This window comes from Anaeromyxobacter sp. SG64 (assembly GCF_022690745.1).
GTDB lineage: Bacteria > Myxococcota > Myxococcia > Myxococcales > Anaeromyxobacteraceae > Anaeromyxobacter > Anaeromyxobacter soli.
This window is the reverse complement of record NZ_JALCZB010000010.1, coordinates 1-56538: the sequence shown is the minus strand read 5'-3', so window position 1 is coordinate 56538 and position 56538 is coordinate 1. Positions and strand designations below refer to the sequence as shown.

Below are 56538 nucleotides of genomic sequence, written 5' to 3'. Positions count from 1 at the left end.
GGCGACGGGGTTCGCGAGGACGTAGGCGGCCTTGTCGATGACGTCAGTCGGCGAGACGAGCCTCACGGCGCTGTAGCTGTTGGGATCCCAGAAGGCTTCCCAGCGCCCGAGGGAGGCGTTCACGGCGCGAGCAACCAGGGCATCCAGGAACTGATGAAACGCCGGAAGGCGCGCGTCAGGGTCCGTCACGACGAGATGGAAGTGGTTCGACATGACGCAGAAGGCGTGGACGTCGATGCCGTACCGACGGGCAGCGACGGCGAGGAGAAACAGAAACACGCCGTTCAAACACTTGGAGGGCCGGAGCAGGAACTGCCGGTGCGCGCAGCGTCGAGTTACGAGATAGGTGGTCCCTCTGAGAACTTGTCGCGGAACGGTCATGCGACGGGTGTGAGCAGGGAGTGTGCCCGCCACTCTGCGCAAATCCATTGGAACTTCATAAGCGACACCGTCCGACCGGCGGCCCCACGGTGCGGAGCGCGGAACTCTCGGTGCGGGCTCGCGCGGTGCGGCTCGGCGACGCGCGCGGTGCGGCTCGGAGCGCTGCGCGGGCGCCGACGAGCGGTCAGTCGCGGCCGCGGGCGACGCGCTCCAGGCCTCGCACGAGGACCTCGAGCCCGAACTGGAAGAGGCCGTCGGGGTCGTCCTCCGCCAGGTGGTCCGCCAGCGCGACGAGGAGCGGGAACTCCTCTCGGGGCAGCGCTCTGAACTGCTTGCGCGCCTCGCCGAGCATCTTCCGACGTGTGACGCCCATCGCCGCCGCGGCGGCCTCGTAGCGCGCCTCGTCCGCCGCGAACTCGGTTACGAAGTTGTTGAGATGGTAGGCAGCGCGCGCGGCGTCCCGGTCGGACAGGCCGGACGACCGCAGGACGCGCAGCACTGCCTCGATGTGGCGAAGCCGCCGCGGCCCGATCGGCGGGGTGCTCGCGAGCACCCGGGCCGCGTCCCGATGAGCGAGCAGGCCCCGGCGGTTGACCCGCGCCATCTCCGTGAGCTGGTCGCGCCATGAGCCCGTCGGGGCAATCTCCGGGATCTCCCCCGCGATCTCGTCCGCGACGAGCACGAGCAGCTCGTCCTTGTCGCGAACGTGCCGGTAGAGCGAGGCGGCCTTGACGCCGAGCTTCTCGGCCAGGCGGCGCATGGTGAGCTCATCCAGCCCGACCTCGTCGAGGAGGTCGAGGGCCGCCCGGACGACCTGCGCCCGGTCGAGCGGCTTGCGTCGGGGAGGGCCCCTGTGGTCGCGGTACGGAACGAAGCTCACCCTCACCTCCCTGGCGCCGATCCTACGCGCCACCCCCTTGATCCGACAACGCTGGTCGCATTACGTTAACGTCGTTAGCTTGTAGCGACCGTTGTTAGCTGGGCGTTGGCCCGAGGGAGAATGCGACATGACGGCACGAGCGAAGGCGTACAAGGGTGTTGCGATGGAGGGGCTCATCGCGAGCTGGTACACGCGGAACACGGGGCGTGACAGGAGACGCTTCGTGACCGCCGCGAATGCGGTCGCTGCCCGCGTGGCGCCAGGTGGGCGCGTGCTGGAGGTCGCCCCTGGGCCCGGGTACCTCGCAATCGAGCTCGCGAAACGCGGCTACGCGGTCACCGGACTCGACATCAGCCGGTCCTTCGTGCGGATCGCCGGTGAGAACGCGGCGCGGGCGGGGGTCTCGATCGAGTTCCGCCACGGCAACGCGGCCGAGCTTCCCTTCCCGGAGGCGTCGTTCGACTTCGCGGTGTGCATGGCCGCCTTCAAGAACTTTGCGGACCCCGTCGGCGCGCTCGACGAGCTTCACCGCGTCCTGCGGCCGGGCGGGCGGGCGTCGATCTTCGACCTGCGGAGGGATGCGCCCCTCGACGCCATCGATGCGGAGGTGCGAGCGATGAACCTGACGCGCCTCGACGCCTTCGTCACGCGCTGGACCTTCCGACACATGCTGCTGAAGAGCGCCTACTCGCGTGAGGATCTCGAGCAGATGTCGGCCCGGAGCCGGTTCGGAGGCTGCGAGATCGCCGCAAGCGGCGTCGGGTTCGAGCTGCGGCTCACGAAGTCGGCGTGAGGTACGTCCGGAGCTCTCCGTGGGGCGTGGGGCGGGGGAGACGCGTTCGACGGACGGGCGTTTGCCTCTCGCTCGGCTGGGCTCACGCGGACGCCGCGCCGGGGCGGAATCATGGACGCGCTGGACGAGCCGCGGAACTCTCGGACCGCTACGCGAGCTCGCTCCGACGTTCGGTCCCATGGCGCGTCCAGCGGACGAATCGCGGACGGATCGGACGAACAGCGGAACTCTCGGTCGGGCGCGGGCTCGGACCGCTACGCGAGCCCGCACTGACGTTCCGGGCTCGGACCGCTACGCGAGCCCGCACTGACGTTCGGTCCCATGGCGCGTCCAGCGGACGAATCGCGGACGGATCGGACGAACAGCGGAACTCTCGGTCGGGCGCGGGCGCGGTCGGGCGCGGGCGCCGGGCGCGGAAATCGTGGAGCGGATCGGGAAGGTCGGCTCGGTCCGGGTGATCGGGCGGGGCCGGACGGGGCGCGGCGCCGGCCTACGACGACGCCGACGTGTAGTGCCCGATCGAGCGCAGCCAGACGAGCCTCGCGAAGGCCGAGAACGCGAGCGCACCGAGGAGGACGAACACCCCCTGGGAGAACGCGAGTGTGCCGAGGAGCGCGCGCGCCGGGTACGTCGTCATGAGCGCGAGCGGGATGACGACGGTGAAGACGACGCGCAGGGCGCCGCGGAAGACGTCCGCGGGCCAGCGGGCGGCGTCGAAGATGGAGAGGAGCAGGAACGAGAGGTTGTCCACCTTCACCACGAAGAACGCCGACGAGACGACCAGGATCCAGAGCGCGTAGAGGATGAGCGTGGCGCAGAGGAGCAGGACGAGCGAGGCGAGGACCGCGCCGGGCGACGGCCAGCGACCCATCCGGTGGAACGCCACGGCGAAGACGGCGAGCCCGCCCACGACGTCGAGCGCGCGCCACGGCGCGAACTTCCCGGTGGAGACGAGGAACTGCGCGTCGGCGGGCTTGAGCAGCACGAAGTCGAGCGTTCCCTTGCGGATGTGCTCGACGACGGAGGCGAGCGACGGGTTCACCGCCCCCTCGAGCACGCCCTTCATCACCGTGAACCAGCCGATGACGACGAGCGCCTCCTCGAAGGACCAGCCCGCGATCGAGGAGCGCCGTCCGTAGACGACCAGGATCGGGACGAGCGACCAGGAGGTCCAGAAGAGCGCGAGCCCGCCCTGGACGAGGAAGTCGACCCGGTACTGCATCGCCACCGCGATGGAGGCGCGGAGCTGGATCGCGAGGAGCGTGAGGTAGCGGCGCACCCTACCCTCCGAACGCCGCGAAGCGGCGGAGCCCTGCGCGCCAGGTGACCCGCGCCGCGAGCGCGAGCACCGCCACGTAGGTCCACTGGACCGCGAGCTCGCGGAGCGCGGTCGCCCGCGGGGTCATGCCGATGACCATCTCGACCGGGAAGGAGAGCATGAAGCGGAACGGCAGGAGCTTCGCGGTGACCTCCAGCCAGCGGGGGAAGAGCTCGAGCGGGATGAGGTAGCCGGAGAACACGCCGTACAGGCCGAGCCACAGCTCGAACACCGACGAGGACGAGTCGATCGCGAAGGCGAGCGCGCCGATGACGGCCATGGCGAGGAACGTGATGAGCCAGGCGCCGATCACGGTCACGGGGAAGAGCGCGAGGAGCAGCGGGTCGTGGGTGAAGCGGCCGGGGCCGAGGGTCGCGAGCGCGACCGCGATGATGGGGAGCGAGGCGACGAGGCGGATCGGCATCGCGCCGACGTTGGAGCAGGCGTAGGAGACGAGCGGATGGATGGGTCGGAGCAGCCGGAACGCCAGCGTCCCCTGGCGGATCTCGAAGTTCACCTCCCAGATGACCCACGCCCCGGCGTTGAGCCGCACGACGAGGGCCGCGAGGTAATAGGCGCCGAACTCCGCCTGCCCGAAGCGCCCGATCGGCGCCTCGCGCGCGACCGCGCTCATCAGGGCGAGCATCACGAGCGGCATCGTGGTGGAGAGGAGCCACACGAACATCTCGGCCCGGTAAGCGACCGACTCGGCGAAGCCGACGCGGAGCAGCGTGGGGATGGCGCGGAGGGTGCGGCTCACGGGCGTACGGTAACGCGGATCGGCCGCCTGCGCCCGGGCGAGCGGCGCGGCCCTACCCGGCCACCACGCCGCCCGCAGATGGCCGCCTCGTCGGCGCCGAGTAGCCGGCCCTCCCGGAGCCGCACCTGAAGCGAACACGCGTCCCGGATCGGGCACGGCCGGGACCGCCGCTTCAGTCCCGGGATGGCCGGACCGGGCCGAGCGCCCGCCACGTCGCGGAGCCCGAGGGAGCGCGCGCGAGCCGGCCGGCGTAGGATCCACGCCGTGAGCGATCACGATCGCGAGCTCTCCCGCGCCTTCGACGGCCAGGCCGAGCGGTTCGAGCTTGCCCCCGCGCAGCGCGACCCCGCGGCGCTCCAAGGGCTCGTCGCCTTCGCGGCGCTCCCGCCCGGCGCACGGCTCGTCGACGCGGGGTGCGGGCCCGGGCTCGTCGCGGAGGCGTTCCTCGCCGCGGGGAGCTCCGTGCATGGCGTGGATCTCTCGCCGGAGATGGTGCGGCGCGCGCGACGCCGCTGCGACCGGTTCGGCGCGCGCGCGCGCTTCGAGGAAGGCTCGGTGCTCGACCTCCGCGCCGGCCCGTTCGACGCCGCGATCTCGCGCCTCGTCATCCACCACGTCGAGGACCCCCTCGCGTTCGTGCGCGCGCAGGCTGCGCTCGTCGCGCCGGGGGGCGTCGTGGTCGCCTGCGATCACACGGCCGATCCCGACCCGGAGCGCGCCCGCTGGCACCAGGCGATCGAGCGCGCACGGGACCGGACCCACGTCCGGAGCCTGTCCGCGGGGGAGCTCGTGGACGTGCTCGCGCGCGCCGGGCTCGGCGGGCTGCGCCTCCTCGAGGAGCCGTTCGAGCTCGACTTCGACGAGTGGTTCGACCGCGGCACGCCCACGCTGCCGAAGGACGAGGTCCGGCGCCGCGTCCTCGCCGGGCACGCGCGCGGGTTCGAGCCGGTGCCGCGCGACGACGGCGGCATCACCCTGCGCTGCGCCCGCGCCCTCGTCCGCGGCGTGCGGCCCCGGGGCTGACGCGTCGACCGCGCGGTACGAGCCCCCCGGGGACGTCTGGGCGCACGCGCGGGGCGCTCCGCGGGGCGGCCTTCCGGGGTGAGGCACGGCGGCGTGGGGCCGGCTACACGTCTCCGGGTGGGAAAGCTCGAGGTCAACGCCATCCTCACCCGCCGCATCGAGGTCGCTCCGGGCCTCGTCATCTTGCGCGTCGTCCCGGACGGCTGGACGTACCCTGAGTTCCGCCCCGGCCAGTTCGCGGTGCTGGGCCTCCCCGCGCGCGCCCCGCGCGTCGCGCTCTCCGATCCGGAGCCGCCGGACGAGCAGTCGGAGCCGGACCGCATGATCCGGCGGGCCTACTCCATCGCGTCGTCGTCGCTCGAGCGCGGCGAGCTCGAGCTCTACGTGACGCTCGTCCGCTCGGGCGAGCTCACGCCGCGGCTCTTCGCGCTCTCGCCCGGCGACCGGCTATGGCTCGGCCCGAAGCCCGCGGGCATGTTCACGCTCCGAGACGTGCCGCCGGAGCGCGACGTCGTGCTCGTCGGGACCGGCACGGGGCTCGCTCCTTACATGAGCATGCTCCGCACCGAGCTCGCCTGCGGCGGGCCGCAGCGCTTCGCCGTGCTGGCCGGCGCGCGGCACTCGTGGGATCTCGGCTACTCCGCCGAGCTCATCACCCTGGCGAGGCTCTGCCCGAACTTCACCTACCTGCCTACGGTGAGCCGCCCGGACGCCGAGCCGGCGCCGTGGGGCGGCGCGACGGGCTACGTGCAGGCGCTCTGGACCGACGGCGCCCTCGCGCGAGCCTGGGGCGCGCGGCCGACGCCGGCCGACACGCACGTCTTCCTGTGCGGAAATCCTGCGATGATCGACGACATGACGCTGCTCCTCGAGCGGGAGGGCTTCCGCGAGCACGCGCCGCGTCAGCCGGGAGAGGTGCACGTGGAGCGGTACTGGTAGCCGAGCAGGCGGATCCGCCGGGGCCGCGGCCCGCCGCCCACGGCGAGGCGCGGGCGGGCGCGCGGGCGCTCCCTCCCATGAGAGACTCCGGTGCGGCGCCCGCGGCGCCGAGTAACTGTAGGAACGTCTGCTGTCCGGAGCTCTCGTGGCGCGTGAACGAGGTCAGCCGAGCGCGGGTGACGGCCCCGCCGGCGTGGCGCCGGCCGCTGGAGGCGGCGTGTCGGCGCTGCTCGGGGAGCTGGCGCGCGCGCCGGAGGTGCAGCTCGGCTCCGCCTGGGAGCACGTGCTCGGGCCGGGTGCCGTCGTGGGCCGCTTCGAGCTCCTGCGCGAGATCGGGCGCGGGGGCTTCGGGATCGTGTACGAGGCCCGCGACCGCGAGCTCGGCCGCTCGGTGGCGTTCAAGGCGATCCGGGCGGGAGACCGGGCGGCGCTGCAAGAGGACCGGCTGCTGCGCGAGGCCGAGGCCGCGGCGCGGCTCTCGCACCCGAACATCGTCACCCTCTTCGACGCCGGCCGCTGCGAGCACGGCCCCTACCTCGTGCTCGAGCTGCTCCGCGGCGAGACGCTCGCGGACCGCCTCACCGGCGAGCCCCTCGCGACCGGCGAGGCGCTGCGGATCGGCTCCGCCGTCGCGCACGCGCTCGCGCACGCCCACGCAGCGGGCGTCGTGCACCGGGACCTCTCCCCCGGCAACGTCTTCGTCTGCGGCGACGGGCGCGTGAAGGTGCTCGACTTCGGGCTCGCGCACGCGTTCGGGCGGCGGCGGATCAGCGGCGGCACCCCCGGGTACATGGCGCCGGAGCAGTGGCGCGGGGCGCCCGAGGACGAGCGGACGGACGTGTACGCGCTCGGGGTCCTCGTCTACCGGATGGTTGCGGGGACGCTCCCGTTCCCCGACGACGCGGAAGGGAGCGCGACCGCGAGCCCCAGGCCCGCGCCGGCCCTCCACGTCCCGGACGCGCCCGCGCTCGGCGCCCTCCTGGCGCGGATGCTCGCGAAGGACCCGGTCGACCGGCCCCGCGACGGCGCGGAGGTCGCGGCGGCGCTGGACGCGCTCCGCACCGGGCCCGAGCGGACGCCCGGGGCGCCCCCAGCGCCCGCGCGCCGTCGCCGCCCTGCCCGCGCACGGTGGCTCGCGGCGGCGGCCGCCCTCCTCGCGCTCGCGGTGGGCGGAGGGGTCGTCGCCCTGCGGGGGTCCGGAGCGACGGCGCCTCCCGCCGCGGGGCAGGGCGCGACGCGCGTCACCGTCGCGGTCGCAGACTTCGAGAACCTCACCGGGGAGCCGGAGCTGGCGGGCCTCTCGGGGATGCTCATCACCTCGCTCGAGCAATCGCGGCGGCTGTCGGTCCTGACGCGAGTCCGGATGCTCGACATCCTGCGCCAGCTCGGGCGCGAGAAGGTGACCGGGGTGGACGAGGCGCTCGGCCGCGAGGTGGCGCGCAGCGCGGGGGCCCGCGCGCTGGTGCTCGCTTCCATCCGGCGCTTCGACGCGCTCTACGCCATCGAGCTGAAGGCGCTCGACCCCCACACGAGCGAGTACCTCTTCACGCTCCAGGAGACGGGCCAGGGGAAGGCGAGCGTCCCCGGGATGATCGACCGGCTCTCCGAGGAGACGCGCCAGCGGCTGCGGGAGAGCCCGGCGGAGGTGAGCGCCTCGCGCGTCGATCTGGCGTCCGCGACGACGGGCAGCTTCGAGGCGTACGCGCACTACTTCCGCGGCGAGCAGGCGCAGGACGCGACGCGTTACCAGGAGGCGCTGCAGGAGTACCGGGCCGCCCTGGGCGTCGACCCGGACTTCGCGCTGGCGTCCTACCGGATCGCGTACCTGGGCGAGTTCACCGGGCTCGACGCGGCGGCGCGGCGCGCCGCCATCGACGCCGCGGTGCGGGGCGCGAGCCGCGTCCCCGAGAAGGAGCGGCTGCTCATCGAGGCCTGGAAGGCGCACGTGGACGGGGACGAGGAGCAGGCCCACGACCTGTACGCGCGCGCCGTCGCCGCCTACCCGCAGGACAAGGAGGTCCTCTACCTGGCCGGGGATCTCTACTTCCACGACGGAGACTCGTCGCAGGCGCTGGCGCTGTTCGAGCGCGCGCTCGAGCTCGACCCAATCTGGGAGCCGGCGCTCATGCACGTCACCGATGCGCTCGCCAGGCTCGGCCGCATCGACGAGATGCTCACCCGCAGTCGCAGCTGGGTCGAGAAGGCGCCGGGGGGAGCGTCGTATCGCGCGCTCGCGCGCGCCGAGATGTCGTCCGGGCGCTTCGAGGAGGGGGAACGTGACGCCCGTCGCGCCTTCGAGCTCGACGGGAACATCTTCTCCCGCATCACCCTCGCCGAGGCGCTGGATCTCTCGGAGCGTCACGGCGAGTCCGAGGCGCTCGTGCGCCCCGTCGCCGAGCGCGCGGAGGCCTCGCCGGATCGCGCCAAGGCCGCCGCCGCGCTCGCCAGCTCCCTCGCGTACCAGGGCCGGCGGCGCGAGGCGTTCGAGGTGATCGACCGGTTCGCGGCCCACGCCACCTCGCCGAGCGAGCCGACCCTGCGGCTGCTGCACCTCCTCGGCGAGGAGCCCCAGGACGCTGCGCGCGAGGAGGCCCGGCGGCTCGCCGCCTCCGGGTGGCGATGGGAGGGGCTCCCCTCCGTCCTCGCGCTCACCGGCGACCTGCAGGCGGCCCGCGCGCAGGCGCGAGCGCTGCCGCCCGGACCGTCGCGCGCGCTGTACGAGGGCGCCGCGGCCTGGCGCGGCGGCGATCCGGAGCGAGCGCGGGCGCTGCTGCGCCCCCTCCTCCTCTCCCCGGGTCGCGGCGGAGACCTCGCGATCGGCGCGACGTGGATCGCGGCGAGCGTCGCGCTCGAGTCCCACCACGACGAGGAGGCGATCGGGGAGCTGCGCGCGCTGCGACAGCGGCCGGGTGGCCCGGCGCGCAGCTGGATGTACCCGCGGAGCTTCTACCTCGAGGCGGTGGCTCTCGACCGGCTCGGCCAGCGCACGAGCGCGCGGGAGTGTCTCGATCACCTCCTCGCGCTGCTGCACGGCGCGGATGGCGACCTGCCTCTGCTCGCCCAGGCGAAGGCGCTGCGGCGGCGGCTCGCAGCGGACGCGCGCCCCGCGAGCTCCGCGCGCAGGTGAGGACGTCGCCGCGTGACGGCGCGGACGGCTTCCCGGCCTTCCGTCGGAGAGGGGGAGAGACGATGTTCGCGCGCGCGGTGCTCGCGTTCCTGGCGATGCCGGCGGTGGTCGGCGTCGCGATCCCGCTCTGGATCGCGCACAGGGACGGCGCGCGCGGCTCCGATCACTCCGCCGGCCTCCTGCTCGCCTTCGCCGGGCTCGCCGGCCTGCTCTGGTGCGTGCGGGACTTCTACACCATCGGCAAGGGCACGCTCGCGCCGTGGTCGCCTCCGACGAAGCTCGTCGTGGTCGGGATGTACCGGTTCGCGCGGAACCCCATGTACCTCTCGGTGCTCACACTGGTGACGGGGATCGCCGCGTGGAGGGGCTCGCCCTCGACCCTCGCCTACGCCTTCGTCCTGGCGCTCGTCTTCCACGTGCGCGTCGTCCTCGGAGAGGAGCCGGTCCTCGCGCGCAGCTTCCCCGCCGAGTGGCCCGTCTACGCCCGCGCGGTGCCGCGCTGGCTCCCGCGCCTGTCCCCATGGCGCGGCCCCGGCTCCGAGGAGGGGCCTCGCCGGCCCGCGTGAGCGCCGTTCGGAGGGGTCACCCCGCGCACAAGGCGTGAAATCGCCCGTCCGCGCTGCTACGCTGCGGCGCGGAGGTACCTCCATGACGCTCTCCCGCGCTGCCTTGCTGGCGGTCACCGCGCTCACGCTCTCGAGCGCCTGCGGCGGCGGATCGAGCCCGACGCCAGCGCCCTCGGCGCCCGGCGACCGGATCGGCTCCACCGAGGCGCGGGTGACCGCTTCCGCTCCACCGGCCGATCTCGCCGCCGCGGTGGGGAGCAACGGAGCGCTCGCGCTCGACCTGTACCGCGTGCTCGCGTCCGAGGCGCAGGAGAACCTGTTCTTCTCCCCGCAGAGCATCACCTTCGCGCTCTCGATGACCTACCCGGGCGGTTCCGGCGCGACCGCCGCCGCGTTCGAGCAGACCCTCCACGTCTCGATCCCGGAGCCTCGCTACCACCGGGCGATGAACGACCTCGACCGGCAGCTCCGTTCTCGCGGCGAGAACGCGTCCGGCGCCGACGGTCAGCCCTTCCGGCTGCGGCTCGTGAACCAGCTCTTCGCGCGGAAGGGCTTCACCTTCGAGCAACCGTTCCTCGACACGCTCGCCGGGGAGTACGGCGCGGACGTGCGACTCCTCGACTTCGGGAGCGCGCCGGAGCCCGCCCGCGAGGCGATCAACGCGTGGGTGGCGGAGGAGACCGAGGACCGCATCCCCGACCTCTTGCCGGTCGGGACGATCGACACAGACACCGTGGCCGTGCTGGTGAACGCGATCTACTTCAACGCGGCCTGGGCCAAGAAGTTCGACCCCGCCCTCACCCGCGACCGCGAGTTCACGCTCCTCGACGGCTCGCGGCTCCTCGTGCCCACGATGGCGAGCGGCGACCTGCCCACCCGGGCCGCGCAGGTGGCGGGCGTGGAGGTGGTGGAGCTCCCCTACGACGGCGGCGAGCTCTCGATGCTGCTCCTCGTCCCGCCCGCGGGCGGGCTCGCGGCGCTCGAGGAGCAGCTCACGCCGGCGCGGCTCGAGGCGTACCTCGCCGCGCTCCGGGACGAGCACCTCGCGCTCACGCTCCCGCGGTTCGAGGTGCGAAGCTCCCTGCAGCTGAAGCCGCCGCTCACCGCGCTCGGGCTCGGCGTCGCGTTCGGCGACCAGGCGGACTTCTCGCGCATGTCGACCGAGGTGGGCCTGCGCGTCTCGGACGTCGTCCACCAGGCGTTCGTGAAGGTGAACGAGGCGGGCACCGAGGCGGCCGCGGCGACGGCGGTCATCGTCGGACCGACGAGCGCGCCGGTCACGCGAACGGTCGCGATCGACCGACCTTTCGTGTTCGCCATCCGCGACCACGCCACCGGCGCGCTCGTGTTCATGGGACGCGTCGTGCGTCCCTGAGCGGTCCGCGGGAGGCGCGCGTCGCCCGCCCCCGCAGCGCGGCCCTCAGATTCTCTTGCGCAACCGCACGCGCGGCTCGCCCGGGCCGTCGTAGTCGGGCGAGTGCCCCACCCCGCCGTCGCCCCGGAGGAGCTCGAACCCCATCGCGGCGTGGAACGCGAGCGACCCTTCGTTCAAGGGCGAGGTGACCCCCTGCACCTCGGTCACCCCGAGCGCGCGGACCGTCTCGAAGAACCGCTCGTAGAGCGTGCGGCCCACGCCGGCGGCGCGGAAGACAGGGTCGACGCCCACGAAGTGGATGTACGCCTGCTCGGGGGAGGTCTGCGACTGGAAGCCGGCCAGGAAGCCGCAGAGCTTCCCGTCCGCCTCGGCCGCGAAGCTCGTCGGCCGGAAGTGGACGAAGAAGAGCCGCGGGAGCATGTCCGCCATGCGCCTTCCGCCCCACCAGTCGTTCAGCACCCGGATGATCGGGCCGTAGTCCCCGGGCTCGAGGTGACGGATCGTGATCGTCATCGGCGCCTCCGCACGCCCAGTATCGGCCGATCCGCGGCGGCGCGGAAGGCCGGAGGCGAGCGCAGGAACCGCCCGGGAACCATCGTGGGCCGCTTCCGGCCTCGCGAAAGCCGGCTACGGCGCGCAGAGCCCGCCGCAGTCCGCGCCGCTCGGCGGCGCGCAGTCGTCGCGCGGATCGTCGACGCAGGCGCGGCCGTCGGGGCACGGAAGCCCGGCGACCCCGCCGCAGAAGACGGGCGCGACGCAGACGCCGTCGCAGCCCGCGTCGGTCGGAAAGGTGCAGCCGTCGCCGGGCAGGTCCACGCAGACGAACTCCCCGGAGCACGCGCGCCCGCTCTCGGGGCCGCAGCGCACCTGCGAGGGGCACTCGTGGATCTCCCAGCCGCACTGGCCGCCCGCGTGCTCGACGCAGCGGCCCGTGGGCCCGCCCGTGCTCCCGTCGGCGCAGATCCAGTTCGGCATGCCGAGGGCGGGCCCGCAGGCGGCGCGATCGCACAGGACGACCGCACCGTCGGACGCGGAGGCGCGGCGCTCCTGGTCCGCGGCGCACGCCGCAGCGAAGAGGGCGAAGAGGACGAGGAGCGGGGTGCGCATGAGCGACTCGGGCGCCGCGGCAGCGCGGGCGACCTTCATCCTAGCGTAGTGAGGACCGTCCAGTGACCCTTCGCGAGCGGGCCCGTCCCGGGCGGGATGCGGTGCGAGGCGCGTCAGGCGAAGCCGTACTTCTTCAGCCGGTCGATGAACGCGGAGCGGCTCAGGCCGAGGCGCCGCGCGGCCTCGGACTGGTTTCCTCCGGTCGCGGCGAGGGCCTTCACGATGAGGCTGCGCTCGACCGCGTCGAGGTGCTCCCGGAGCGAGAGGGTGCCCTCCGGCGGCGACTCCGCCCCGGGCTCCTCCGGAGCGGCCGCGGGCGGTCGGCCGAACGCCTCCGGACCGAGCTCCCCGCTCGAGCCGAGCGCGACCATGCGTGCGACGGCGTTCTCGAGCTGCCGCACGTTGCCGGGCCAGTCTGCGCTCCGCAGGGCGGCGAGGAGCGCGGGCGAGAGCCGCACGTCCTCCATGCCGAACCGCTCCGCGTACCGGCGCGCGAACTCGGCCGCGAGCGCCGGGATGTCGTCCCGGTGGTCGCGGAGCGGCGGCACCACGAGCTCGACGACGGCCAGCCGGTAGAAGAGGTCCTCGCGAAAGCGCCCGGCGCGGACCTCGGACTCGAGGTCCCGGTTCGTGCACGCGACGACGCGCACGTCCACCTTCTCCACCCGGCCGGCGCCCACCGGCTGGATCTCGCCCTCCTGCAGCGCCCGCAGGAGCTTCGCCTGGAGCGGCAGCGGCAGCTCGCCCACCTCGTCGAGGACGAGCGTCCCGCCGTCGGCCTGGGCGAAGAAGCCGCGCCGGGCCTGCGCCGCGCCGGTGAAGGCGCCGCGCGCGTGACCGAACAGCTCGGCCTCGGCGAGCTCGGCGGGGATCGCCGCGCAGTTGAAGCGCACGAGCGGTCCGGCCGCGCGCCGGCTCTCGGCGTGGAGCAGCGAGGCGACGAGCTCCTTCCCGGTGCCCGTCTCGCCGCGGACGAGCACGGTGATGTCCTTGGGCGCGAGCCGGCTCACCGCGTCGAGCAGGCGGCGCATCGCCGGCGTGTCCGCGACGAGGCTCCGCCCGATGGCCTTCTCCGCGGCGAGCCGCCGGTTCTGGGTGCGGAGCGCGCGCGCCTCGAGGGCGCGGTCGATCACGAGCGACATCTCCTCGATGTCGTAGGGCTTCGTGACGTACTCGTAGGCGCCGGCCTTCATGGCCCGCACCGCCACGCGCTCCGAGCCCTGGGCCGTGAGGAGCACGACGGGGAGCGCCTCGTCCTGCTCGTGGATGGCGTGGACCAGCGCGAGCCCGTCCATCTCGGGCATCGCGTAGTCGGTGACCACAGCGTCCACGCCCTCGAGCCGCTCGAGCGCCTCCTTCCCGGAGCGGGCGAGCACCGGCTCGTGGCCGAGCGAGCGGACCAGCTCCTTCAGCGCGTACAGGACGGGCGGATCGTCATCCACGAGCAGCAAGCGGGGCATCGACGCACCTCACCGTGGGTTCGCGCGGCAGGGACGCGCTCGCGACCGTGCCCTGGCCCGGCACGCTCCGGTACTCGAGCGCGCCGCCGTGCTGCACGAACACGCCGCGGGCGAGGAGCACGCCGAGCCCCGTCCCCTCCTCGCGCGTGGTGAAGAACGGAGTGCCGACGCGGTCGAGCACCTCCGGCGGCATGCCCCGGCCCGTGTCGCTCACCTCCACGCGGACCTGGCCGTCTCGCTCTCCGATCTCGATCTCGACGCGGCCCTTCCGCGGGGTCGCCTCGATCGCGTTCGCGACGAGGTTCAGGAGCGCCTCCTTCAGGCGTCGCGGATCGGCCACGAGCTCCGCGTCGCCCTGCCGGCGGAGCGACACCCCGGCGCTCTCGGCGCGCGCCTCCAGCACGGCCAGGGCCTCGTCCGCGACGGCGCCGAGCGCGACGGGCTCGGGGCGCAGGGTGTCGAGCGGACGCGAGAAGGACAGGTACTCCTGGAGGATCTTCTGGATCCGCTCGACCTCGCCCTCCACCACCTGGAGCCGCTCCCGGATCTCGGGCTCGTTCGCCTCGCGGGCCGAGAGCTGGACGAGCGCCTTGATCGCGCCGAGCGGGTTCCTGAGCTCGTGCGAGAGCTTCGAGCTCAGGAGCTCCAGCTCGCGGGCGCGCGCCAGCGCCTGCGCGGCGATCTCCTCGCGGGAGCGGAAGATCTGGCCGAAGGTCGACTCGACGGTGCGCGCGAGGAGCGACATGTAGTCGGTGTGCAGCACCACCGACACGAGGAGGAAGCCGAGCGCGGAGAGGCTGTAGAGCGGATCCGGGATGACCGGGCCCAGCCAGGCCTGCGGGACGGCGAACATGGCGGCGACGAGCACCACGAGCGCCGTGAGCGCGGCGAGCGTGGCCCGGCAGATCCCGCGCCGGATCGTGAACTGCGACACCGCGCCCATGAGGGCGATGAGGACCGGGCTGTGCAACCCGCCCGTCGTCGCGATGGCGATGACGATGAACGCGAACGGCTGGCGCTCGTCGCCCTCGCAGGCGTTCGCGACGCGCTCGCTGAGCGCCCGCGCCACGTGGGAGAGGAGCAGCGCGCCGAGGATCCCTGCCAGCACGGCGACGCGCCAGGGGGGGTACCCGGTCGCGGCGAGCGCGGCGCAGAACGCCAGCCAGACCGCGTAGAAGCCGGCGAACAGGAACCACCGCGTGCGCTTCCAGCGGCACTCGACGTTGGCGGCGATGACGCGCCTCCAGCGCGCGGCGTCCAATCGCTCCGGCATGACTCCTCGTGGAGTCGCAAGATCCGGGCCTGAGCCGCGAGCGGGGTCGAGCATGGGCCGCCATCATGCCGTGGGTCCGGCTCCGTTGCCACGCTGCCGGGAACGCGGACGATCTCGCGCCGGAACCTGTCCGCGAACCCGGCAGCCCGCCTGCGCGCCGCGCCTGCCGAGCCGTGCAGGCCTGCGACTCGCGCCGTGGCACGAGGCATGTAAAGGCACGCTCGCGTGGCGCCTGCGCGGGTGCCGCGCCGCCGGCGGACCGAGCCCAGGGACGCTCCCTGCGGCGGCGCGCCCGCGCGGCGCCACCCTTGGATGACCACGGAAGGGAGCGCGTTCATGAAGAGGCTCGGGCTCGCGGCGTCGCTGCTGGGGGTTTCGCTCATCGGGGCCGAGTACCGGAGCGCGGCGGCCCCGGCGGGCACGCCCGCGGAGGACGCGCCGGCCGCGGTCCCGGTGACCGCGACCACCGCGCGAGTCCATCCCGCCAGCCCCCGCGCGAGCGGCTCGCCCCGGTCCGCGGGGGAGTGAGCGCCGGGCGACCCCCGCGCCGCGGCGCCGGCCGCCCTCGACCGCGAGCAGGCCGTCGATGACCGGCGCGACCCGCGCGCTCGTCGCGGCCGCCATCGCCGGGTCCGCGCTCCGGGCCGGGGCACAGGACGGACCACGGCGCGCGCAGGATGCGGCCCTGGAGGTCAGGCTCTCGTCCGGCTACGAGCAGGCCTTCGGCGAGATCGGCTACGCGCTGCCGTCGCTCGGCGACTACGGCGGGCCGGGCGCGGCGCTCGAGCTCGCCGTGGCCTGGCGGCCGGTGGCGGCGTTTGCGCTCGGCGTGTTCGGCACGGGAGGGCTGTACGCGCGCGGCGGTGAGCCGCCGGCGAGCGCCAAGGTCTGGAGCATCGCGGGGGGAGCGCAGGCGGAGCTCCACGTCGCGCCGGACGAGCGCTGGGATCCGTGGATCGCGCTCGGCGTGGCCCTTCGCCGCCACGGGGTGGAGCGGGAAGGCGGGACCGAGTCGTTCGACGGCCACGAGGTCCTGCGGCTGCGGCTCGGCTTCGACCGGCGCTTCGGCGCACGCTCGACGCTGGGCCCCGTCGTCGCGGTCGCCCTGGCGCGGTTCACCCGACACGAGCGTCCGGACGGCAGCGCGGTGGACGTGCCGAGCCCGTCGCTGGGCCTCATCGCGTTCGCCGGCCTCTCCGCCGCGTTCGATCTGTGAGCGCGGCCGCGGCCGGTGTGCGGAGTTCCGACGGCGGCTCGCTCGCGACTGTCGCCGTTCCCGACGCGTGGCGCGCGCTCGCGCCGGCCGCCCGCGCCGATCCTCCCGGCGTTTCGCCGCCGCGCGCGCAGCGCCGCGCCGGGCGCGGGCCTTGCAGCACCGGCTGCGCGTCGTCTCAATTCACTTCACGAGGAACACAAGATGAAGAAGCTGCTCGTCATCACCGCCGCCGTCATCGCCTTCGCGTCGACCTCCGCGCGCGCCGAAGATCCTTCACGGAAGCTCAGCATCGCGCCGTTCGTCGGAGCGTTCGTCGGGACCGGCGACCAGCGCGATCTCCTCGACGACTCCGTGCTCACCGGCCTCACCCTCAGCTACGAGGTGCATCCCTACGTCGCGATCGTCGGCGCGGTCGGATGGTCGCCCACGCAGGTGAAGGCGCTCGGCGAGGACCTCGACCTCTTCCAGTACGACCTCGGCGTCCAGGGACAGTACCCGGTGGCGCTCGCGCAGGGCTGGACGCTGAAGCCGTTCGTGGGGATCGGCGCCGGCGCGCGCACCTACAGCTTCCGCGATCTCGACGTGGACTCCGAGACCGACTTCGCGGGCTACGTCTCCGCCGGCGCGAACGTCGAGCACGGGGCCTTCGGGCTCGGGCTCACCGCGCGTGACTACGTGACGGCGTTCGACGGCCTCGCCTCCGCGACCATCGACCAGACTGCGCGCAACGACCTCGGGCTGTTCGGGTCGGTGAGCGTCCGCTTCTAGAAATACGGGGGCTGCGCCCCCGCCCCGCCGAGCGGAGCTCGTCGGGGCCCCACCCCTGCGCGCCGGGTCCCGTGCGCCGCCGCGAGCGGCTTCGCCGCTTCCGCGGCGTCGCCCCCCCCCCGCGCGGGGGCGCCCGGGGCGCCGCCGCGGGCGGCTTCGCCGCTTCCGCGGCGCCGCCCCGGCGGGCTCGCTTCGCTCGCCTGTCGCGAATCACGATGGGCCTTTCACTTCCCGGCGCCCCGCGCCGGCCGAGAGTCGCAGGTGCAGCAAGGCGCCCACGCGGCCCCCCCTCCGCCGCCGCGTGGGCGCTGCAGTCTTTCTGCGTGCGCTGCTCGCCCCTACGCGTTCAGCCACTGCTCGTACGCGTCGAACGCGTGGGGCCTCCCGAGGAAGTCCTTCACGAGCTCGGCGGCGGGCTTCGAGCCGCCGGGCTCCAGGATCGCGCGGCGGTAGCGGCGGGCGGGCTCCGGATCCATGAGCCCCTTCTCGCGGAACGGGCCGAACAGGTCCTTCGCGATCACGAGCGACCACATGTACGTGTAGTAGACGGCGGAGTAGCCGTCGAGGTGCCCGAAGGACTCGTGGAAGTAGGTCCCGTCCACGTGGCGGAACGGCGTGTAGCGCTCCTGCAGCTCCGCCACGAGCGCGGTCGTGTCGAGGCTCTTGGGGTCGCGCCGGTGCAGCTCGAGGCTCGTCGCGGCGTAGAACATCTGCTGCCGCACCATGAGCCCCTTGCCGTACTCGTCGGCGGCCTTCATGCGCCGGACGGCGTCGGCGGGGAGCGGCGCGCCGGTGTCCACGTGGCGCGCGAAGCCGGCGAGCACGCCGGGATCCCACACCCACTCCTCCAGCATCTGCGAGGGCGCCTCGACGAAGTCCCACTCGGTGGCCACGCCGGACTGCCCCGCCCAGCGCGTGTGCCCGCCGAGGACGTGGTGGAGCAGGTGGCCGAACTCGTGGAAGAACGTCTTCACGTCGCCGTGCTCCATGAGCGCGGGCGCGCCGCCCTGCGGGCGCGGGAAGTTGCAGACGAGGACGCCCTCCGGCAGCTGCCGCCCGGCCTGGCCGGAGGCGAGCGTGAACTGGGCGTAGTGCTTGTACTTGCCGTCGCGGGGGTGCATGTCGAGGTAGACGCGCCCGACGAGCTTCTCGCCCTCCACCACGTCGTACGCCTCGACCTCCGCGTGCCAGACCGGGGCGTCGGGCACCGGGCGGTACGCGATGCCGAACAGCCGCCCCGTGACGTCGAGGACGCCGTCCTTCACGCGGGCGTAGTCGAGGTAGGGGCGCACCGACTGCGAGTCGAACCCGTACTGCTCGGCCTTCACGCGCTCCTGGAGGTAGGCGCTGTCCCAGGGCTCGACGCGCTCGGCGCCGGGGACGTCCTCGCGCTTGCGGGCGAGGAGCTGCCCGAAGTCGCGGCGCATCCGCGCCTCCGCGGCCCGGGCGATCTTCTCGACGAACTCGGCGGCGGCGCGGTCGCTGCCGATCATCTTGTCCTCGGTGACGTAGGCCGCCCAGCTCTCGTAGCCGAGGAGCCGCGCGAGCTCGGCGCGGCGCGAGAGCATGCGCGCGAGCACGTCGAGGTTCTTCGGGTGGCCCCGCAGGCGGTACAGGCGCCAGAGCGCCTCGCGGGCGCGCTCGCTCCGCGCGTACGTCATGAACGGCACGTAGTCGGTGTTGTCGGTCGTGACGACGACCTTGCCCTCCGGGCCGGCCGGATGCGCTCGCCGCCAGTCCTCGGGCAGCCCGTCGAGCTCCGCCGGCGCGAGCTCGATGCGCCGCACGTCGTCCTTGATGTTGCGCCCGAACTCCTGGCCGATCCGCACGAGCTCCTCGCGGAGGGCACGGACGCGCGTGCGGGTGGCCTCGTCGCGATCGACGCCGGCGCGGCGGAAGTCGCGCAGGCTCTTCTGGAGGTAGTAGCGGGTCGCCCCGTCCTCCCCGGAGACGTCGAGCGCCGCGATCGCGTCGTACAGGCCGCGATCGAGCGAGAGCTCGGTCGAGAGCGCGTCGATCTCCTGCTCCGAGCGCTCGGCGGCGTCCCGCATGCGCGGGTCCGGGTGGACGTTGCGGGCGAGGCTCGCGCGCGAGGCGGCGTCGGAGAGCGCCCCGAAGGCGGCGTCGAAGGCGGCGAGCGCCGCAGGCGCGGCGCGCGGCGCCGGCATCGCCTTCAGCCGGTCGGCCTCCGCGCGGGCGCGATCCATGTCGCGGCGGCAGCCGCGCTCGAACTCGTCGGGGGTCCCGCACAGCGCGCGGGAGGCGTCGGGGCTCATTCGCATAGATTAGGGGACGCTCCGGCCGAGCGCACGCGCGTCCGCGCAGGAGCGAGGACGCCCACCGCAGGTTCGGGATCGTGCGCCGAGCCGCGTCACATCTCCGGCTTCGTCTCGCGCATCATGATCGCCGTGACCGCGTCCCGCGGCGGGACGTTCTCGTAGAGGACCCGGTACACGGTGTCCGTGATGGGCATGTCGACGCCGAGCCGGCGCGCGAGGTCGCGCGCGCTCTTGGCGTTGCGGATCCCCTCGGCGACCTGGCCGAGCTCCTTCTGGATCTGCTCGGCCGTCTTCCCCGCGGCGAGCCCGCGCCCCACGGTGCGGTTGCGGGAGAGGTCCGACGAGCAGGTGAGCACGAGGTCGCCGAGGCCGGAGAGCCCGGACAGGGTGAGGGGGTTCGCGCCCTTGCGGACCGCGAGGCGGGTGATCTCGGCGAGGCCCCGCGTGATGAGCGCCGCGAGCGCGTTCGCGCCGAACTCGAGGCCGTCGGAGATGCCGGCGGCGATCGCGACCACGTTCTTCACGCAGCCGCCGATCTCCGCGCCGACGACGTCGCTCGAGGTGTACGGGCGGAAGGTGCGGGTGTGGAACGCGTCCTGGACCTGCTTCGCCACCCGGTCCCAGCGCGCGGCCACGGTCACCGCCGTGGGGAGCCCCTTCGCGACCTCCTTCGCGAACGACGGGCCCGAGAGCACCGCGATGTAGGGGTGGAGCGGCACCGGCAGGACGTCCTCGAGCACCTCGCTCATGGTCATGAGGGTGTCGAGCTCGATGCCCTTCGCGACGCAGACGACCGGGGTGCCGGCGTGCACGTGGCGCTTGGCCTCGATGGCCACCTGGCGCACCGCGTGGGAGGGGACGGCGACGACGACCAGCTCCGCCCCCTCGAGCGCCCGGGTGATGTCGGGGGTGGTGAGGAGCGAGGGCGGCAGCGGCGTGCCGGGGAGATAGCGATCGTTGCGGTGGGTCTTGGCGATCGCGTCGATGACGGCGTGGTCCTTGTCCCACGCCGTGACGGTGTACCCCTTGGACGCGAGGAGCGAGGCCAGCGCGGTGCCCCAGGAGCCGGCGCCGAGGACGGTGCAGCGCATGATGAGCCCTCCTTGCGGCGGATGGTATGCCGCGGGTGGCCCGCCGGACGCCGGGAACTCCGGGGCCCGCGGGGACGGGGGACATACCCCGAACGCGGCGCATCGTCGAGATGGGCAACGCTTTCGGAGCCTACCCCCGTCGCGCCCGGGGCTCCCGCCGCTCGGCCGGGCGCTCGCGGCGCACGGCTCGAGGCGCCGGGAGAGGTCACCCCACGGCGAGGCGGACCGCCCGCTCGAACGGCGCCGGACGCGAGGCGGCGAGCGCGAGCATGCGGTGCCGGAGCGCAGGGTGCCGCGTCAGGCCGAGCACGATCCGGGTCCACGCCCAGTAAGGGGCGAACCTGCGGCGCCAGGCGCGCTCGTACGGCGCGAGCGCCGCGCGCGTCGCGCCCTCGCCGAGCGCGGCCGGCAGGAGCGCCGCGAGATCGAGCGCGCAGCCGAACGCGAGGGAGAGCCCCTCCCCCGTGACCGCGTCGAGGTAGCCGGCCGCGTCGCCGAGCAGCACCAGCCGGTCGGCGATCCGGGCGCGCGCCCGCCGCGCGAGCGGCCCCGCGCCGCGCGGCGCGGTGATCGCGGGTGCGCCCTCGAGCAGGTGGGCGAGGGCGGGGAAGCGCGCGAGGAGCGCCTCGTACTCGACCGGCCCCTGCCGCTCGAACAGGAAGGCCACGTCGACGCGCCGGGCGCCGACGGGCGTCACGTAGGCCTCCGCGCCCGGCCCGAAGTGAACCTCCACCGCCTCCGCCCAGGGCGGGATGGCGAAGTGGCGCCGGACGCCGTAGCGGGCGGGGCCGGAGGCGGAGCGCTCGAGCCCCTCGCGGCGGCGCACCGCGGAGGAGAGCCCGTCCGCCGCGACGAGCACCTTGGCGGGGACGTCGCCTGCGGTGGAGACCGCCCAGATCCGGTCGCGCTCGCGCCGGTGCGCGTGCACGTCGCCCTGGACGAGCTCCGCGCCCGCCTCCCGCGCCCGCGCCGAGAGCGCGGCCGAGAGGGCCGTCCGGCGCACTCCGAGCCCGCCAGGCGCCGGGAGCCTGAGCCGGGCCGCGTCGTGCCGCTCGATCCAGCGGATCTCCTGGAAGGCCGCGGTGTGCTCCGGGTCGAGCCGGCCGGTGACCCCCAGCGCCGCGAGCGCCCGCACGCCGGCGGGGAGGATCCCCTCCCCGCACGCCTTGTCCACCGGCCCCTCGCGCTTCTCGAGCACCGTCACCGAGAGCCCGCGCCGCGCCGCCGCGATCGCGAAGGCGAGCCCGGCGGGGCCGCCGCCCACCACCACGGCGTCGCGCAGGAGGCCTCTCACGCGGGCCGCCGCCGGCGCACCCGGGCCTGCGCGAGGGCGAGCTCGCCGCGCAGGAGCGCGAGCGCGAGCCGGAGCGTCGTCGCCCGGCGCGGCGGCACGAGGGTGCCCGCGAGGAAGCGCCGCAGGGCCTCCCCGCGCCGGAGCTTTCCGGAGGAGGTGCGCGGCAGGGTCCCCGGCTCGAGGAGGCGCACCGTGTGCGGCGCGATCGCGGTGCGCTCGAGCACCGCCCGCCGGATCTCCGACTCCGCCGCCGGGTCGTCCCGGGCCCCCCGCGCGCGCTCGGCGAGGATGGCGAGCGCCTCGCCGCCCTCGCCGTCCCCCTCGCCGAGGGGGACGAAGCCGACCGCCACGGCGCAGCCCGGCCGGACCGCCGCCACGCCCGCGAGGGCCGCCTCGAACTCGTCGGGCGCGTGGTTCGCGCCGCGCACGATGACGACGTCCTTCGCGCGCCCGTGCACGTACAGCTCGCCCCCGAGCGCGAACCCGAGGTCGCCCGTGTCGAGCCAGCCGCCCGAGAGCGCGCGCCGCGTCGCGGCGGGATCGCCGAGGTAGCCCTGCATGAGGGACGGCCCGCGCACGAACACGCGCCCGAGGCGGCCCTCCCCGGCGAGCGCTCCGTCCTCGTCGCGGATCTCCACCTCGACGCCCGCGATGGGCGGGCCCACCGAGACGAGCTCGCGCGGCCCGGGCGCGACGGTGCCGTCGCGGGCGAGGCGCGCGGGATCGACCCGGCGCCCCTCGAGCGGCCGCCCGCGCGGGCTAAAGGTGACCGCGAGCGCCGCCTCGGAGAGGCCGTAGACCGGCACGAGCGCCGCCGGATCGAGGCCGTGCGGCCCGAAGCGCGCCGCGAACCTCCGCATCGCCTCCGCGGAGACCGGCTCGGCGCCGTCGAGCGCGAGGCGCCAGCTCCCGAGCGACAGCCCGGCGAGCTCCGCGTCCTTCACGCGATCGGCGCAGTAGGCGTAAGCGAAGCTCGGCGCGACCGAGATCGTGCCCTGGTGGCGCGCGATGGCGCGGAGCCACAGCGCGGGGCGCGCGAGGAAGTGCTCGGGCGCGATGAGCACGAGGCGGCCCGGGTAGCTCATCGCCGCGAGCAGGCAGCCGATGAGCCCCATGTCGTGGTAGAGCGGCAGCCAGGAGACGAGCGCGTCGTTCGCGTCGGGCCGGACCCGCTCGACGAGCGCGTCCACCTGGGCCTCCAGCGCGGCGTGGGTGAGCGCGACCGGCTTCGGGTCCACCGTCGAGCCGGACGAGAACTGCACGAGCGCGAGCGCCTCGGGCTCGGAGGCGCGCGAGAGTCGACCGGTCTCCTGCGAGAGCTCCGCCGCGTCGGCGCAGCCGAGCGGCGGCGCCGCCCGCGCGATGGCGCCGCCGAGGAGGCGCCGCACCGCGCCGGAGGAGACGACGAGCCGCGCGCCCGACACCTCGAGCATCCGCGCCGTCTGCGCGAGGTACTCCTCCATCCGGCCGAGCCTGACCGGCGGATAGAGCGGCACGGGCACCGCCCCGGCGAGCCACGCCCCGAAGAACGCGTCCAGGAAGGCGGGCTCCGTGCGGAGCACGATCGCCACCCGATCGCCCGGCGCCACGCCCCGCGCCGCGAGCGCGGCGGCCACCCGCTCCGCGCGGTCGGCGACCTCGGCCCACCGGAGCGTGCGCTCGCGCTCGTGGAGATCGACGAACGTGACGCCGCTCGGGTGGCCCACGGCCGCGCGGAGCGCGTGCGCCAGCGTCGGGGAGCGCGGCGCGGGCGCCGGTGGCCCCACGAGCCTCACCGGGCCGGCTCCGGCGCCTGGGCGGGGATGAGCGCCGCGTCCGAGCGCGCCGCGACGAGCCGCGCGAGATCCGCGAGCGTGCGCGTTCCGGCCGCGTCGTCGTCCTCGAGGACGATCCGGAAGCGGTCCTCCACGGCGACGACGAGCGAGAGGAGCTGGAGCGAGTCGAGCGCGCCCGCGAGGGCCGCGTCGGGCGCGGGCGTGGCGTCGCCGAGCCGGAGCTCGTCGCGCGCGATGCGGAGGATCTCGTGCGCCACCCTTGCTTCACGATCCGTCATGGTCACCACCGGAGGAGGACGAGCTCGGCCGAGAAGCCCGGGCCCATCGCGGCGAGGAGGCCCACGTCTCCGGGGCGGGCCTCGCCCGCGTCGAGCAGGTCGCCGAGGACGAAGAGCACCGAGGCGGAGGAGAGGTTGCCGACCTCCTGGAGCGAACGGAAGGACCGGGAGAGCGCCGCCTCCGGCAGGTCGAGGGCGCGGCGGAAGGCCTCGAGCACCTTCGGCCCGCCGGTGTGGGCGATGAAGTGGCGCACGTCGCCGCGCGAGAGCCCGTTCGCGGCGAGGAAGCGATCCACGTCTCCGCCGACGTTCGCCTGGATCACCTCCGGCACCTTCGCGGAGAGGACCACCTTGAAGCCCGTGTCGACGACGTCCCACCCCATCACCCACTCCGTGTCCGGGTAGAACACCGAGCGGGTCGCGAGGATCCGCGGCGCGTGGTCGGGCGCGGGGGCGCGCTCGCCGCCCTGGAGCACCACCGCCGCCGCGCCGTCCCCGAACAGGCCGCTCGCGATGACGTTCGCGATGGAGGTGTCCTCCCGCTGGAGGGTGAGCGAGCAGAGCTCGACCGAGACGAGCACCGCCACCTCGCCGGGGAACGCCCGCAGGGCGTCCGAGGCCCGGGCGAGCCCCGCCGCGCCCGCCATGCAGCCCAGGCCGAAGATCGGCGTCCGCTTCACCGAGGGCGAGATCCCCAGCCGGTTCACGAGCTTCGCGTCGAGCGAGGGGGTGGCGACGCCGGTGACGGTCACGAAGTAGAGATGGTCCACCTCGCGCGGGGTGACGCCCGCCCGCGCGAGCGCCTCCGACACGGCCGCCGCGCCCAGCTCGCTCCCGACCCGGATGAACGCGTCGTTGGTCTTCCGGAACGAGTCGAGCGCCGGGTACTCGGAGAGCGGAAGGGCGAGGTGGCGGCCGCCCACGCGTGCAGCGCGGTGCAGATCGGCGAGACGCTCGACGTTGAAGTGCCGCGCGCCCCAGTACGCGGACAGGGCCGCGATGAGCGTCTCCTGATCCACGAAGTTCGGGGGCAGCGCGCGGCCGACGGAGAGGATCGCGGGGTGCGTGCTCGTCATAGGGGGAACGGCCCAGCGGCAGGCATGTGACCCCGCGCGCACGGCCGCAAGGTCCGGCCGGGGGCCGTGGCGCCCGGACGCAGCGCCGTCAACCGGGCGTCGCGACGGGCAGCGTGAAGCTGAACGTGCTGCCCGCCGCGGGCGCGCTCACGAGCTCGACCTCGCCCCCGTGAGCCTCGACGAGCCGCCGCACGATGTAGAGCCCGAGGCCGAGCCCGTCGGCCTCCCGCCCGGGACCTCGCACGTAGCGCTGGAAGATCCGCTGCTGGTCCTCGGGCGCGATCCCGGGCCCCTCGTCCATGACGGAGATCCGCACGAAGGCGCCGGCCGGGTTGGCGCTCACGACGACGCGGCCGGCGGTGTGCTTGAGCGCGTTCCCGACCAGGTTCACGAGGACGCGGTCGAGCCGGTCGGGATCGGCGTGCACCGGCGGGAGGCCGTCCGGCACGGCGACCTCGAGGCGCTGCGGGTCGAACACCCCGCGGTTGAGCTCGATCGCCTCCGCCACGAACGCGCGCACGTCCACGGCGGCGCGCTGGAGCGCGAGCGCGGCGCCGCTCTCGAGGCGCGCCGCGTCGGCGAGATCGCGCAGCATCCGCTCCATCCGCCTGCCCGCGAGCGCGATGTCGCGCGCGGCCTTCTCCGCCGCGCCCGGCTTCGCCCCGTGGCGGCCGAGCACCTGCGCCTTGAGGAGCACGATCTGGAGCGGGTTGCGCAGGTCGTGAGAGACGGCGCGGAGCAGGTCCTCGCGGCTCTCCTTCGTCGCGCGCAGCTCGGCGATGGTGACGTTGAGCTCGTTCTCGATGTGGCTCCGCAGCGCGACGAGCTCGCGGTGCGGAGCGACCACCGCGCCCACGAACAGCGCGCGGAAGATGAGGAAGAAGGTGAGCACCAGGTACGCGTGCCCGAGCACGTGCACCGGATCGAACGGGCGCGCGTAGAGGGTGAGGGAGAGCTCGGAGAGGACGGTGACCGCGAGCGCCGCCGCGAGCGTGCGGGCGCCGCGGTCGCCGGCGCGGGCGGCGCGGTGGTGCACGAGCGCGCCCACGAGCGCGACCGCCGCGACGAAGAGCTCGAGCCCGACCTTCGCGGACGTGAGCCCGCCTCCCTCCACGTAGAAGAAGGCCCGATCGCCCGGCAAGGCGAGCTCGACCGCGACGAAGGCCGTGACCGCGACGAGGTGGGGGACGAGCAGGCGCGCCCTGCCCGGCCGCAGGCTCCGATCGCTCGGCGGGAGCCGCGCGACCCAGACGAGCGTCCCCACGGTCCAGAGGCGGGCAAGGAACCAGTAGTAGATGCCCCGCTCGGTCGTCCCCGGGCCCCCGACGCCCGGCATCCCCGGAAACGTGAGCAGGTGCAGGGCCTCGAAGAGCCCCACCGCCAGGAACGCGGGGCCGATCACCTGCGCCCGTCGATCCGGGAACTCGCGGGCCGCGAACCACTGCACGCCGAACGTGGCGAACGCCACGCCGACGACGAGCAGCTCGAGGACGGTGTGGACGGGGAGGTACCGGGCCGCAGAGAGCGGCTCGTGCAGCCCGGGCAGCGCGAGGAGGATGACGAGGGGCGCGGCGAGCGCGACGAGCCACGCGAGCCGCAGCCCGGACGAGGCGGTGGGCGGTCGCGAGGCCGCGCGAGGCAGGGTCAGATCGTCCACCATGGAGGCGCCCATCCCCGGGCGGGCCTCGACTCTACACGAGCCGGAGCGATGCAATTCCGGCTTTCCTGCCGCGGCGGCGCTGCTTGCCAAGCCCCCCCGCGGTCTTACGTTCGCGCCATGCGAATGGAAAAGCTCACCGTGAAGGCCCAGGAGGCGCTCGCCGCCGCCCAGAGCGAGGCGCGCCGCCGCGACCACCAGGCCATCGACGTCGAGCACCTCGTGCTCGCCCTCCTCTCCCAGCCGGAGGGGACCGCGACGCCCATCCTGGAGAAGATCGGCGCGGAGCCGTCGCTCGTCGCCTCGCGCGTGGAGGACGAGCTGCGCACCGTGCCCAAGGTCTCCGGCGCGGAGCCGTACCTCGCGAACCGGCTCGCGAAGCTCGTCGACCGCGCCGAGGACGCCGCGAAGCGGCTCAAGGACGAGTACGTCTCGACCGAGCACCTCCTGCTCGCCGCCGCCGAGGAGAAGACCGGCGCGGGCGAGGCGCTGCGCGCCTCGGGGGCGACGCCGGACCGGATCGTCGCCGCGCTCCAGGACGTGCGCGGCGGGGCGCGCGTGACGTCGCCCGAGGCCGAGAGCCAGTACCGCGCCCTCGAGAAGTACGCGAAGGACCTCACCGCGCTCGCGAAGGCGGGGAAGCTCGATCCGGTGGTGGGGCGCGACGACGAGATCCGCCGCGTCGTCCAGATCCTCTCCCGCCGCACGAAGAACAACCCCGTGCTCGTCGGCGACCCGGGCGTCGGCAAGACCGCCATCGTCGAGGGGCTCGCCCGGCGCATCGTGGACGGCGACGTACCCGAGGGGCTCAAGGGGAAGCGCCTCCTCGCGCTCGACCTCGGCGCGATGGTCGCGGGCGCGAAGTACCGCGGCGAGTTCGAGGAGCGGCTGAAGGGCGTCCTCAAGGAGGTCGTCTCGTCCGAGGGCCAGATCATCCTCTTCATCGACGAGATGCACACCATCATCGGCGCCGGCGCCGCCGAGGGCGCGATGGACGCGGGCAACATGCTGAAGCCCGCCCTCGCGCGCGGCGAGCTGCACGCGATCGGCGCCACCACCGTGAACGAGTACCGCAAGCACGTCGAGAAGGACCCCGCCCTCGAGCGGCGCTTCCAGCCGGTGTTCGTGGGCGAGCCGTCGGTGGCCGACACCATCTCGATCCTGCGCGGCCTCAAGGACCGCTACGAGCTGCACCACAAGGTCCGCATCCAGGACGCGGCGCTCGTCGAGGCGGCGCGGCTCAGCCACCGCTACATCACCGACCGCTTCCTGCCTGACAAGGCCATCGACCTCGTCGACGAGGCGGCGAGCCGGTTGCGCATCGAGATCGACTCGATGCCGACCGAGGTGGACGAGGTGCGCCGCCGCATCGCACAGCTCGAGATCGAGCGGCAGGGGCTGCAGAAGGAGCAGGACGAGGCCTCGCGGCACCGGCTCGGCCAGGCGGAGAAGGAGCTCGCCGCGCTGAACGAGGAGTTCGCGCGCCTCAAGAGCCGCTGGGACGCGGAGAAGGCGGTCATCCAGGACCTCGCGCAGGCGAAGCAGGAGATCGACGGGCTGAAGCAGGAGCAGACGAAGGCGGAGCGCGAGGCGAACTTCCAGAAGGCCGCCGAGATCAAGTTCGGCCGGCTCCCGGAGGTGGAGCGGCGCGTGGCGGAGCTGCAGGAGCGCCTCGCCGGCCTGCAGCGCGACGGCGCGATGCTGAAGGAGGAGGTCACGCCCGAGGAGATCGCCGAGGTGGTCTCCAAGTGGACCGGCATCCCGGTCTCGAAGCTCGTCGAGGGCGAGGTCGAGAAGCTCCTCGGCATGGAGGACCGGCTGCGGGAGCGCGTCGTCGGCCAGGACGAGGCGGTGCAGGCGGTCTCGGCGGCGGTGCGCCGCGCGCGCTCGGGCCTCCAGGATCCCAACCGGCCGATCGGCTCGTTCATCTTCCTCGGGCCCACCGGCGTCGGGAAGACGGAGACCGCCCGCGCGCTCGCCGAGTTCCTGTTCGACGACGAGGCCGCGATGGTCCGCCTCGACATGAGCGAGTACATGGAGAAGCACGCCGTGTCGCGGCTCATCGGCGCGCCCCCCGGCTACGTCGGCTACGAGGAGGGCGGCCAGCTCACCGAGGCGGTCCGCCGCCGGCCGTATGCGGTGATCCTCTTCGACGAGATCGAGAAGGCGCACCACGACGTCTTCAACGTGCTCCTCCAGATCCTCGACGACGGCCGGCTCACCGACGGCCAGGGGCGCACCGTCGACTTCCGGAACGCGGTCGTCATCATGACCTCCAACATCGGCTCGCAGGAGATCCAGCGGCTCGCCGGCCGCCCGGGGGCCGACGTCTCGGCGATCCGGGAGGCGGCGCTCGAGAACCTGCGCGCGGAGTTCCGGCCGGAGTTCCTGAACCGGGTGGACGAGATCGTGGTCTTCCGCCCGCTGTCGCGCGAGCACGTCGGGCGCATCGTGGAGATCCAGCTCGCGCGCCTGCGCAAGCTCCTCGAGGAGCGGCGCATCACGATCGAGCTCTCGCCTGCGGCGCGCGAGGCCATCGCCGACGCGGGCTACGACCCGGTCTACGGGGCGCGCCCCCTGAAGCGCGCCATCCAGCGGATGATCCAGGACCCGCTCGCGACGAAGCTCCTGCGCGGCGAGTTCAAGGCCGGCGACCACGTCGTGGTGGACGAGGGGCCGGACGGGAACATCACGTTCGCGAAGGGCGCCCGCGCCGTCGAGGGCGAGGCGCTCGTGCATTGATAGGTGGTCGAACCGGGGAGGGGCCCCGTGCAACGCACGGGGAGGGGGCAACGCCCCCTCCCGGCGGGGAGCCCGGGCGCACCCGCGAACGCGGGCGCACGGGCTCACGGGCCCCGCCGAGCAGGGGTGGGGCCCCGGCGACGGCGGTGAGCCGCCGACGGGGCGGGGGCGCAGCCCCCGTACGATCACTACGCCTGCGCGTCGAGCCAGACCTCGAGCCCCTGCGCGTTGAGGTCGAGGTCCACCCCGTACACCGCCAGCGCCTCCTCGCGCGCGAGCGGCGCGCCGTGCGCGGCGAGGCCGCGGAGGAGCTGACCGGCGAGCGCCTCGCGCAGGGCGGCGTGACGGCCGGGCCCGGAGGGCGCCGCGCGCGCGAGCCGCACGTGCTCGTCGAGGCCCTCGAGGAGCTGGGCGGCGGCGCGGGGGATCTCCCCCTCGAGCATCCCGAAGTGCGTGAGGTAGATGCGCTCGGGCTTCTCCGCGAGCATGCGCTCCACGGTCCGCCGCAGCGCGGCCGGATCGAGCTGCACCGGCGTCGTGGTCGGGAACACGAAGGGCCCCTTCGCGGAGTCGGCCTCGCGGTAGGAGATGCCGAACGCGTCGCCGGTGAAGAAGCCGCGCGTCGCGGGATCGTGGACGACGAGGTGGTGCTTCGCGTGACCGGGGGCGTCGAGCATGCGGAGCACGCGGCCGCCGAGATCCACCTCGTGGCCGTCCGGCGCCTCGACGACCCGCGCCGCGGGGATGGGCGGGATGTCGCCGTAGAGCTCCCGGAAGCGCGCCTCACCGTAGACCTCGGCGGTGCCCGCGATGAGCTTCGACGGATCGACGAGGTGGCGCGCGCCGCGCGGGTGCGCGACCAGCGTCGCGCGAGGGAGCGCCTCCATGAGCTTCCCCGCGCCGCCCGCGTGGTCGAGGTGCACGTGCGTGACGACCACGTGCGAGACGTCCGCGGGCGCGATGCGGAACGCGGCGAGCGCCTCGAGGATGCGCGGCACGGACGAGGACGCCGCGGTCTCGATCACGGCGGCGGACGCGTCGCCCCGGACGACGTAGCAGGCGGCGAGCTTCGGGCGGACGTAGCCCGAGTCGAGGAGGACGACGCCGGGGGCGATCTCGCGGGCAGGGTCGAGGTGCATCGGGCTCTCCGGAGCTTGCGGGGCCGTGCTTCTGTACCGGCGCGGCGTCCGCACGGCAACTCGGCATGAGGCTGCGGCCGCGCGGCGTGGCGCCCGGGAGGCCGCGGAGCGGCCGGTCGTGCGCCCATCACGCGGCGCCGCGCACCGGCGCAGGGCGAGCGGCGCGCGAGGAGCGGCGTGACTCCGGGTTGCTGCGGAGGCCGGCGCAGCTATGGATCCAGAGGCGGCAGCTCCCTCGCCGCCAGGAGGTCGCTGCGATGGATCGCCACCTCGAACACTACTGGCCGCTTCCGCTCCGCATCCTGCTCGGGATCTCGTTCATGTACCACGGCGCCCCGAAGCTCACCGCCGCGGGGCACGCCGAGTTCCAGGGCATGCTCGCCCAGCTCGGGATCCCGCTGCCCGCGCTCATGGCCTGGGTGGGAGGCATCGTCGAGTTCTTCGGCGGGATCGCGCTCATCGTCGGCGCCGCCACCTGGCTCGTCGCCCTCCTGCTCTCGCTCGAGATGCTCGTCGCGATGATCAGGGTTCACGCGCCGTACGGCTTCGGCTACATCCAGATCACCGGGATGACCGACAAGGGCCCGGTGTTCGGGATGCCGGGCATCGAGGTGAACCTCCTCTTCCTCGCCGGGCTGCTGGCGCTGTTCATCGGCGGGGCCGGGCCGCTCTCGGTGGACGAGCGGCTCATGAAGCGCGAGAGCCGGCTGCAGGTGCCGTGGCTCAGGCACCGTGAGGTCCACGCCTGAGCGCCGCCGATCCCGCAGTGAGCGACGCCGGACGCAGCGCGGCGCCGCGCGCCCCGCGGGCGCGGGACGGCACGGCGCCGCAGGTCGCGACCGGAGCGCGCTACTTCGCCTGGATCCAGCCCTCGGCCGTGAGGAGCTCCGCCGTGAGCACCGCGCCGCCCGCGGCGCCGCGCACCGTGTTGTGCGAGAGCGACACGAACCGGTAGTCGAAGAGCGCGTCGGGACGCAGCCGGCCGATGGCGACGCCCATGCCGCCGCCGATGTCGCGGTCGAGCTTCGTCTGCGGCCGCGAGTCCTCCTCGAAGTAGGTGAGGAACGGCTTCGGCGCCGAGGGGAGCCCCATCTTCTGGGGCTTCGGCTCCCAGCTCCGCCACAGCTCGATGACCTCGGCGCGGTCGGGCTTCCGCTCGAAGGTCACGAACGCCGCCGCCATGTGCCCGTCGGAGGCGGGCACCCGGATGCACTGCGCGGTGATGATCGGGTCCTTCGCCTTCTCGATCCGGCCGCCCTCGAGCCGGCCCCAGATCTTCATGGGCTCCTGCTCGGACTTCTCCTCCTCGCCCTTGATGAAGGGGATGAGGTTGTCGACCATCTCCGGCCAGCTCTCGAAGGTCTTCCCGGCGCCGCTGATCGCCTGGTAGGTGCAGACCGCGACGCGCTTCGGCCCGAACTTCATGAGCGGGTGGAGCGCCGGCACGTAGCTCTGGATCGAGCAGTTCGGCTTCACGGCGATGAAGCCGCGCGCGGCGCCGAGCCGCTTGCGCTGCGCCTCGATCACCGCGGCGTGCTCGGGGTTCACCTCGGGCACCATCATCGGCACGTCGGGCGTGCCGCGGTGCGCGGAGTTGTTGGACACGACCGGCGTCTCGCGGCGCGCGTAGTCCTCCTCGAGCTTCGCCGTCTCCTCCTTGGACATGTCGACGGCGCAGAAGACGAAGTCCACCTCGCGGGCGATCTCGTCGACCGCGGAGGCGTTCTTCACGCTGAGGGCGGCGGTCGCGGCCGGGATCGCGGTCTTGAGCGCCCAGCGCCCCTTCACCGCGTCGGCGTATTTCTGGCCCGCGGAGTTCGCGCTCGCGGCCACGAGCGTCACCTCGTACCAGGGGTGGTTCTCGAGCAGCGCGACGAACCGCTGGCCGACCATGCCGGTCGCGCCGAGCACGCCCACCTTCAGCTTCTTCTGGCTCATGACTCCTCGCTTGGAAAGGAACCGTGGAGCGTAGCACACGGGATGGGCCCGTCGAGGCGGCGGGGCCGGCGAGCGCCGACTCGCGAGTCAACGCGCGCGGCGGGCCGCCGCGCGAGGTCCAATCAGTAGAAGACCTCCTCGAGGAAGAGCCCCTGCGGCGGTGCGGTCCTTCCGGCCCGGGTGCGGTCGCGGCTCGCGACGAGCGCGGGCATGGAGTCCGCGCTCCGCCTGCCCTTCCCGACCTCCACGAGCGTGCCGACGAAGTTCCGCACCATGTGCTTCACGAAGGCCGTCGCCTCGACGACCAGCTCCACCCGCCCTCCCGCCTCGCCGAGCACGTCGAGCCGGTGCACGTCGCGGACGGCGTGCTCGCAGGCGCAGTCGGCCGCCTGGAAGGCAGCGAAGTCCTGGCGACCGAGCAGGTGGCGCGACGCCGCGCGCATCGCGCCGACGTCGAGCGCGCCGAAGAGCTGCCACGCCTGGAGGCGCGACAGCGGCGCGCGCGTCTCGAGGTTCAGGACGACGTAGCGGTAGCGCTTGCCACGCGCGCTCCGGCGCGCATCGAAGCCGTCCGGCTCGACGCTCGCCGTGCGGACGGCGACGTCGTCGGGGAGGAGCGCGTTCATCCCCTTCACGTAGGCGGAGAGCGGCAGCGGCCGCGCCTCCGGGAAGGAGACGACCTGGCCGCGGGCGTGCACCCCCGCGTCGGTGCGCCCCGCCGCGGTCACGCGCCGCGGCTCCTTGTGGAGCGTCGCGAGGGCCCGCTCGACCTCGGCCTGGATCGACGGGCCGTTGGGCTGGACCTGCCAGCCGACGTAGCGGGTCCCGTCGTACTCGAGGACGAGCTTCACGACCGGCACGTGCGCAACCTACCACGGCCATGCCGCTCCTCCGCCTGCTCTGCGCGATGCTCCTCCTCGCCCTCTCCGCCGCCGGCTGCCGGAACGGCGGCTCGACCGGCGAGCCGTCGGGGGGCGGCACGGACGGCGGCGGGGGGACCGGCGGAGGTGGAGGCGGCGGAGGCGGCGGAGGTGGGGGCACCCCGACGACGCCGGGCTGGGCGGTCGTCGCGCGAGAGGACTTCGAGGGCGGCGACCTGCCCGCGGGCACCTTCGCTCCCGACCCGGTGCCCGACGACGGCCCGTTCGCCGACGGCGGCGCCTTCTTCGTGGCGCGCGGCGTGACCCCGCCCGCCGCGTTCCGCGCCACGGAGCCATTCGGCGCGAGCGGCTGGCTCACGCTCGAGTCGTACTCGCGCCGCGCCGACGCGGCGCTCGCCGACCGCGCCGCGGTGGTGGCCGATCCCGCCGGCGGAACGAACCACGTCCTGCGCCTCCGCTCGCCCGAGCACACGGACGGGACGGTCGTGCGCCCGACGCAGCCGCTCCCGGCGCGCTACCGCATCTCGCTGCGCGTCGGCTACGCCGCGTTCGGCGACGGGAAGCCCGGCCTGAACGGCTACGACAGAGGCGACGAGACCGCCGGCCCCTGGTGGCCGGGGGAGAGCGCGACGAGCCAGAACGGCTTCTACTGGCTCACCATCCTCGACGCGCTCCCGCGGCCGCACGACAACACCTGGATCCACCACCACCGCAAGGTGGTCGTGGACTCGGACAACCATTACCCACCGTGGATGGAGGTGTGGACCGGGAGCGGCTTCGTCGCGTCGGGCGAGCACCCGATCATGATGATCGCGCTCGACGGCTCGCGCCCGGGCGACGCGAAGACGGGCAACGCGTTCCTCTCCTTCTCGAACGGCGCGTGGCAGCCCTCCGGCGCGATACGCGCCGTGGACGCGTACCTGCCGGACACCTGGTACCGCGTGACGATCGAGCGCGACGGCCCGCGCTACACGCTCGAGATCTCGGGCCGCTTCCGTTACGGCGGCGACCAGACCTACCGCGCGAGCGTGGACGCCGCACAGACGTGCCTCTGGCACTACCCCGTGGACGCCGCCGAGGCCGCCGGCGCCGCGGGCTGCGTGGACACGGGCTCCTTCGTGGGACCGGAGTTTCCGCGCTGGCCGGCGGGCGGCACCTGGCCGGACTGGTTCATGTTCGGCGACCCGCACGTGAACTACTACGAGGGTCAGGTCTTCTATGACGACGTGGTGCTCGAGGAGTGGCGGGAGTGAGGGCGGCACCGTAGGCTCGCGCGCGTGAGCTCGCCCGCGGTGGTTCCTCCCTCCGAGTTCTCCGACGTCCCCGCACCCGAGGGCGGCCGCGCGGCGCGCCTCCTCCCCGCCGCCCTCGCGGCCGCGACCTTCGCGCTGCACGTGGCCGCCGGCGGCCGCTACGGCATCTTCCGCGACGAGCTCTACTTCATCGTCTGCGGCGAGCGGCTCGGGTGGGGGTACGTCGATCAGCCGCCCGGGATCGCGCTCGTCGCCCGGGTCGCGCACGCGCTCTTCGGCACCTGGGTCCCCGGCCTGCGGCTCCCCGCGTGGCTCGCCTCGGCCGCCACGGTCTTCCTCGCCGCGCGGCTCGCGCGACGCCTCGGCGGCGGCGCGTTCGCGGCGGCGCTCGCCGGCGTGGCCCTGGCGGCCTCGCCGCTCCTCGCCGGGCTCGGCCACTACCTCACGATGAACGCGTTCGAGCCGCTCGCGATGATCGCGCTCGCCTGCGTGCTCGTCCGGCTCGTGCTGGGCGACTCCCCTCGGTGGTGGCTCCTCGCCGGCGCCGTCGCCGCCGCGGGCGCGCTCCTCAAGTACACGTCCGCGCTGCTCGCGCTCGGGCTCCTCGCCGGCCTCCTCGCCACGCCGGCGCGACGCGCGCTCGCGACGCGATGGGCGCTCGCCGGCGCAGCGCTCGGCGCGGTCCTCGTCCTGCCGAACGTCCTGTGGCAGGCGGCGCACGGCCTGCCGTTCCTGGAGCTCGTCCGGAACGGACAGCTCGAGAAGAACGCGCCCTTCTCGCTCGGCGGCTTCGCGCGCTCGCTCCTCCTCGAGCCCGGCCCGCTCGCCGCGCCCGTGTGGCTCGGCGGCCTCGCCTGGCTCCTCCTCGCCGAGCGGGCGCGGCCGTTCCGCTTCCTCGCCATCGGGGGAGCCCTGTACCTCGCCACCCTCGTCGCCACGCGCGGGAAGGCCTACTACGCCGCGCCCGCCTTGCCGATGCTGCTCGCCGCGGGCGGCGTCGGGATCGAGCGGGCGCTCCGGCGCGGAGCGGCGCGCCTCGCGGCGCTCTGTGCGATCGCGGTCACGGGCGCGATCGGGCTCCCCCTCGCGATCCCGCTCCTGCCCGTCGAGGCCTTCGTCCGCTACCAGGCCGCGCTCGGGCTGAAGCCGGCGCCGCTCGAGCGGCACGCGTACGGCGCGCTGCCGCAAATCTTCGCGGACCAGCACGGATGGGAGGCGCTCGCCGCCGCCGTCGCGGACGTGACGCGCGGCCTCCCGCCCGAGGCGCGCGCCCGCGCCGCCGTGTTCGCGCAGAACTACGGCGAGGCGGCGGCGCTCGAGGTGCACGCGCCGGGGCTCGGGGCGCCGGTCGTCTCCGGTCACAACCAGTACTTCCTGTGGGGCCCGCCGGCGACGGGTGGCGATCCGCTCATCGTCGTCTCGGATGCGCACGAGGACTGCGGCGCCGGTCTGTACCGCGAGCGCACGCTCGCCGCGAGGCTGCCCTCGAGCCCGTGGACGATGCCCTACGAGGACGCGCGCTGGATCTGGATCTGCCGCGGCGCGACGCGCCCGCTCGCCGAGGTCTGGCCGGCGGTGCGGCACTACGAATGAGGGTCGGGCATTCGTTGACCCCGCGGCGCCGCCCGCGTTATATGCCGTTCAACTTTCGTTGAAAGCGCCGGTCCCCGGAGGCTCCCCGTGGCAGCGAGTGAGCAGGCCATCCTGTCCCAGCTCGACGCGAGCGCAGAGCGCGGCGTCCGCCCCGAGCGTGCGCAGGCCGCCCTCGCAGACGTCCCCGCGCTGCCGGAGAGCCTCGTCGCGCTCGAGGAGCAGCTCACCCGCGCGACCGAGGACGCCGAGGAGAAGCTCCGCGCCGCGGCGCGCCACCTGGTCTCGGCGGGCGGCAAGCGCATCCGTCCCATGGTGACGCTCCTCGCCTGCGGCGCCTGCGGCGGCGAGATGCGCGCCGCGGTGCCGTACGCGGTCGCCGCCGAGCTGACCCACTCGGCGACGCTCCTCCACGACGACGTGATCGACGACGGCCCGCTGCGGCGCGGCCAGCCCGCCTCGCGCGTCATCTGGGGCAACGCCGTCTCGGTCCTCTCCGGCGACTGGCTCCTCACCCGCGCGCTCGAGATCGTCTCGGCGGAGCCCGCCCGCTCGGCGGCGCTCCCGACGCTGCTCGCCACGATGCGCAGGCTCGTCGAGGGCGAGGTGCTCCAGCTCTCGCTCCGCAGCTCCTTCGCCGCGACCGAGAAGGACTACCTCGACGTCGTGATCGGCAAGACCGCCTCGCTCTTCGGCTGGGCCGCCGCGGCGGGCGCGTGGGCGGCCGGCGAGGTCGGGCACGTGCCGGAGGCGCTCGTCCGGTTCGGCGAGGGCATCGGCATCGCCTTCCAGCTCGTGGACGATGCGCTCGACTACGCCGCCGACCCGAAGCTCCTCGGCAAGCGCCTCGGAACGGACCTCATCGAGGGCAAGGCGACGCTCCCCCTCATCCGGGCCTGCGAGGCCGAGCCCCGGCTGCGCGAGCGGCTCGCCGCGCTCGTGGACGGCCAGGACGACGGCGACGCCGTCGCCGCCGACGTGGTCGAGGTGGTGAAGCGCGTCGGCGGCGTCGAGGACGCGCGCGCGCTCGCCCGCGAGCACACCCGCAGCGCGCTCGCCGCGCTCGAGGAGGTGCCCGACGGCGTGCACCGCCGGGCGCTGCGCGAGGCGGCGGGATCGCTCACCGAGCGCGCGTTCTAAACGACAGTTCGTGATTCGCGATCACCTTCGGTGACGCGAATCACGCTGTCGTTTAGCCATGTTCGAACGGGGGACTGCGTCCCCCGCCCCGCCGAGCGAAGCTCGTCGGGGGCCCACCCCCGCTCGCCGGGTCCCGTGCGCCGCCGCGAGCGGCTTCGCCGCTTCCGCGGCGTCGCCCCGGCGGGGGGGGGGGGGCGGCGGGGGGGGGGGGGGTGGTAGGGGGTTTAGGCCGCAGCGTTCCGGGCCCCGCGCCCGGAGTGCGATCCTCGACGCACCGTCACCGAGCGTGCTAGGGCTTCGGGGCATGCGCCTCCCCCTCGTGGCCCTCGCCTGCGCCGCGCTCTCCTGCGCCACGAGCGTGAAGCGCCCGCCGGTCGAGCCGTTCCGGTACCAGGGTCATTTCGCGACCTATCCGACCGGGCTGCGGCTCGTTGCGTTCAGGACCTCGCACGCGAAGCGCGCGACGGTGATCGCGTCGTACGACGTCGGAGACGCGGACGATCCCCGCGGGAAGGAAGGCCTCGCGCGGCTCGCCGCGCGGCTCACCGCGGTCGCCGCTCCGGCGAGCGGCGGGCTCCGGCTGCGGGAGCGGCTGTTCGCGGCGGGCGTCATCGACTCCGCGAAGGTCGGCGCCGACTCGACGGACTTCCAGTCGATCGTGCGGCTCGCCCGGCTCGACGAGGCGCTCGCGATCGAGGCGGACCGGCTTCGCGAGCCGCTCGCGGGGATCACGAAGGAGGAGGTCGCGCGCGAGGGCGAGGCGCTCGCGCGCGAGCTCGCGGCGGACCAAGGCGCGACCGAGGGCGCCTCGGTCTTCGCGCTCGCGTGGCGCGGCACGCGCTACGACCGCGCCCCGCCCACGCCCGAGTCCGTGCGCGCGCTGACGCTCGAGGACGTCCGCTCCTGGGCGAGCCAGCATCTCGTCCCCGATCGCCTCGTCCTCGTCGTGAGCGTCCCCGAGGCACCCAGCGAGGCCGTCCGGCGGGTCCTCGCCGCCTTCGGCGCGCTCGCGACGACCGGCGCACCCGACGAGCCACGCGTCTCCCCTGCCGAGCGACCGTCCGTCGCCGGCCGGGAGCCGGTCCTCTGGACCGACATGCAGACTCGCTCGATCCCTGGCACGAAGCCCCACCTCTGGCTCGCGTGGCCGCTCCCGGGGATGAAGGACGGCACGAGCGCGAGCGCCTTCGCCGCGACCGTCGTCCTCCAGCAGCGCCTCTGGCGCGCCCGTGAGGGCGATCTGGCCGCGCGGGTCACCGGGGTGACGCTCACGCTCGAGCGCGGCCACCAGGGCTCCGCGCTCCTCGCGCGGATCGAGCTGCGCAGCGCGGAGGACGCGGCGCCCGTGCGAAACGCGCTCCTGCACTCCGCGTACGACGCGCGAGCGCTCGACGACTACGCCCAGCACGTCGCCGTCCGCGCGCTCGCGCGGCGGATCGACGTCGGGCTGTGGGACATGGAGGAGGGCCCGGGGCCGGAGGCGGCGTGGAGGCTGCGCGCGACCGGCGAGCCGGACCCGCTCGCCGCCTTCGCCCGGGAGGCACGGACCCAGCTCGGTCGATCGTTCGAGGAGTATTACCGCAAGTGGATCACGGTCGAGCGCGCGGTCTCCGTGGCGGTGCTTCCCGGCGCCGGCGGTCCGCCCACGGAGGCGCCGCTCGACGAGCCGGGCGCGTGGATCCCGATCGTCCGTACCCTGGGGGCCGCGGCGCCCGGCGCGACCGAGGTCCGGGAGCTCCTGGACCCGCCTCGCCTCGGCGAGGCCTTCCAGACGCGGCTCTCGAACGGGCTCCGCGTGGTGGTCCTGCCCCACGGCGAGCGCCCGATCGTGGAGGCCCGGCTCCTCGTGGACTCGGATCCCGTGGGTGGTGCGGGAGGGTCCCTCGTGCCGTCGATCGCCCTCGCGGCCTCGGAGAAGGCGTGGACGCTCGCGGGAGGGCACACCTGCCGTGCGAGCCCGTTCCTCCCCAGGCGGGAGAAGATCTCCTTCCGCGAGCGCGGCTCGGCGAACGCGCTCCCGGAGATGCTCGGGCGGCTCGCCTGCTGGACGCGGCGAAGCCTCGACGGAGACCGCGTGGACGCCGTTCGCGAGGGCATGACGTCATCACTGGCGAGGGGAGAGGCGACGAGCGCGTCGATGCGCGCCGGGCTCGCGATCTCGTCCGCCCTCTACTCGCCGGAGGACGATCCCCTCGCGAGCGCGCCGCTCGCCGGGCTGAAGGCCGAGCCCGCCCGGCGCTGGCTCCTCGAGCAGCTCCGCCCCGAGCGTTCGCTCCTCGTCATCGCCGGCAAGATCATGCCCACGAAGGAGCTGCTCGCGGACGTCGAGGCCCGCTTCGGCGGGTGGAAGCGGCGCACCTCGGCGCCGGGAGAGCACGCTTCGCCGCCCCTGCCGGCGCGGCGGCACGTGCTCCTCGTGGACGTGCCCGGCGCCGAGCTGGCCACGGTCGCGGTCGCCTACCGCCTCCCGCTGCGCAAGGGCTCGGACGAGGCGGGCCTTTTGGCGGTGCAGCACGACGTCGGGACGCGCCTCGTCGCGCTCGCGGGCCCGGCCGGCCGGATCCTCATCCATCACGGCGGACTGCCACACGCGCCGACGCTGTCGACCTGGGCGACGCTCGACGCGAGGCAGGTCCCCGGCGCGATCCAGGCGGCGCTCGACGCGGTGAGGAACCTCGCCGCGCGTCCGCTCGCCTCGGTGGACGCGAACCTCGCGCGCTGGCTCGTCGCGCGCTGGCAGGCGTTCCGGTTCGACACGACGAGCCAGCGTATCGGCGCCGTGGAGGAGCTCTTCTTCTCCGATCTGCCGCTCGACGCGTGGGAGGGCCTCCCGGCCTCGATCGCCTCGCTCACGCCGGAGCGCATCCAGGCCGCCGCCCAGGCCGTGAACGTGGGACGCGAACAGATCGTCGTGCAGGGCGACGCCGCGACGCTCGCCCCGGCGCTCAGGGACGCAGGGTTGTCACCAGAGGTGCTCCCCGCGCCGCAGCCGGCGCGGTAGGCTACCCGCCAGCCAGGAGATCCCATGCGCCAGGTCGTCCGTACGCTGCTCTACGTCTCGCTCGCCGTCGCGCCCTTCCTCGAGGCCTGCCGCTGCCCGACGGTCGACTCCGGCCACCGCGGGATCGTCTTCAAGACGCTCGGGGGCGGCACGAGCCGGGAGGTGCTCGACGAGGGCATGCACGTGATGCCGCTGTGGAACAGCGTCATCCCCTACGACACGCGCGTGCACGAGATGAAGGAGCAGCTCTCGGTGCTCTCCTCGAACGGCCTGCCGCTGCGCGTGGACGCGAGCGTCCGCTTCCGCCCGATGCTGCAGGAGCTGTACGAGCTCCAGACCCAGATCGGCCCGGACTACGACTCGAAGCTCATCGCGCCCATCGTCCGCTCCGAGGCGCGCAAGGTCTTCGGCCGCTACCAGCCGGAGGAGATCTACTCCACGAAGCGCGAGGAGATCGAGCAGCAGATCTACGCCGAGGTGACGAAGGCGCTCCAGGGGAAGCACGTCGTGGTCGAGGCGGTGCTCGTCCGCGACGTCGAGCTGCCCGACGCGATCAAGACCGCCATCTCCGACAAGCTCGCCGAGGAGCAGCGCGCGCAGAAGATGAAGTTCACGCTCGATCGCGAGCGCCAGGAGGCGCAGCGCAAGCAGATCGAGGCGGAGGGCATCCTCAAGTACCAGAACATCGTGCGCCAGGGCCTCACGCCGGAGTACCTGCAGTTCAAGGGGATCGAGGCCACCGAGCGGCTCGCGGCGAGCCCGAACGCCAAGGTCGTGATCGTGGGCAGCCCGAAGAGCGGCCTGCCCCTCATCTTCCAGGGCGACAAGTAGCGGCGCGGGGCGCTACCCCCCCACGCGTCGTTCCGGCCGCGGGCGAGCTCCGCTCGCGAGCGGCCGCGTGCGCCGCGCGCGCACACCCACCTCACCCACGGTCACGGGACACCACCCGGCGTGGAGTTCTCGCCCGGTGATGGGCCCTCCGTGAGAGACTGCGCGTCCGTGCTCGCCCGCGCCTCTGCGCGGTGGAGGGGAACGATGAGAAGGATCGGGATCGCCGCCGGCGCCGCCCTGCTGTTGCAGGCCTGCGCGACGGTGTCGGAGAAGCCCGCGCCGGCCGAGTCGCCGGTGCCGAAGGCGGCGCAGCTGTCCGCGCAGGAGGCGCGCCGGGCGCCCGCTGCCAAGCGCTACAAGATGAAGCTCGCGATCGCGCGCTTCTCGAACGAGACGAACTACGGGCGGTCGCTGCTGAACGACGCCGATCTCGACCGGATCGGCAAGCAGGCCTCCGACATGCTCGCCTCCCGGCTCATCATGTCCGGGAACTTCGTCGTCCTGGAGCGCCCGGATCTCCAGAAGCTCGAGCGCGAGCAGCAGCTCTCCGGCGGAAAGCTCGTCGGGGCCGACACGGTGATCACCGGCTCGGTCACCGAGTTCGGCCGCTCGGTCGGCGGGAAGAGCGGGTTCTTGAGCAGCACCAAGGTCCAGCTCGCGCACGCCAAGGTCGACGTCCGCCTCGTGGACGTGAAGACCGGCCACGCCTACTTCTCCGCGATCGGGGCCGGCGAGGCGAGCACCGAGTCGGGCGAGATCGCCGGGTTCGGCAGCCACTCCGAGTACGACGCCACGCTCAACGACCGCGCCATCGCCGCGGCCATCTCCGACGTCATCGATCGCCTGGCGGCCACGCTCGCCGATCGCCCCTGGCGCACGGACATCCTCGAGGTGCAGGGCGCGCAGCTGTTCATCACCGGCGGCAAGCACCAGGGCCTCCGCGAGGGCGACACCCTCGCGGTCATGGAGGCGGGCGCGACGGTGAAGAGCAAGCAGACCGGCTTCGAGGTGACGCTCCCGCCGAAGCAGGTCGCCACGCTGCGGGTGGTGAGCCTGTTCGGCGACAGCGAGACGAACGAGGGCGCCGCCTGCGAGGTGCTCAGCGGCCGGGTCGAGCCCGCCGCGCTCGCGAAGCTGTTCGTGACGGAGCCGAAGTCGTGAGGTGCGCCATGACGGGGAAGATCCTCATGCTGGCGATGCTCGCGCTCGCCTGCGCGATGCCGCAGACGGTGGTTCGCACGCCCGACACGCGCCCCAGCCTCGCCGTGGCAGGCGCGCCCGCGGGCGCCGTCCTGTTCGTCGACGGCGAGCCGGCGGGCGCGGCGAGCGCGTACGACGGCCACCCGAACGTGCTGCTCGTCGAGCCGGGCTCGCACGAGGTGGACGTGCGCGACGGCGCCGGGAACGTGCTGCACCGCCAGAAGGTGTTCGTGGAGAGCGAGCTCAAGACCATCCAGGTGCACTGACGATGAACCGGACGACCCTGCTCCTCTCCTCCGTCGCGCTCCTCGCCGTCCTCCAGGGCTGCGCCCGGCACCAGACGATGTACGCCTGGGGCGACTACGACGAGGCGCTGTACGTGCACTACAAGAACCCCCAGGAGCGCGAGCGCTTCGTGGCGAGCCTCGACGCCGTGATCCGCGACGCCACCCAGCGCGGCGAGAAGGTGCCCCCCGGCTGCCTCGCCGAGTACGGCTGGGCGCTCATGGAGGAGGGGCGCCACGACGACGCCATCGCCTACTTCCAGCGAGAGCGCGACCAGTGGCCCGAGTCGCGGGTCCTCATGGACAAGATGATCCGCAACGCGCAGCAGAAGCGCGCCACGAACCCGTCCACGCCGGCGAAGGGTCCCGCGGGCGCGCTGAAGAGGAGCTGACATGTCCCGGCACGCCCGCGTCGCCGTCGCAGCCGCGATCCTCGCGCTCCTCTCCGCCTGCGCCACCGCTCCGCGCAAGGACTACTCGAAGTTCGTCGCGGCGCAGCCGCGCGCGATCCTCATCGTCCCGGTGGTCAACAAGAGCGTGAACGTGGACGCCGCGGACTACTTCCTCTCCACGCTGCCCATCCCGGTGGCGGAGCGGGGCTACTACGTCTTCCCGGTGAACCTCGTGAAGCGCCTCCTCGAGGACGACGGGCTCGCCGACGCCGCGCTCGTGCACGGCGCCGATCCCGGACGGCTCTGCGCGCTCTTCGGCGCCGACGCGGTGCTGTACGTCTCCATCGAGAAGTGGGAGGCGAAGTACCTCGTCGTCACGACGCAGGTGAACGTCGAGTTCGAGTACGTCCTCAAGGACGGCAAGACCGGCGAGACGCTCTGGACGGACCACGAGGCGATGGCCTATCAGCCGGACTCGAACGGCGGCGGGATCATCGGCGCGATGGTGGCCGCCGCGGTGACGAAGGCCTCACCGAACTACATGCCGCTCGCGCGCCAGGCGAACTGGAAGGCGCTGTCCTTCCCCGGCCCCGGCTTCCCCGCCGGGCCCTACCGGCCCGAGTACGGCAAGGACCTCGTCGCCGACACGCGGCTCTGATCGCGGGAGGGCGCACCGGCGGGCAGGCGGGCGCCCAGGGTGCGTGCGATCCTGCGTGAACCGACGGTCAAGGCAGCGCAGCGGCGTCGCGCACGAGGTCCGCGTAGCGGTTCACCGGATCGGCGGGGTCGGTGCCGTCCCGCCAGCGGAACGTGTACGGGTCCCACCCGTCCGGCCGCGCGTCGTAGGCGAACAGCCAGGGCGCGACGCCCGCGCCGCCCGCCCGGCGGATGCAGCGGAACCAGCCGCGGTAGATCGCGCGGCGATCTTCGAGCGGCAGCCCGTCGTTGCGGAGCCCCAGCTCGCCGACCAGGAGCGGCTTCCCGAGCCGGCGCGCGGTCGCGATCCGCTCGGAGAGGAACCCCGCGCCGAAGAACGCCGCGAAGTCCGCCGGGACGCCCCACGCCTCCGGGTAGAGGTGCACGCTCGCGTAGTCGACGTACGGCGACGCGGTGAGGAGCGCGAACTCCTCGCCGTCGAGCCCCTCCTCGCCTGAGCCCACGAGGTGGCCGGGCGCGCGCGCCTTCACGAGCGCGGCGACCTCGTCCACCCAGGCGCGGAGGGCCTCCCGCGAGACGCCCTCCGCGCGGGGCTCGTTCACGAGCTCCCAGGCGAGCACGGCGGGGTGGTCGCCCCAGCGGATGCCGTCGACCGTGCTCACCCGGTCGAGGAGCGCCGCCACGTGCGCGCGGAAGTGCTCGACCACCGCGCGCTCCGTGAAGAAGCGCGGATCGCCCTCGCGCGGCGCGGGGAGCCCCGCCCACGCGACGTACTGGCGCTGGCCGCCGTAGTCGTCCCAGCGGTTCGCGAGCGGCAGGACGAGCCGGAGCCCGTGGGCGCGCGCGCGGGCGAGGACGAGGTCGAGGCCGCGCAGGGCGAGCTCGTCGTAGACGAGCGGCGCCGTCTGCATCGCCGCGTCGCCCGCGCCGTCGTTGAACGCGTTCGTGCGCACCGCGCGCACCCCGAGCGCGGCCGCCTTCGCGAGCGTCTCCTCGACGGCCGCGGCCTCCACCTCCCCGCGGCGGAGCGCGCGCGTCGCCTCCTCCTGGAGGTAGTACGCGTTCAGCGCGACGAGGTGGCCGTCCACGCCGGGCAGGGCGGACGGCGGCCCCTCCTCGCACGCGGCGGCCTCCTCCTCCAGATCCGGCCCGGCGTCACAGGCGGTCACGCCGAGCAAGATGAGGGCGAGGAGCGCCGCGCGCATGGGCGCCGGCCCACTCAGGCATTGCGCCACGCGCGCTCGGCGCGAAGCACGAGCGCGCCGAGCGGCACGTCGAACGGCCAGGAGTCCGCGATCATCCGGCCGAGGCCCTCCTCGCGATCGCGCTTCGGCGGGAGGGCGCCCGCCTCGAGGGAGGTCAGGTAGGACCGGAGCGTGTCCCGGCAGGCGCCGAGCTGGGTCGGGCAGAGCTGGTACTTCGGGGCCGCGAGCTCCGCCTCGATCTCGGCGAGCGCGCTGGCGACGAGGGTGCGGGCCTGGTTCCGGCGGTCCATCGGGCCCGCGTTGTATCCGACCTTCGCGCCGGGGGAAACCGTCGCGCCGCGGGGCCCGCCGCGCGCGGGGCCTTTCCGTTCAACGAACATTGAAACCCGGCGGCGCCACTGGTACAGATCGCCGCGCCATGGCCTACCGCTCCTTGCGGGAGTTCCTCGATCGGCTCGAGTCGGCGGGCGAGCTCGTCCGCGTGAAGGAGCCGGTCGACCCCGTGCTCGAGATGGCCGCGCTGGCGGACCGCGCGGCGAAGCAGGGTGGACCGGCGCTCCTCTTCGAGAACTTGAAGGGGCGGGCGCCCGGCGGGTTCCCGGTCGCGATGAACCTGTTCGGGACGCGCCGCCGCACGAGCTGGGCGCTCTCCTCCGAGGACTTCGAGGAGCACGCCCGGGAGCTGCGCGCGCTCTTGCACCTCGCCCCGCCGCAGTCGCTCTGGGACAAGCTCAAGATGCTCCCGAAGCTCGGGAAGCTCGCGACGATGACGCCGAAGCACGTCTCGTCCGCGGCGAGCCAGGAGGTCGTCGTCCGCGAGCCCGATCTCGGGAGCCTGCCGGTGCTCACCACCTGGCCGCACGACGGGGGGCCGTTCATCACGCTCCCGCAGGTCATCACGCGCGACCCGGAGACCGGCATCCGCAACGTCGGGATGTACCGGCTGCAGGTGCTCGGGCCGAGGCGGCTCGCCATGCACTGGCAGCTCCACAAGACCGCGACCGCGCACTACCGCGCCTACCAGAAGCGCGGCGAGCGGATGCCCGTCGCCATCGCGCTCGGCGGCGATCCCGCCCTCACCTACTGCGCGTCCGCGCCGCTGCCCCCGAACGTCGACGAGTACCTGTTCGCCGGGTTCCTGCGCGGCGAGGCGGTGCGCATGGCGAAGGGCGTCGCGGTGGACCTCGACGTGCCGGCCGACGCGGACCTCGTCATCGAGGGCTTCGTGGACACCGCCGCGCCGCTCGTGCGCGAGGGACCCTTCGGCGATCACACCGGCTTCTACTCCCTCGCCGACGACTACCCCGCGCTCGACGTCGTCGCGGTGACGCACCGGCGCGACGCCGTCTACCCGGCCACCGTGGTGGGCCCGCCGCCGGTCGAGGACCAGTGGCTCGGCAAGGCGACGGAACGGATGTTCCTGCCCATGCTGCAGATGATCTTCCCGGAGATCGTCGACATGGCGATGCCGGTGGAGGGCGTGTTCCACAACCTCTGCCTCGTCTCCATCAAGAAGGACCACCCCGGCCAGGCGAAGAAGGTCATCCACGGCCTGTGGGGCTCCGGCCAGATGGCGCAGACGAAGACGCTCGTGGTGTTCGACGAGGACGTGGACGTGCAGGACGTCTCCCAGGCCGCGTGGCGCGCCTTCGCGAACGTGGACGTGAAGCGCGACCTCGTCATCGCCGACGGGCCGGTGGACGTGCTCGACCACGCCGCCGCGCACTTCGCCTTCGGCGGCAAGATCGGCGTGGACGCGACGCGCAAGTGGGCCGAGGAGGGCGGGCGCGAGTGGCCGGAGGTCTGCGTCCACCCGCCCGAGGTGGTCGCGCGCATGGACGCGCTCTACGAGCGCCTCGTCCCGGGCGCACCGAAGCCGCGCCGCCCCCGCATCGCGGCGCCGCCCGCGGCCTCGTGGACTCCCCGGCGCGGAGGGATCCTCCAGTGACCGTCCCGCTCCCCGGCGAGGCGCAGCGCGGCTCCGCGGTGCGGGCGATGTTCGACCGCATCGCCCCCCGCTACGACCTGCTCAACCGCGTCATGACGCTGAAGGTCGATCAGGCCTGGCGGCGGCGGCTCCTCGCGGACCTCGCGCCGCGGGACGGCGAGGCGCTGCTCGACCTGTGCGCCGGCACCATGGACGTCGCCGCGCTCGCCCGCGGGCGCGCGCCGGGGCTGCGCATCGTCGGCGCCGACTTCTCGTTCCAGATGCTGGCGCGCGGCGTCGAGAAGACCGGGCTGCCGGCCTCCCAGGCGGACGCGATGGCGCTGCCGTTCCGCGGGGCGCGCTTCGACCTCGCCACCGTGACCTTCGGGATGCGGAACCTGGAGCGCTACGAGACGGGGCTCGCCGAGCTCGCGCGCGTGCTGAAGCCCGGGGGCCGGCTCGGCGTGCTCGAGTTCTTCCGGCCGGAGTCCAAAGGCTCGCGGTTCGTGCACGGCGCGTACAACCGGCTCGCGCTGCCCATCCTGGGCCGGATCCTCTCGCCCGATCCGGAGGCGTACCGCTACCTCGTCGCCTCCATGGAGCGCTTCGCCTCGCGCCCGGAGTTCGAGGAGGCGGCCCGGCGGGCGGGGTTCCGGGAGGTGCGCGGCGAGACGCTCTTCCCGGGCGTGTGCGGCCTCGTGACGGCGGTGCGCGCGTGAAGCTCGTCGTCGCCGTCTCCGGCGCGTCCGGCGCGCCCTACGCGAAGCGGCTACTCGACTTCGTCGCCGCGAACGGCGAGAAGCACGGCGTCTCGCTGGACCTCGTCTTCACGCAGACCGGCAAGCAGGTCTGGAAGCAGGAGATCGGCTCCGAGCCGCGCTACCCGTTCCGGGTCTGGAAGAACCAGGACTTCACCGCGCCGTTCGCCTCCGGCTCGGCGCAGTACGACGGCATGGTCGTCGTCCCGTGCTCGTCGGGGGCCCTCGCGCGGATCGCGCACGGCATCTCGGTCGACCTCGTCGGCCGCGCCGGTGACGTGATGCTGAAGGAGGGGAAGAAGCTCGTGCTCGTGCTGCGCGAGACGCCCCTCTCGCTCGTCCACGCCCGGGCCATCACCCAGGTCATCGAGGCGGGCGCCGTCGTGCTGCCCGCCTCGCCGTCGTTCTACTCCGGGCCGAAGACCATCGAGGCGCTCGTCGACACGGTCGTGTCGCGCGTGCTCGACCGGCTCGGCCTGCCGAACGAGCTCATGAAGCGCTGGGAGGGGCTCGTGCCCCGCGCCCCCGAGCCGGTGGAGGAACCCTAGATGATCTCGACCCTCGCGCACCGCGCCCTCGAGCGCGACGGCCTCGGCCCCATCCGCGACAAGGTCCTCTCCGGCGAGCGGCTCTCCGACGCCGACGCGCTGCGCCTCCTCGAGGCGACCGACCTCGCCGCGGTGGGCGCGCTCGCGAACCACGTCCGCGAGGCGCGCCACGGCGACCTCACCTTCTACAACCGCAACGTCCACCTGAACCCGACCAACGTCTGCGTCGCGACCTGCAAGTTCTGCTCGTTCGCGCGCAAGGACGATCAGGTGGCGTCCGAGGGCTACACGATGAGCCTCGACGACGCGGTCGCGAAGGTGCTCGCGCGCCGCGGTCTCGGGATCACCGAGGTCCACATCGTCTCCGGCCTCCACCCCGAGCTCCCCTGGGACTACTACCCGGAGCTCCTGCGCCGGATCCGCGCCGCCTGGCCCGAGCTCGCCATCAAGGCGTTCACCGCCATCGAGATCCACTTCTTCGCGGAGAAGTTCGGGAAGAGCTACGAGCAGGTGCTCCGCGAGCTGCACGCGGCGGGCATGGACACGATGCCCGGCGGCGGCGCCGAGATCTTCGCGAAGCGCGTGCGCCGCAAGATCTGCGACGACAAGGCGACCGCCGAGCAGTGGCTCGAGATCCACCGCACCGCGCACCGGCTCGGCCTCAAGACGAACGCGACCATGCTCTACGGCCACATCGAGCGGCTCGACGAGCGCGTCGATCACATGCGGCTCCTGCGCGAGCTACAGGACGAGACGGGCGGGTTCCAGGTCTTCATCCCGCTCGCGTTCCACCCCGAGCACAACATGATCGGCAAGGCGTTCCCCAAGCCGACCGGCTACGACGCGCTGCGCACGCTGGCGGTGGCGCGTCTCTACCTCGACAACTTCGACCACGTGAAGGCGTACTGGGTGTCGCTCGGCGAGCGGCTCGCCCAGACGTCGCTCGCGTTCGGCGTGGACGACGTGGACGGCACCGTGCTCGAGGAGCGCATCTACCACATGGCCGGCTCGACCGTGCCGCAGGCGCTCTCGGAGCGGACGCTGCACGACCTCATCCGCGCCGCGGGCCGGGTGCCGGCGGAGCGCGACAGCCTCTACCGCGTGCTGAAGGTGCATCTTCCTGCCGGGGGGGCCGAGATGCCGGTCCCCCCGGACCCCTCGCACGCTCCGGTCCAGCCTCAGCCGGCTGGACCTCCGCTCGCCGCCGCCGCCCGCCGAGTCTAGGACCCGCCATGCCGAAGCTCCGCGCCGCCGCCGTCTCCTTCCTGAACGCCCACCCGCTCACCGTCGGGCTCGAGGGCTCCGAGCGGATCGAGCTCGTCCTCGCCGAGCCGTCGCGCTGCGCCGCGATGCTGGAGGCCGGCGAGGTGGATCTCGCGCTCGTCTCGGTCGCCGCGCTCACCAAGGGCGAGTACGAGATCGTGCCCGGCATCGCCATCGGCGCGGACGGGCCGGTGCAGACGGTGGTCCTCGCCGGCGAGCAGTCGCCCGCGATCTGGGACGAGGTGTTCCTCGACACCGCCTCGCGCACCTCGCACGTGCTCGCCAAGATCGTCCTCGACGAGATGGGCGTTCACCCGACGTTCACGCCGATGCAGGCCGACGAGGGGCTCGCGCGCGCCAAGGGCCGGAAGGGCGCGCTCGTCATCGGCGACCGCGGCTTCGGGGTGCGCGCGAACCACATCGTCGATCTCGGGCGAGAGTGGACGCACCTCACGGGCCTGCCCATGATCTTCGCGCTCTGGGCGGCGCGGCCGGGCCGCGTCTCGCCGGAGGACGTGCAGGAGCTGACGCGCGCCGCGCAGCACGGCCTCGGCGTCCGGACCGAGCTCGCCCAGCGCTTCGCCGCGCAGAAGGGCGGCGATCCGGAGCGCTACCGCCGCTACCTCACCCAGCGGATCCGCTACGGGCTCGGGCCGCACGAGCTCGACGGCCTGGAGGCGTTCCTCGCCCGAGCGGCCGAGAAGGGCTTCCTGCCGCCGATGAAGCTCCGCTTCGTCGACGACGTGGTCCGCACGGCGCGCACCCGGCGGGTGGTCTCGCTCGACACCGCGCTGCAGAAGGGCGCCGACGGCGAGCGGCTCGACGCCGACGAGGCGGAGCTGCTCGACGAGAAGGCCCCCCTCCTCGAGCTCGGCCTCGCCGCCGACGCGCGCCGCCGCGCGCTGCACCCGGACGGCGCCGTCACCTACATCGTCTCGCGCAACGTGAACTACACGAACGTCTGCACGACGGCGTGCCACTTCTGCGCGTTCTACCGGCCGCGCGGCCACAAGGACGCGTACGTCCTCGACCGCGACGAGCTGACCCGCAAGATCGACGAGACGGTGGCGCTCGACGGCATCGAGATCCTCCTCCAGGGCGGCCTGCACCCGGACCTCGGCGTGGAGTGGTACGAGGAGCTGTTCCGCTGGGTGAAGGAAAAGTGGCCGGTGATCAACCTGCACGCGCTCTCGCCCGAGGAGATCTGGCACATCGCCCGCACGAGCGACCTGCCCCTCGACGAGACGATCCAGCGGCTCATCGCGGCCGGGCTCGACTCGATCCCCGGCGGAGGCGCCGAGATCCTCGACGACGAGGTGCGCCGCCGGATCGCGCCGCTCAAGTGCTCGACCGACGAGTGGCTCTCCGTCATGAAGGCCGCCCACGTGAAGGGGCTGCGCAGCACGGCCACCATGATGTTCGGCGTCGGCGAGGAGGCGCGCCACCGGGTGGCGCACCTCGCGCGGCTGCGCGAGCTGCAGGACGAGACGGGGGGCTTCACCGCCTTCATCTGCTGGCCGTTCCAGTCGGCGAACACGCGGCTCACCGCGTCCGACACGAGCGCGCAGGCCTACCTGCGGGTGAACGCGGTCTCGCGGCTCGTCCTCGACAACGTGCCGAACCTGCAGGCCTCCTGGGTCACCATGGGCGGCGGGGTGGCCCAGGCCTCCCTGCACATGGGCTGCAACGACTTCGGCTCGGTGATGATCGAGGAGAACGTGGTCTCGGCGGCGGGCACGACCTTCAGCATGGACTCGGAGGAGGTCGAGCGGCACATCCGCGACGCGGGCTTCCGCGCCGTGCGGCGGAACATGAAGTACGAGCGGCTGGGGGATCGGATCGCGTGACCCCGCGCGTCTACAGCGCGCCCTGGGTGCTCGCCGGGCGGGCGGCCGCGGGCGCTACCCCCGCCGCCCTCCGCGACGGCGCCGTCGCCCTCGAGGGCGATCGCGTCCTCGCCGCCGGACCGCGCGCCGCGGTCGAGGAGCGCTTCGGCGCGGGCGAGCGGCTCGACGCGGTGATCCTCCCCGCGCTCGTGAACGCGCACCTCCACCTCGAGCTCTCGCACATGGCCGGGCGGGTCGCCGGCGGCGAGGGGCTCCCCGCCTGGATCCACCTCTTCATCTCCGCCCGCGCGCTCCCGCGCCCCGAGGAGGAGGCGGCGCAGGCGATGATCATGTCCGCCGAGGACATGGTCCGCGCCGGCGTCGCGGCGGTGGGGGACGTCTCGAACACGCTCGGCTCGGTCGCGCCGCTCGCCGCGGCCGGGTTCTCCGGCACCGTCTACCAGGAGGTGTTCGGGGTGACGCCCGCGCGCATCGAGGCGGCGCTCGCGAGCGCCCGCGCCGCGCGCGCGGCCTGCCCGCCCGCGCCCGGCCTGCGCATCGCGCTCTCGCCCCACGCGGTCTACTCCACCCACGGCGCGACCCTCGGGCAGCTCCTCGCCGCCGGCCCCGCCTCCATCCACCTCGCCGAGGATCCCGCCGAGCGCGCGCTGTGCGCGACCGGCACCGGCGACTTCGCCCGCATGTTCAGCTCGCTCGGCGCGGCCCGCTCGCTCCGGCCCCGCGCGCGCTCGGCCGTGGCGTTCGTCGCCGAGCACCTCGCGCCCCACCACCTCGCGGTCCACTGCGTGGACGTGGACGAGGACGACGTCGCCCTCCTCGCCCGCACCGGCGCGACGGTGGTCCTCTGCCCGCGCTCGAACCGCTTCATCGTCGGGAAGCTCCCGCCCGTGGCGGCGCTCCTCGCCGCGGGCGTGCCGCTCGCGGTGGGCACCGACTCGCTCGCCTCCTGCCCCTCGCTCTCCCCGCTCGCGGACCTCGCCCTGCTCCGCCGCGAGCTCCCGGAGATCCCGGCGGCGACGCTCCTCCGGCTCGCGTGGAACGGGCCGGCGGTCGGCGCCCCCCACGTCGGCGCGCTCGCGCCGGGCGCGGCGCCGGGCGTCCTCGCCGCTCCGCTCGAGGGCGCGCGCGTGGAGGACCCCTTCGACTTCGTCGTCTCGGCGTTCGGCGCGGAGGAGCGCCCGTTCACCTGGCTCGCGCGCCCGCGCGCGGAGGCCCTCGCATGACCTCTCCCACCCCGGCCCGCGCCGCCCCTGCGGCGCCCGGCGGGACCGTCGCCGCGCTCGCGCGGATGGTGAAGCTCAGCCACTCGCTCTTCGCGCTGCCGTTCGTGGCGGCCGCGGTGGTGCTCGTCTCGCGCGAGGCGCGGCTCGAGCCCGTGCGGCTCGCGCTCGTGGCGCTCGCCGTCGTCGCGGCGCGCACCGCCGCGATGGCGATGAACCGCATCGCCGACCGCGCCTTCGACGCGCGGAACCCGCGCACCGCGCGGCGCGAGCTCGTGACGGGCGAGGTGTCTCCGGGGGCGGCCATCGCGCTCCTCGCCGGGAGCGGCGCGACCTTCGTCGCCGCGGCGGCGCTCATCGCGCCCATCTGCGGCTGGCTCGCCCTGCCGGTGCTGGCGATCCTGCTCGGCTACTCGTACGCGAAGCGCTTCACCTGGGCCTGCCACCTCTGGCTGGGCGTCGCGCAGGCGCTCGCGCCCATCGGCGTCGCCATCGCCCTCACCGGCGCGGCGCCCGCCTCGGCGATCGCGCTCGGCCTCGGGGTCGGGGCCTGGATCGCCGGCTTCGACGTCTTCTACTCGCTGCAGGACATGGACTACGACCGCGGCGCGGGGCTCCGCTCCATCCCGGCGCGCTTCGGCGTGCGCGGCGCGCTCGCCTGGGCCCGCGGGCTCCACGTCCTCGCCATCGCCTGCGTCGCCCTCGCGGGCGTGCTCGGCGGCCGGGGCGCGGGCTGGTTCGCCGGGACGGTGGTGCTCGCCGCGGTGGTCGCGGCCGAGCACGTCCACGTGGCGCCGCGCGGGCAGCTCCGGCCGGAGCGGATCAACGTCGCGTTCTTCAACTACAACGCCTTCGCGTCGATCGCCTTCGCGCTCGCCGCGCTCGTGGATCTCGCCCTCGCCTGACGCCTCCGCCCATGACCGCGACCGCGTCCCACCCGCCCGCCACCTCCCACGCCCTCACGCGCTCCGACCTCGCCGTCGCCGACGCGGTCGGAGCGCTCATGGAGCTGTGGGGGTTCCGGCGGCAGCTCGGGCGGGTGTGGGCGGTGCTGTTCCTCTCCGAGCGCCCGCTGGCGGCGCCGGAGCTGTGCGACCGGCTGCACATCTCGACCGGGCTCCTCTCCATGAGCCTCGCCGAGCTGCGCCACTGGGGCGTGGTGCGCACGGTGACGATCCCGGGCGACCGCAAGGAGCACTTCGAGGCGGAGACGAACGTCTGGCGGCTCGTCGCGAACGTGCTGCGCGCGAGAGAGAAGCGCGCGGTGGAGGAGGCGCTCGCGACGTTCGAGCGGGTGCTCCACGAGCTGCGCGCCGCCATGGCGGACGTGGACCCCGGCGTGAAGGCCGCGGCGCGCTTCAAGGTGCGGAGGCTCGAGCACCTCGCGGACCTGTGCCGCGCGGCGCTGAACGTGCTGAAGCTCCTCGTGGACAGCGCCCGCGTCGACGCGGGTCCCCTCAAGGCCATCAGCGACGCGCTCGGGCGGCGCTGAGCGCGGCGACTCTCAGGATCTCGAGGGCGCAGTCCCCGCCAGATCCGCCAGCGGCAGCTCGACGTGGAAGGTGGACCCCTGCCGCGGCCGGCTCTCCACGCGGATGGCGCCGCCGCCGGCCTCGATGATCTCCCGGGCGACCCACAGGCCGAGCCCGAGCCCTCCGTAGTGCCGCGCGCTCACCGCGCGCTCGAAGGGCTCGAAGATGCGAACCTGGTCCTCCGGGGCGATCCCGATGCCGCGATCGGCCACGGTGAGCACCGCGACGCCGTCGCGGCGCTCGAGCGCGAGCGCGATGGGGCTCCCCGCGCCGTACTTCATCGCGTTGGCGAGCAGGTTCGTGATCACCTGCTCCACCCGGAGCCTGTCGCCGAGGGCGGCGATCCCGGGCGCGACGGCCACCTCGAGCGGGCAGCGTGCGCGGTCGGCGGCCTCGGCGAGCCGCGCGGCGACCTGCGTGACGCTCTCCGTCAGATCGAAGCGCTTCCGCTCCAGGTCGAGCTTCCCGGTCGCGATGTGCGAGACGTCGAGGAGCGTGCCGACGAGCGAGCCGAGCCGCTCGACGCTCGCGGCGCTGGCCGCGACGCGCTGCATGACGCCCGCGAGCTCGGGCGACACTCGCTCCCTGCGGAGGAGCCGGTGCGCCTGCTGGATCTGGAGGAGCGCCGCGGTCACGGGCGTCTTGAGCTCGTGGCTCGCCACGGAGAGGAACACGTCCCGGGCGCGGATCGCCTCGTTCTTCGCGTCCTCGGAGGCCTTCTGGAGGTGGATGTCGGTGAGCGTGCCCACCCACCGGCGCAGCCGCCCGTCCGCGCCGCGCAGGGGGGCGGCGCGCACGAGGAACCAGCGGTATTCGCCGTCGCGGCCGAGGAGCCGGAGCGTGCCGTCACCCCCGATCTCCTCGTCGCGCATGCGCTTCCAGAACGCGACCACCGGGGCGCGGTCCTCGCGGTGCACGAGCGTGCGCCAGCGGCCGTTCGCGAGCTCCTCGTCCGTCTTGCCGGTGTACTCGCGGATCTGCGGGTTCTGGAACTGGGTGCGCCCCGTGGCGTCCGCGGTCCAGACCATCTGCGGGATGGCGCCGAGGAGCGTGCGGAACCACTCCTCGGACTCGCGCTGCGCCGCCTCCGCCGTCTCGCGCGCCGTGAGGTCCGAGCACGCGCCCACCCACTCGATCACCCGCCCGCGAGTGTCGGCGACCGGGGCGGCGCGCGCCACCACCGGCGCGAAGCCCCCCCCGCTCCGACGCAGCCGGTACTCGAGCTCGAACCGGTCGCGCCGCGCGACCGCCTCGCGCCAGCCCCGCGCCACTCGGTCCCGGTCGTCGGGGTGGACCGCGTCGAGCCAGCCCGAGCCGCGGTACTCGGCCAGGCTCTGGCCGGTGAAGGCGCGCCACGACGGCGAGTCCGCGTGCGCGAGCCCCTCGGGAGTCGTCGTCCAGATGACGTCCGAGCTCGTCGCCACGAGCGATTCGAAGCGGTGCGCGTGCGCGTCGCGCTCCAGGTACCCGTCCCGCAGCGCCGCCGCGATCCAGCAGAGCACGCCGCCGATGACGAGGAACAGCGAGACGACGACCACCTCCGCCTGCGACGGCCCGAACGCGTCGTAGGGCGCGATGAAGAACCAGCCGCACAGGCCCGCCGAGAGCCCGAGCGAGAGGAGCCCCGGCCCGAGCCCGCCCAGGTAGGTCGCGAAGACGACGGCGGGCACGTACAGCGCGAGCGGAGCGCTGGAGACGAGCGGGCGCATCGCCAGCGAGAGCGCCGTGGAGAGGAGCGGGAACGCGACGCCGAGCGACAAGGCCACGGCGCGCCTGAGCTCGGGCGGCGGGAAGCGCACGCGCACCGGCGCAGCCTAGCGCTTCGCGCGGCGCCGTGCGCATCCTCCTCGGAGGTAGCCCTCGGGGTGCGTGCGTCCGGGCGGCCGGCCTCCTCACGGCGCCGCCCGCTCAGGCGGGGTCGAGCAGGCTGCGTGCCGCCTCGCGCGCCTCCGCCGCGATGGCCGCCTCGTCGGCGCCGAGCAGCCGGCCCTCCCGGAGCCGCACCTCACCGTCCACGACGACCCATGCCGCGGGCGCTCCCGCCCACAGGAGGGCGAGATCGCCGCCAGGGAGCTCCGGCAGCGGCACCGGCGGTCGCCAGTCGAGCACGACCACGTCGGCGAGCGCGCCGGCCTCGAGGCACCCGAGGGTCTCGCCGAACGCCTCCGAGGCGAGCCGTGCCGCGGTCGGCCAGGCGACCTTGCCGACGAGGCTGCCCGCCGCGCCCGCGCTCCGGCCGGCGTGCCTGAGCAGCGTCGCGGCGTGGAACGCCTCGCCGGCGACGTCCGGGAAGAGCCCGTCGGTGCCGAACGCGATGCTCACGCCGAGGCCCGCGAAGTCGAGGAGCGCCGGCACGGGGGCGCCGAAGAACATCGCCGCGCGCGGCGTCACGGCGAGCACGGCGCGCGCGTCGGCGACCATCACCGCCTCGGCGTGGACGGTGGTCCCCCCGTGCGCCACGAGGGTGCGCGGCCCGAGCAGCCCGTGCGCGGCGAGGACCTCCAGCGGCCGCCGGCCGAACCGGGCGAACGCGTGCGCGAGGTCGGCCTCGTCCTCACCCAGGCAGGCGTGCACGCCCGCGCCCGCGTGCGCGCCGGCGAGCGCGAGCGTCTCCTCGGTGGTTTCGAAGAGCCCGGCGATCCCGACCGCGCCGCGGAGCCGCGCGTCGGTCGCGTGCCGCGCGGCGAACGCCGCCGACGCGCGCACCTCCTCCTCGCCGCCGGCGCCGCGCGCGCCGTGGGCGAGCACCGCCCG

Annotated in this window: 50 protein-coding genes (1 of these 50 only partly in view); 28 read left to right on the top strand and 22 right to left on the bottom strand. The window is 74.2% G+C overall.

From position 1 onward, the window contains the following. Together MNZ29_RS05120 and MNZ29_RS05115 are read right to left on the bottom strand one after the other, a co-directional pair. Positions 1-381 carry the beginning of a hypothetical protein gene (locus MNZ29_RS05120; RefSeq protein ID WP_242337625.1) on the bottom strand. The gene continues 513 nt to the left of window position 1, outside the view, so 381 of the gene's 894 nt are visible here — the first part of the coding sequence; the start codon lies at positions 379-381; the stop codon falls past the left edge of the window. A gap of 184 nt (positions 382-565) precedes the next feature. Then, positions 566-1261: a TetR/AcrR family transcriptional regulator C-terminal domain-containing protein gene (locus MNZ29_RS05115; protein ID WP_242337623.1), complete on the bottom strand. Its 696-nt coding sequence runs from the start codon at positions 1259-1261 to the stop codon at positions 566-568. A 127-nt stretch (positions 1262-1388) separates the two neighbouring features. Between MNZ29_RS05115 and MNZ29_RS05110 the strand changes: the two genes are divergently transcribed. After that, complete coding sequence (locus MNZ29_RS05110; RefSeq protein WP_242337621.1) at positions 1389-2054, top strand: class I SAM-dependent methyltransferase; 666 nt, start codon at positions 1389-1391, stop codon at positions 2052-2054. Between the two features lie 490 nt (positions 2055-2544). Here MNZ29_RS05110 and MNZ29_RS05105 read toward each other — a convergent pair whose 3' ends face one another. Then, positions 2545-3333, bottom strand: coding sequence for an ABC transporter permease (locus MNZ29_RS05105; protein ID WP_242337619.1), 789 nt, complete (start codon positions 3331-3333; stop codon positions 2545-2547). A 1-nt stretch (position 3334) separates the two neighbouring features. Next, entirely contained in the window at positions 3335-4132 is a 798-nt protein-coding gene (locus MNZ29_RS05100; protein ID WP_242337617.1) for an ABC-2 family transporter protein, read from the bottom strand. A gap of 264 nt (positions 4133-4396) precedes the next feature. Here MNZ29_RS05100 and MNZ29_RS05095 point away from each other — a divergent pair, with 264 nt between their 5' ends. The 5 genes from MNZ29_RS05095 to MNZ29_RS05075 all read left to right on the top strand — a co-directional run bounded on the left by MNZ29_RS05095 (position 4397) and on the right by MNZ29_RS05075 (position 11162). Beyond that, entirely contained in the window at positions 4397-5155 is a 759-nt protein-coding gene (locus tag MNZ29_RS05095) for a class I SAM-dependent methyltransferase (protein WP_242337615.1), read from the top strand. A 117-nt stretch (positions 5156-5272) separates the two neighbouring features. After that, positions 5273-6094, top strand: coding sequence for a ferredoxin--NADP reductase (locus MNZ29_RS05090; protein ID WP_242337613.1), 822 nt, complete (start codon positions 5273-5275; stop codon positions 6092-6094). A 217-nt stretch (positions 6095-6311) separates the two neighbouring features. Continuing rightward, positions 6312-9221, top strand: a complete 2910-nt coding sequence (locus MNZ29_RS05085) for a tetratricopeptide repeat-containing serine/threonine-protein kinase (protein ID WP_242353436.1) — start codon at positions 6312-6314, stop codon at positions 9219-9221. A gap of 62 nt (positions 9222-9283) precedes the next feature. Beyond that, entirely contained in the window at positions 9284-9787 is a 504-nt protein-coding gene (locus tag MNZ29_RS05080) for an isoprenylcysteine carboxylmethyltransferase family protein (protein ID WP_242337609.1), read from the top strand. An 82-nt stretch (positions 9788-9869) separates the two neighbouring features. Next, on the top strand, positions 9870-11162 hold the full coding sequence (locus MNZ29_RS05075; protein ID WP_242337607.1) for a serpin family protein: 1293 nt from the start codon (positions 9870-9872) through the stop codon (positions 11160-11162). A 45-nt stretch (positions 11163-11207) separates the two neighbouring features. On the opposite strand, the gene MNZ29_RS05070 is transcribed toward MNZ29_RS05075, so the two are convergent. From MNZ29_RS05070 to MNZ29_RS05055, 4 genes are all read right to left on the bottom strand, one after another. Further along, positions 11208-11675 (bottom strand): GNAT family N-acetyltransferase, encoded by a 468-nt coding sequence (locus MNZ29_RS05070; RefSeq protein ID WP_242337606.1) that lies wholly within the window; start codon positions 11673-11675, stop codon positions 11208-11210. Between the two features lie 114 nt (positions 11676-11789). Further along, the gene (locus MNZ29_RS05065) at positions 11790-12308 is read right to left on the bottom strand and encodes a hypothetical protein (protein WP_242337604.1); all 519 of its coding nucleotides are present in this window, start codon (positions 12306-12308) and stop codon (positions 11790-11792) included. 74 nt (positions 12309-12382) lie between these two features. Next, a complete protein-coding gene (locus MNZ29_RS05060) occupies positions 12383-13729 on the bottom strand; it encodes a sigma-54 dependent transcriptional regulator (protein ID WP_242337602.1) in 1347 nt (448 codons plus the stop codon). Beyond that, positions 13704-15002 (bottom strand): nitrogen regulation protein NR(II), encoded by a 1299-nt coding sequence (locus MNZ29_RS05055; RefSeq protein ID WP_242337600.1) that lies wholly within the window; start codon positions 15000-15002, stop codon positions 13704-13706. Before MNZ29_RS05055 ends, MNZ29_RS05060 begins: the two co-directional genes overlap by 26 nt. Before the next feature lie 336 nt (positions 15003-15338). On the opposite strand from MNZ29_RS05055, the gene MNZ29_RS05050 reads away from it, so the two are divergent. The 3 genes from MNZ29_RS05050 (at position 15339) to MNZ29_RS05040 (ending at position 16986) form a co-directional block, all read left to right on the top strand. After that, entirely contained in the window at positions 15339-15530 is a 192-nt protein-coding gene (locus tag MNZ29_RS05050; RefSeq protein WP_242353415.1) for a hypothetical protein, read from the top strand. A gap of 58 nt (positions 15531-15588) precedes the next feature. Next, a complete protein-coding gene (locus tag MNZ29_RS05045; RefSeq protein ID WP_242353413.1) occupies positions 15589-16218 on the top strand; it encodes a hypothetical protein in 630 nt (209 codons plus the stop codon). Positions 16219-16419: 201 nt separating this feature from the next. Next, positions 16420-16986, top strand: coding sequence for an outer membrane beta-barrel protein (locus MNZ29_RS05040; protein WP_242353410.1), 567 nt, complete (start codon positions 16420-16422; stop codon positions 16984-16986). A gap of 338 nt (positions 16987-17324) precedes the next feature. Here MNZ29_RS05040 and MNZ29_RS05035 read toward each other — a convergent pair whose 3' ends face one another. From MNZ29_RS05035 to MNZ29_RS05005, 7 genes are all read right to left on the bottom strand, one after another. Next, complete coding sequence (locus tag MNZ29_RS05035; RefSeq protein ID WP_242353407.1) at positions 17325-19262, bottom strand: M3 family metallopeptidase; 1938 nt, start codon at positions 19260-19262, stop codon at positions 17325-17327. Positions 19263-19357: 95 nt separating this feature from the next. Further along, on the bottom strand, positions 19358-20356 hold the full coding sequence (locus MNZ29_RS05030) for an NAD(P)H-dependent glycerol-3-phosphate dehydrogenase (protein WP_242337591.1): 999 nt from the start codon (positions 20354-20356) through the stop codon (positions 19358-19360). Between the two features lie 205 nt (positions 20357-20561). Further along, a complete protein-coding gene (locus tag MNZ29_RS05025; protein ID WP_242353405.1) occupies positions 20562-21650 on the bottom strand; it encodes an FAD-dependent monooxygenase in 1089 nt (362 codons plus the stop codon). Beyond that, positions 21647-23425, bottom strand: coding sequence for an AMP-binding protein (locus tag MNZ29_RS05020; protein ID WP_242353393.1), 1779 nt, complete (start codon positions 23423-23425; stop codon positions 21647-21649). Before MNZ29_RS05020 ends, MNZ29_RS05025 begins: the two co-directional genes overlap by 4 nt. Beyond that, positions 23422-23682, bottom strand: coding sequence for an acyl carrier protein (locus tag MNZ29_RS05015; RefSeq protein WP_242353391.1), 261 nt, complete (start codon positions 23680-23682; stop codon positions 23422-23424). Before MNZ29_RS05015 ends, MNZ29_RS05020 begins: the two co-directional genes overlap by 4 nt. 23 nt (positions 23683-23705) lie before the next feature. Then, complete coding sequence (locus MNZ29_RS05010) at positions 23706-24779, bottom strand: type III polyketide synthase (RefSeq protein WP_242339250.1); 1074 nt, start codon at positions 24777-24779, stop codon at positions 23706-23708. 88 nt (positions 24780-24867) lie between these two features. Then, the gene (locus MNZ29_RS05005; RefSeq protein WP_242339248.1) at positions 24868-26439 is read right to left on the bottom strand and encodes an MASE3 domain-containing protein; all 1572 of its coding nucleotides are present in this window, start codon (positions 26437-26439) and stop codon (positions 24868-24870) included. Positions 26440-26556: 117 nt separating this feature from the next. Between MNZ29_RS05005 and clpB the strand changes: the two genes are divergently transcribed. Continuing rightward, entirely contained in the window at positions 26557-29178 is a 2622-nt protein-coding gene (clpB, locus tag MNZ29_RS05000; RefSeq protein ID WP_242339246.1) for an ATP-dependent chaperone ClpB, read from the top strand. A gap of 188 nt (positions 29179-29366) precedes the next feature. Here clpB and MNZ29_RS04995 read toward each other — a convergent pair whose 3' ends face one another. Next, positions 29367-30317 (bottom strand): MBL fold metallo-hydrolase, encoded by a 951-nt coding sequence (locus MNZ29_RS04995; protein WP_242339244.1) that lies wholly within the window; start codon positions 30315-30317, stop codon positions 29367-29369. Between the two features lie 257 nt (positions 30318-30574). On the opposite strand from MNZ29_RS04995, the gene MNZ29_RS04990 reads away from it, so the two are divergent. After that, positions 30575-31066 (top strand): DoxX family protein, encoded by a 492-nt coding sequence (locus tag MNZ29_RS04990; protein ID WP_242339242.1) that lies wholly within the window; start codon positions 30575-30577, stop codon positions 31064-31066. A 100-nt stretch (positions 31067-31166) separates the two neighbouring features. Here MNZ29_RS04990 and asd read toward each other — a convergent pair whose 3' ends face one another. Together asd and truA are read right to left on the bottom strand one after the other, a co-directional pair. Then, positions 31167-32255: an aspartate-semialdehyde dehydrogenase gene (gene asd, locus MNZ29_RS04985; protein WP_242339240.1), complete on the bottom strand. Its 1089-nt coding sequence runs from the start codon at positions 32253-32255 to the stop codon at positions 31167-31169. Between the two features lie 122 nt (positions 32256-32377). Further along, positions 32378-33115, bottom strand: a complete 738-nt coding sequence (gene truA / locus MNZ29_RS04980) for a tRNA pseudouridine(38-40) synthase TruA (protein ID WP_242339238.1) — start codon at positions 33113-33115, stop codon at positions 32378-32380. Between the two features lie 20 nt (positions 33116-33135). On the opposite strand from truA, the gene MNZ29_RS04975 reads away from it, so the two are divergent. The 9 genes from MNZ29_RS04975 to MNZ29_RS04935 all read left to right on the top strand — a co-directional run bounded on the left by MNZ29_RS04975 (position 33136) and on the right by MNZ29_RS04935 (position 43485). Further along, the gene (locus MNZ29_RS04975) at positions 33136-34389 is read left to right on the top strand and encodes a hypothetical protein (RefSeq protein WP_242339236.1); all 1254 of its coding nucleotides are present in this window, start codon (positions 33136-33138) and stop codon (positions 34387-34389) included. 24 nt (positions 34390-34413) lie between these two features. Further along, complete coding sequence (locus MNZ29_RS04970) at positions 34414-35982, top strand: glycosyltransferase family 39 protein (protein WP_242339234.1); 1569 nt, start codon at positions 34414-34416, stop codon at positions 35980-35982. 87 nt (positions 35983-36069) lie between these two features. Continuing rightward, positions 36070-37119, top strand: a complete 1050-nt coding sequence (locus MNZ29_RS04965; RefSeq protein WP_242339232.1) for a polyprenyl synthetase family protein — start codon at positions 36070-36072, stop codon at positions 37117-37119. Positions 37120-37423: 304 nt separating this feature from the next. Continuing rightward, positions 37424-40120: a pitrilysin family protein gene (locus tag MNZ29_RS04960; RefSeq protein WP_242353389.1), complete on the top strand. Its 2697-nt coding sequence runs from the start codon at positions 37424-37426 to the stop codon at positions 40118-40120. Between the two features lie 24 nt (positions 40121-40144). Next, positions 40145-40951 carry a prohibitin family protein gene (locus MNZ29_RS04955; protein ID WP_242339228.1) on the top strand — a complete coding sequence of 269 codons (807 nt, stop codon included), beginning with the start codon at positions 40145-40147 and terminating at the stop codon, positions 40949-40951. Positions 40952-41155: 204 nt separating this feature from the next. Beyond that, positions 41156-42112, top strand: coding sequence for a CsgG/HfaB family protein (locus MNZ29_RS04950; protein ID WP_242339226.1), 957 nt, complete (start codon positions 41156-41158; stop codon positions 42110-42112). An 8-nt stretch (positions 42113-42120) separates the two neighbouring features. After that, a complete protein-coding gene (locus tag MNZ29_RS04945) occupies positions 42121-42417 on the top strand; it encodes a hypothetical protein (RefSeq protein ID WP_242339224.1) in 297 nt (98 codons plus the stop codon). A 2-nt stretch (positions 42418-42419) separates the two neighbouring features. Then, entirely contained in the window at positions 42420-42827 is a 408-nt protein-coding gene (locus MNZ29_RS04940; protein ID WP_242339222.1) for a DUF4810 domain-containing protein, read from the top strand. 1 nt (position 42828) lies between these two features. Next, complete coding sequence (locus tag MNZ29_RS04935; RefSeq protein ID WP_242339220.1) at positions 42829-43485, top strand: GNA1162 family protein; 657 nt, start codon at positions 42829-42831, stop codon at positions 43483-43485. Between the two features lie 67 nt (positions 43486-43552). Here the strand turns inward: MNZ29_RS04935 and MNZ29_RS04930 are convergent, their stop codons facing one another. Both MNZ29_RS04930 and MNZ29_RS04925 read right to left on the bottom strand, forming a co-directional pair. Next, positions 43553-44689: a cellulase family glycosylhydrolase gene (locus tag MNZ29_RS04930; protein WP_242339218.1), complete on the bottom strand. Its 1137-nt coding sequence runs from the start codon at positions 44687-44689 to the stop codon at positions 43553-43555. A gap of 14 nt (positions 44690-44703) precedes the next feature. Then, entirely contained in the window at positions 44704-44979 is a 276-nt protein-coding gene (locus MNZ29_RS04925; RefSeq protein WP_242339216.1) for a hypothetical protein, read from the bottom strand. Between the two features lie 128 nt (positions 44980-45107). Between MNZ29_RS04925 and MNZ29_RS04920 the strand changes: the two genes are divergently transcribed. Genes MNZ29_RS04920 through MNZ29_RS04885 form a run of 8 tightly spaced genes read left to right on the top strand, consistent with a single transcriptional unit; the run spans position 45108 to position 53744 of the window. After that, a complete protein-coding gene (locus MNZ29_RS04920; protein WP_242339214.1) occupies positions 45108-46637 on the top strand; it encodes a menaquinone biosynthesis decarboxylase in 1530 nt (509 codons plus the stop codon). After that, positions 46634-47335 carry a ubiquinone/menaquinone biosynthesis methyltransferase gene (locus tag MNZ29_RS04915; RefSeq protein WP_242339212.1) on the top strand — a complete coding sequence of 234 codons (702 nt, stop codon included), beginning with the start codon at positions 46634-46636 and terminating at the stop codon, positions 47333-47335. Before MNZ29_RS04920 ends, MNZ29_RS04915 begins: the two co-directional genes overlap by 4 nt. After that, on the top strand, positions 47332-47922 hold the full coding sequence (locus MNZ29_RS04910; RefSeq protein WP_242339209.1) for a UbiX family flavin prenyltransferase: 591 nt from the start codon (positions 47332-47334) through the stop codon (positions 47920-47922). The genes MNZ29_RS04915 and MNZ29_RS04910 overlap by 4 nt, the downstream gene beginning before the upstream one ends. Beyond that, positions 47923-49146 (top strand): aminofutalosine synthase MqnE, encoded by a 1224-nt coding sequence (mqnE, locus tag MNZ29_RS04905; protein WP_242353265.1) that lies wholly within the window; start codon positions 47923-47925, stop codon positions 49144-49146. It abuts the gene before it with no gap. Positions 49147-49154: 8 nt separating this feature from the next. Continuing rightward, on the top strand, positions 49155-51032 hold the full coding sequence (gene mqnC / locus MNZ29_RS04900; RefSeq protein ID WP_242353263.1) for a cyclic dehypoxanthinyl futalosine synthase: 1878 nt from the start codon (positions 49155-49157) through the stop codon (positions 51030-51032). Continuing rightward, positions 51029-52255, top strand: a complete 1227-nt coding sequence (locus tag MNZ29_RS04895; RefSeq protein ID WP_242353252.1) for an amidohydrolase family protein — start codon at positions 51029-51031, stop codon at positions 52253-52255. Before mqnC ends, MNZ29_RS04895 begins: the two co-directional genes overlap by 4 nt. After that, positions 52252-53157, top strand: a complete 906-nt coding sequence (locus MNZ29_RS04890) for a 4-hydroxybenzoate octaprenyltransferase (protein WP_242353249.1) — start codon at positions 52252-52254, stop codon at positions 53155-53157. The genes MNZ29_RS04895 and MNZ29_RS04890 overlap by 4 nt, the downstream gene beginning before the upstream one ends. 11 nt (positions 53158-53168) lie before the next feature. After that, positions 53169-53744 (top strand): GbsR/MarR family transcriptional regulator, encoded by a 576-nt coding sequence (locus tag MNZ29_RS04885; protein ID WP_242353247.1) that lies wholly within the window; start codon positions 53169-53171, stop codon positions 53742-53744. 12 nt (positions 53745-53756) lie between these two features. Here MNZ29_RS04885 and MNZ29_RS04880 read toward each other — a convergent pair whose 3' ends face one another. Next, the gene (locus tag MNZ29_RS04880) at positions 53757-55589 is read right to left on the bottom strand and encodes a PAS domain-containing sensor histidine kinase (protein WP_242339196.1); all 1833 of its coding nucleotides are present in this window, start codon (positions 55587-55589) and stop codon (positions 53757-53759) included. 103 nt (positions 55590-55692) lie between these two features. Next, positions 55693-56538, bottom strand: an 846-nt coding sequence (locus tag MNZ29_RS04875) for an amidohydrolase family protein (RefSeq protein ID WP_242353245.1), incomplete at its 5' end; no start/stop codon positions are given.

Bases quoted from the DNA above. Each gene is read 5' to 3' on its own strand.
- mqnC (WP_242353263.1), top strand. From the start codon at position 49,155: ATGCCGAAGCTCCGCGCCGCCGCCGTCTCCTTCCTGAACGCCCACCCG.
- MNZ29_RS04945 (WP_242339224.1), top strand. From the start codon at position 42,121: ATGACGGGGAAGATCCTCATGCTGGCGATGCTCGCGCTCGCCTGCGCG.
- asd (WP_242339240.1), bottom strand. From the start codon at position 32,255: ATGAGCCAGAAGAAGCTGAAGGTGGGCGTGCTCGGCGCGACCGGCATG.
- MNZ29_RS04935 (WP_242339220.1), top strand. From the start codon at position 42,829: ATGTCCCGGCACGCCCGCGTCGCCGTCGCAGCCGCGATCCTCGCGCTC.
- MNZ29_RS04925 (WP_242339216.1), bottom strand. From the start codon at position 44,979: ATGGACCGCCGGAACCAGGCCCGCACCCTCGTCGCCAGCGCGCTCGCC.
- MNZ29_RS05030 (WP_242337591.1), bottom strand. From the start codon at position 20,356: ATGCGCTGCACCGTCCTCGGCGCCGGCTCCTGGGGCACCGCGCTGGCC.
- MNZ29_RS04885 (WP_242353247.1), top strand. From the start codon at position 53,169: ATGACCGCGACCGCGTCCCACCCGCCCGCCACCTCCCACGCCCTCACG.
- MNZ29_RS04940 (WP_242339222.1), top strand. From the start codon at position 42,420: ATGAACCGGACGACCCTGCTCCTCTCCTCCGTCGCGCTCCTCGCCGTC.
- MNZ29_RS05045 (WP_242353413.1), top strand. From the start codon at position 15,589: ATGACCGGCGCGACCCGCGCGCTCGTCGCGGCCGCCATCGCCGGGTCC.
- MNZ29_RS04930 (WP_242339218.1), bottom strand. From the start codon at position 44,689: ATGCGCGCGGCGCTCCTCGCCCTCATCTTGCTCGGCGTGACCGCCTGT.
- MNZ29_RS05010 (WP_242339250.1), bottom strand. From the start codon at position 24,779: ATGACGAGCACGCACCCCGCGATCCTCTCCGTCGGCCGCGCGCTGCCC.
- MNZ29_RS05065 (WP_242337604.1), bottom strand. From the start codon at position 12,308: ATGAAGGTCGCCCGCGCTGCCGCGGCGCCCGAGTCGCTCATGCGCACC.
- MNZ29_RS05060 (WP_242337602.1), bottom strand. From the start codon at position 13,729: ATGCCCCGCTTGCTGCTCGTGGATGACGATCCGCCCGTCCTGTACGCG.
- MNZ29_RS04890 (WP_242353249.1), top strand. From the start codon at position 52,252: ATGACCTCTCCCACCCCGGCCCGCGCCGCCCCTGCGGCGCCCGGCGGG.
- MNZ29_RS04960 (WP_242353389.1), top strand. From the start codon at position 37,424: ATGCGCCTCCCCCTCGTGGCCCTCGCCTGCGCCGCGCTCTCCTGCGCC.
- MNZ29_RS04955 (WP_242339228.1), top strand. From the start codon at position 40,145: ATGCGCCAGGTCGTCCGTACGCTGCTCTACGTCTCGCTCGCCGTCGCG.
- mqnE (WP_242353265.1), top strand. From the start codon at position 47,923: ATGATCTCGACCCTCGCGCACCGCGCCCTCGAGCGCGACGGCCTCGGC.
- MNZ29_RS04995 (WP_242339244.1), bottom strand. From the start codon at position 30,317: ATGCACCTCGACCCTGCCCGCGAGATCGCCCCCGGCGTCGTCCTCCTC.
- MNZ29_RS04920 (WP_242339214.1), top strand. From the start codon at position 45,108: ATGGCCTACCGCTCCTTGCGGGAGTTCCTCGATCGGCTCGAGTCGGCG.
- MNZ29_RS04950 (WP_242339226.1), top strand. From the start codon at position 41,156: ATGAGAAGGATCGGGATCGCCGCCGGCGCCGCCCTGCTGTTGCAGGCC.
- MNZ29_RS04990 (WP_242339242.1), top strand. From the start codon at position 30,575: ATGGATCGCCACCTCGAACACTACTGGCCGCTTCCGCTCCGCATCCTG.
- clpB (WP_242339246.1), top strand. From the start codon at position 26,557: ATGCGAATGGAAAAGCTCACCGTGAAGGCCCAGGAGGCGCTCGCCGCC.
- MNZ29_RS05070 (WP_242337606.1), bottom strand. From the start codon at position 11,675: ATGACGATCACGATCCGTCACCTCGAGCCCGGGGACTACGGCCCGATC.
- MNZ29_RS05005 (WP_242339248.1), bottom strand. From the start codon at position 26,439: ATGGTGGACGATCTGACCCTGCCTCGCGCGGCCTCGCGACCGCCCACC.
- MNZ29_RS05040 (WP_242353410.1), top strand. From the start codon at position 16,420: ATGAAGAAGCTGCTCGTCATCACCGCCGCCGTCATCGCCTTCGCGTCG.
- MNZ29_RS05110 (WP_242337621.1), top strand. From the start codon at position 1,389: ATGACGGCACGAGCGAAGGCGTACAAGGGTGTTGCGATGGAGGGGCTC.
- MNZ29_RS04975 (WP_242339236.1), top strand. From the start codon at position 33,136: ATGCCGCTCCTCCGCCTGCTCTGCGCGATGCTCCTCCTCGCCCTCTCC.
- MNZ29_RS05050 (WP_242353415.1), top strand. From the start codon at position 15,339: ATGAAGAGGCTCGGGCTCGCGGCGTCGCTGCTGGGGGTTTCGCTCATC.
- MNZ29_RS05075 (WP_242337607.1), top strand. From the start codon at position 9,870: ATGACGCTCTCCCGCGCTGCCTTGCTGGCGGTCACCGCGCTCACGCTC.
- MNZ29_RS05035 (WP_242353407.1), bottom strand. From the start codon at position 19,262: ATGAGCCCCGACGCCTCCCGCGCGCTGTGCGGGACCCCCGACGAGTTC.
- MNZ29_RS05055 (WP_242337600.1), bottom strand. From the start codon at position 15,002: ATGCCGGAGCGATTGGACGCCGCGCGCTGGAGGCGCGTCATCGCCGCC.
- MNZ29_RS05080 (WP_242337609.1), top strand. From the start codon at position 9,284: ATGTTCGCGCGCGCGGTGCTCGCGTTCCTGGCGATGCCGGCGGTGGTC.